Raw genomic sequence first — 57,671 nt, 5'->3', positions numbered from 1 at the left:
TATGCCGCCATCGCCGCCGATCTGGCCGGCGACCTGACCCGGCTGATGCGCCTGCGCATGGGCCTGCGCGAGCGGGTGCGGAGATCGGCGCTGTGCGACGAGACGCGCTTCATGCGCAATCTGGAGACCGCCTACCGGCTGATGTGGCGGCGCTGGTGCGACGATGCCGCAACCGGGCGGTCGGCTTGACAAGCCTGCCCCGCGGCTTCTACCGATAGCTCCCTCTTCCAATCCACCACACCGGACCGCCGCGATGAGCGAAGCGCCGCCCTCCACCCCCGCCCCCGACACCGCTTCCGCGGTGCACAGCGGGTCGGCCGACCGCTTCGGCTACGAATGGGGCCGCTATGCCGAGCTGAAAGGCATCTACGAGGAGCAGTTCCGCCGCTGGACGCCCTTCATGGCGCCGGAGGATTGGCGCGGCCTGACCTTCGTCGACGTCGGCTGCGGCATGGGGCGCAACAGCCACTGGCCGATGAGCTACGGTGCGGCCGGCGGGCTGGCGATCGACATCGACGAGCGCAGCCTGGCATCCGCCCGCACCACGCTGGCGCCGCATCCGGCCATGGAGGTGCGCCGCCAGAGCGCCTATGAGCTGGACGAGGTGGAGCGCTTCGACCTCGCCTTCTCCATCGGCGTCATCCATCATCTCGCATATCCGGAAACGGCGCTCGCCAACATGGTCCGCGCGGTGAAGCCCGGCGGACGGGTGATGATCTGGGTCTATGGCCGCGAGAACAACGGCTGGATCGTCCGCTTCGCCGACCCGCTTCGCAAGGCGCTGTTCAGCCGCCTGCCGATCGGTCTGGTCCATGCGCTGTCGCTGCCCCCGACCGCGCTCCTGTGGCTGGCCTTGCGGCTGGGGTTGGACCGGCTGGAATATTTCCGCCTGATCCGCCGCTTCGACTTCGCGCATCTGCGCTCCATCGTCTTCGACCAGATGCTGCCGAAGATCGCCAACTACTGGCGCCGCGACGAGGTGGAGGCGCTGATGACGGGCGCCGGGCTGGAGGACGTGCGGCTCGCCTGGGTCAACGAGATTTCCNCGGTCATCATCAATGACCGCTGGTATAAGACGGCGGGAGGGCGGCGGGAGAAGGAAGGCGGCAGCCCTTTATTGCCGCCATCCGGCCTCTTGGGGTAATGAAGCCGCGGGTCCAGCGGTCGGGACCGAAGCGTTGGGGGTTGTCATTTCCGAATTCTCACCGGCCTTCATCGAGGCCTTCAACGGCGGCGCCGTCCTGTTCCAGGCCGGCCGCTTCGGCGAGGCGGCCGAAACCTTCCGCCGGCTGGCCGGCGAGCATCCCGGTGTCGCCGCCCTGCACGGCAACCTCGGCCTGTCGCTGCGGGCCGCCGGGCGGCCGGAGGAGGCGCTGGAGCCGCTGCGTCAGGCGCTGCGCCTGCGCCCGGCCTATCCGGACGCGCTGAACGCGTTGGGCGGCATCCTGCTCGACCAGCGCAACCTCGACCATGCGCTGATCGCCTTCCAGGCGCTGGTGAAGCTGAAGCACGATTATCCGGGCGCGCTGCTGACGCTCGGCAACCTGTTCATGTTCACCGGCGACGGGGAAAGGGCGCGCGCCGCCTACCGGCTGGCGATCCTGGCCGAACCCGACATCGGCACCAACTACAACAATCTGGGCGCCGTCAGCCTCAGTCTCGGACATCCGCATGAGGCGGCGCGGCAGTACCGCCGCGCTCTCGCCATCGAGGTCGGCAAGCCGGAATACCGCAAGAATCTCGGCACCTGCCTGCTGATGGCCGGCGACTACCCCAACGGCACCGTCGCCTATGAGGGCCGGCTGGAGCAGCCGGTCTGGCGCAAGCGCAACATGCCGGGCGTGCTGTGGCAGGGCCAGCCTCTGGAAGGCCGGACGCTGCTGGTGCATTTCGAGCAGGGGCTGGGCGATTCCTTCCAGTACATCCGCTATGCCGGCGTGCTGAAGCGGATGGGCGCGCGGGTGCTCTACGAATGCCAGCCGGCGCTGAAGCGCGTGCTGTCCACCGCCCCCGACCTGGACGGGCTGTTCGCCTTCGGCGAGCCGCTGCCGGCCTACGACTACCACGTCTCGCTGATGAGCCTGATGCACCGGCTGGGCACCACGCCGGACACCGTTCCCGGCGGCGTGCCCTATCTGCGTGCCGAACCGGAGCTGGCGGCGCGCTGGGCCGAGCGGCTGGACCGGCTGGAGGATGGCCGGCGTCCGGGCTTGCGCGTCGGCATCAACTGGCACGGCAACGAGACCGGCAAGTCAATTCCGCTGGAATGCTTCGAGGCGATGGGCCGGCTGCCCGGCGTCCGGCTCTACAGCCTGCAGAAGGTGTCGGGCCTCGACCATCTGGAGCGGCTGCGCGACCGGGTCCGGGTGACGGAGCTGGGGTCGGATTTCGACGCCGGGCCGGATGCCTTCCTCGACACCGCCGCGGTGATGGCCAACCTGGATCTGGTCATCACCTGCGACACCTCGGTCTGCCATCTCGCCGGCGCCATGGGGCGGCCGACCTGGGTGGTGCTGAAATGGTTCGCGGACTGGCGCTGGATGCGCGACCGGCTCGACAGCCCCTGGTATCCGACCATGCGCCTGTTCCGTCAGGCGACGTCCAACGATTGGGCCGAGGTGATGGCCAGGGTGACGGCCGATGTGGCGGCGGAAGCCGCCGCACGGGCCGCCTCCCCGGCCGGCTGGGAGATGCCGCGATGACGCTGAACGAGGCGGTGCGGCTGGCGCTGGGGCATTTCCACGCCGGCCGGATGGCGGAGGCCGAAGGGCTGTGCCGGGCCATCCTGCAGGCCGCGCCCGGAACGGGCGAGGTCGCCCAGCTTCTGGGCGTGACGGTGATGATGCAGGGCCGCCCGCAGGAGGCCGAGGCGATCCTGCGCCAGTCGATCGCCATGCGGCCGGAACTGCCCGACAGCCATGGCAATCTCGGCACGGTGCTGCAGTCGCTGGGCCGCATGGCCGAGGCGTTGGCGGCGCACGACCGATGCGTCCAGCTGTCGCCCTCCGTCCCCGAGGCTTACGTCAACCGCGGCTCCGCCCGCCTGACCCTGGGCGACCGCAACGGGGCGGCGACCGACTTCGCCCGCGCGCTGCGGCTGCGGCCCGTCGATGCGCTCGCCGCGGCCAATCTCGGCGTCGCCCTGCGCGAGGCCCATCGCGTGGCCGAGGCGGAGCGCGCGCTGCGCCGGGCGCTGACCGTCGATCCCGGCCATGCCGAGGCGATGCTGGGCCATGCCCACAGCTTGCGCGAGCTGGGCCGGCTGGCCGAGGCGAAGACCGCCTACACCCGCGCGGTGGCGCTGTCCCCGGCCAAGACCGAGGCGCTGTGCTACCACCTCTACCTGATGCAGACGCTGTGCGACTGGGACGATTACGACCGGCTCTGCGCACGGGTGACGGACATCATCGACCGGGACGGCGGCGTCGTCATCCCGCTGGCCACCCTGTCGATCGACACCACCCCCGCCCAGCAGGACCGCTCCGCCCGCCTGTTCTTCGACCGGCTGATCAAGCGCGCGTCACCGCCGCAACTGCAGGCACGGCCCCCGTCCCCCGGCGGGCGGCTGCGCATCGCCTATGTCTCGGCCGACTTCCACGAACACGCCACCGCCTTCCTGGCGGCCGAGCTGTTCGAGCTGCACGACCGCGACCGCTTCGAGGTGCTGGCCTATTCCTACGGCCCCGACGACGGCAGCGCCATGCGCCAGCGGCTGGTGAAGGCCTTCGACCGCTTCCGCGACATCCGCAGCGTTCCGCTCGACGCCGTCGCCCGCTGCATGGCCGACGACGGCGTCGACATCATGATCGACCTGAAGGGCTACACGAAGCAGACCCGGCTCGACCTGCTGTCGCGCCGGCTGGCGCCGGTCGAGGTCAGTTACCTGGGCTATCCCGGCACAATCGGCTGCCCGCACATGGACTATGTGATCGGCGACCGCTTCGTCACCCCGCCGGAGCACCAGCCCTTCTATGCCGAGCGGCTGGCGATCCTGCCCGACGCCTACCAGATCAACGACCGCCGCCGTCCGCTGCCGGAACAGGTGCCGTCGCGGGCCGAGTGCGGGCTGCCGGAGGACGGCGTCGTCTTCGCCGCCTTCAACACCGCCTACAAGATCAGCCCGTCCATGTTCGCGCTGTGGATGCGCATCCTGAAGCGCGTGCCGGGGGCGGTGCTGTGGCTGTTCGAGGCCAACCCGCTGGCCGCCGGCAACCTGAAGGCCCAGGCGCAGGCCCAGGGCGTCGACCCGGCGCGGCTGGTCTTCGCCCCGCCCCGTCCGCTTGCCGACCACATCGCCCGCTACCGCGTCGCCGATCTGGCGCTCGACACCCTGCCCTACACCGGCCACACCACCACCAGCGACGCGCTGTGGGCGGGATGCCCGGTGGTGACCTGCCTGGGCGGGACCTTCGCGTCGCGGGTGGCGGCCAGCCTGCTGAGCGCGGCCGGGCTGCCCGACACCATCACCCGCTCGCTGGCCGAGTACGAGGATCTGGCGGTGGCGCTCGCCGGCGACCCCGCGCGCCGGGCCGGCTTCCGCAAGCGGCTGGAGGATGGCAGGATGACCGCGCCGCTGTTCGACAGCCACCGCTTCACCCGCAACCTGGAGCGCGCCTATCAGGTCATGTGGTCGCTGCACAGCACCGGCCGCCCGCCGCAGGGCTTCATGCTGCCGGCGGGCTGAAGGAGGCGCGCGGCGCTCAGCGTTCCCCCGCTTCCAGAATGCCGCGCACGCGCTCCAGCAGGTTGCCGCCGGTGAAGAGATGGCCCGGGATGCCGGCGGCCCGCGCCGCCGCCATGTCGCTGTCGCGGTCGCCGATGACGAAGCTGCCGGCGCTGTCCACCGGCCAATGGGCCATCAGGTCGCGCAGCATCCCCGCTTCCGGCTTGCGCCAGTCCGAGACGCGGCGGTAGCGCTCCACCACCCCCTCCGGATGGTAGGGGCAATAGCGGACGTCGTCGAGATGGGCGCCGTTGCGGCGCAACTCCTCCCGCATCCAGCCATGCAGGAGGTTGACCGCCGCCTCCTCGTAATAGCCGTGGGCGACGCCCGCCTGGTTGGTGATGAGGAAGACGTAATAGCCGCGGTCGTTCAGCAGCTTGATCGCCTCGACCGCCCCCTCGACCCAGTCGAAATGGTCCCGGCGGTGGACATAGCCGTGGTCGAGGTTCACCACCCCGTCGCGGTCGAGGAAGGCGGCGGGCCGGCGCTGCCACGCGCCCAGCAGCTCGTCGGCGCGGGCGAGATCCTCGGGGATTCCGATGTCGATGAAGGCGCCGCCGTAGCAGCGCCCCTCCAATTCCCCCCGTTCCGCCAGGCTTGGCAGCACGTCGCGCTCCAGCGAGCAGGGACCGGCCGGAATGCGGTCGAGGATGCGGCGGTCCATCCAATAGATGCCGCCGTTGATGAGCCCCGCCCCGGCATGCTCCGGCCGCTCGGCAAAGGCGCGGATGCGCTCCCCCTCCAGCCGCACGGTTCCGTAGCGCGCCGCGTCCTCCACCCGGCGCAGGGCCACCCGCGCCAGCATGCCGTCATCGAGCGGGGCCGTCAGATCGAGATAATTGACGTCGAAGAAGGAATCGCCGTTCAGCAGCAGGAAGCGCTCGTCCAGCGCGTCGGCCGCCTGGACCAGGGCGCCGCCGGTGCCGGCCGGGCTGCCCTCGATCAGGCAGGACAGGGCGATGCCGAATCGGCTGGAGAGTCCATCGGCCGTGGCCGCCTCCGCGCAATAGTCGCGCAGCACCTCGCCGCGATAGCCGCCCAGCAGCAGCACCCGCTCGAACCCGAATCGGGCGAGGTTGCCGATCAGATGGTCTAGGAAGGGCTTGCCCGCCACCTCCAGCAGCGGCTTCGGCGTGAGGCGCGTGCGCTCCCCCAGCCGGGTGCCGAGACCGCCGACCAGGATGACGCATTGGCGGGGGAGCTGGGCCGGTGAGGGCGCCGGAAGCGGCTCGGGCACGGGCATGGTCATGGGAACGATCACGGAAAGCAGGGGCGGGACGCGCTCTCCGGCGGAAGATGCGCAAGGTCTGGAAAAGGACCTAGCATGGCCCCTCCCACCCGTCCAACCCTTCGATATCGTCACCGCGAACAGGGCGGAAACAGCGGCCTTGCCGCATCATCCTCCCCTTTGAGACCACGATGTTTCAGTTTTCACACGCATGAATGGAGACATACGGCAAAACTGATCCTTGCGCCGCCCGGTTGCTCCGGACTACCTATGCCGCGGTTCGCCCCCTGGCGCCTCCCGCCCCCGCGGGACCGCCCGCTTCGAAACCGCCCGCCTTCACGCGCTGCCGCTGGCGGCGCCCGTCCCGCCTGTTGGTAGAGGTCACCGCATGTCCCAGCCCCTGAACATTCTCGTCACCGGCGGTGCCGGCTATCTCGGATCGATCATGGTGCCGGCCCTGCTCGACGCCGGCCATTCGGTCACGGTACTCGACAACTTTCTGTTCCGTCAGGCTTCGCTGAACCATGTCTGCGCCAACCCGAAGTTCGACCTGGTGCGCGGCGACGCCCGCGACGAGGCGATCCTCCGGACCCTGACGAAGAACGCCGACCTCGTCATCCCGCTGGCGGCGCTGGTCGGCGCCCCCATGTGCGATGCCGACAAGATCGGGGCCGAGACCATCAACCGGGATGCGGTCGTCACCCTGACCAGGATCCTGTCCAAGGACCAGCGCATCGTCATGCCGGTGACCAACTCCGGCTACGGCATCGGCGAGCAGGGGAAATTCTGCACCGAGGACAGCCCCCTCAACCCGATCTCGCTCTACGGCCGCACCAAGGTCGATGCCGAGAAGGCGGTGCTGGATCGCGGCAACTCCATCAGCTTCCGCCTGGCCACCGTGTTCGGCATGGCGCCCCGCATGCGCGTCGACCTGCTGGTGAACGACTTCGTCTATCGCGCCGTCAACGACCGGGCCGTGGTGCTGTTCGAGCCGCATTTCAAGCGCAACTACATCCATGTGCGCGACGTCACCCGCGCCTTCCTGCACGGACTGGCGAACTTCGACGAGATGCAGGGGCGCCCGTACAATGTGGGGCTGTCAGACGCCAACCTGTCGAAATGGGAACTGTGCGAGCGGATCCAGAAGCATCTGCCCAAGTTCGTCTTCCTGGAGGCGCCGATCGGCGAAGATCCGGACAAGCGCGACTACATCGTTTCCAACGAACGGATCGAGGCGACCGGGTTCAAGCCGGCCTTCTCGCTGGACGATGGCATCCGCGAACTGATCAAGGGCTATCGGATGGTCCGGAACGCCGTCTACGGCAACGTCCTGTAAGCGGACTCCGCGCCGTCGGAAGCAATCCCGGGGGCGCTTCCGGGGGACATCATTGAACGGAGGGGCGCTGTGCCCGGGCGACGCGGCGTCCCTCCTCGGTGACCAGGACGAAGACCTCCTCGGCGCAATAGGACAGCCTGACCCAATTGCGTTCCTGCAAAAGCTTCGCGCCGCTTTCCCCAACCTGATCGATGGTCGCCTCGCCATTCTTTTCGAACACCAGAATGCGCAGGATTTCAAGCGGCGAACGCCCCATCGACATATGGTCCACAGGCGACGGGACGGAACGAGGATCAGCACATCTCTGATTGAAGTTCATACCCCAAATCCTCCCGGACATTTTTGTCTAATCACTTACATATTGTGTCATGAGCCTATTTTTTACAGTCCGGGTTGGCACTAATACATTTGCCGTACATCCTACCCCGGAGGCAAAGCGGCTCCGGTTTCAGGGTTAGGCCTTTCGCTGAACCGCCTTTCCGTCAGCGGTTGGGAATTGCACAAGCGATAAGCCCGACATTGATAAGAACACAGAAAAAGCATATAGTCCGAAGATGGCATCGACCTGATTTAGAAAAAATAATGATTAAGGCAACATTTTCCGGCTTTCTTGAGTTCGTAACGACGGAAAAGATTTATGGTTGGCTCTATAATCAGAGCGAACCATCGGCATTGAATTTTGTCGATGTTTACATCGATGGACAGCTTATCGGCGTCCATCCGTGCAACAGCTATCACGAAGCATTGTCCCATCTACCGGGCCGCAACGGCCATGTGCTGTTCAGCCTGCCGACACCGGAGGCGGTCCTGTCGGAACGGGGGGCGGTGGTGGATGTCCGCATCCACGGCACCGGCACGTCCCTGTCCGGCTCGCCGATCCGGACGAATTGGCGCCGCGCCGTCATAGACACGGCCCTGTCGGCGGTGTCCGGACCCAAGGCGCGGCTCTGCCGCACCGCGATCGTCGAAACGCTGAACGGAACAAGGCGGCTGGCCGGGATGCCGGTTCCGGCCGCTGCGTTGCGGCCATCGCCCTGGCTGCATGGGGGCCGCAGCGATGTACCGGAATATTTCGCCCACCAGCTCCACCGGCTGAACGCCGCAAGCTCCTTCCACCTGGACGACGACGACGATCTCGCCGCCTTCCTTGCCGCGTACGGCGAGAGGTTCGGTATCGGCAGCCAGGCCCTGGTGCCGGTCGGGACGGAGCAGGCCCGCCGGCTGGCCGAAGGCTATCCGACTGCGGATGGCCTGTTCGCATCCCGCCTGTTCCGCGCCTATGCGGCGGCCCGGCAGGACGCGGAGGCGGAGGATGGAGAGGGAAAGGGCTGGGCGGCCCGGCCGGCGGCCTGGAGGATCTATGATTTCGCGCAATGGGCGCTCGGGGAGGTCCGGCTGCCGGCGTCCGTTCTGGCGCCGGAGCAGGTCGCCCTGCTGAACGCTCCCGGCCCGGCCGCCGCCACCGCCCTGCCTCTGACCAACTTCTATACGGAAGCCTATCGCCGGGACGAAGCCCTGGCGGCCGGTTGTTCGCTCTCCAATCCGCAGGATCTGTTCGTCATCCTGCTGGCGGTGACGCTGTGGCTGATCCGCTGGAACCAGGACGAGATCTTCGTAACGGAGGATGTGCGGCAACTGCTGCGCAGCCCGGTGGAGCATGACGGCCAACGTCTGGAAGGGCTCGGCTACTTCTGCCAGCGGCTGGGGATCCCGGACGGCGGCGCGATCACCCTCGACTCGCTGAAGGCGCTCCAGGCCGCCCGCCCGCCCGCCAGCCAGCCGATCCCGGCCGCCGACCGTCCGGCGGGCGTCAACATCTTCGGCTACCTGAACGGACTGACCGCCATCGGGCAGAACGCCTGGATCAGCCGTGCCGCCATCGCCGCCGCCGGCTACGAGGTGCGGATGCCGGCGCTCGCCCGCTCCTCCCTTTCCGATGCCCGGCAGCGGGACAGCCGTCCGCCCCTGCCGATCAACCTGATCCATTTCGGCCTGATCGGCGCGCCGACCGACATGCTCAACCACGGCTTCGACCGGTTCGACGGCGCCTACAACATCGGCCTCCTGGTCTGGGAAACCAGCGCCCTGCCTCCCTCCGCCCGGCTGACGCTCGATCTGCTCGACGAGATCTGGACACCCTCCTCCTATTGCGCTGCCGTGTTCCGGCAGCATTTCGCCGGACCGGTGGAGGTGGTTCCCCATGCGGTGGATGCGGCATTCGTCCCGTCGGGCATTCCGCGGCCCGGCCCGCCCGGCTCAGACGCCCCCTTCCGCTTCTATTTCTGTTTCGACGAGATGAGCTGGTGCACGCGCAAGAATCCGGCCGGTGTCGTCGACGCGTTCCTGCGCGCCTTTCCCGCCGGGGACGAACCGGTCGAACTGGTGGTCAAGCTCCGCCATTCCGGCGGCAGCGGGGTCGCGACCTCCCATGCCATCCCGTCGGCAAGCCATCGTCGCGAGATCGGCCGCTTCCGCCGGCTGGCGGCGCAGGATGCGCGCATCCGCCTGCTCGGCGGCGACTACCACACGGCCGACATGGCGGCGCTGATGCAGGGCTGCGACTGCTATGTCTCCCTGCATCGGGCCGAAGGCTTCGGCTACACCATGGCGGAGGCCATGATGTGCGGCAAGCCGGTGATCGCCTCGCGCTATTCGGGGAACCTCGACTATATGGACGAGGGCTGCGCCTTCCTGGTCAGCGGAACCGAGCGCTACATGGCCAATGACGAATATATCGACGTTCCGCCCGGCTCCCGCTGGTTCGAGCCGGACCTGGACGATGCCGCCGCCGCAATGTGCCGGGTCTTCCGGGACGGCAAGGAACGGACAAGGCGTGCCGCCGCCGCCGCGGGGCGCGCAGGACGCGACCTGTCGCCGGAGGCGGTCAGCCGCCTTTACGGCGAGCGGGTCAGGGTGGCGTTGCAGCGGCTTTCCAGCCGTTGAACCGACCCCGGATCGGGCCCGCCAGGTTCGTCAAGCCGCCCCCCCCCCGCGCGCCCTTTCCCCTCAGGCGGCGCCTCCTCAGGCGGGCTCCATGACCGGCAGCAGGTCGGTGAGGATCCGCAGGCCGCCGACGGCGACGCCACAGCGGCGTGAGCGGTCTTCGCCATGCAGGGCGGTGGCAGGGACGGTGATGGTCAGATCGGCCGATCCGAACCGCAGCGCCCGGCCGATGGGTTGCGCCTTGCCCTGGGCGTCGAAGGCATAGACCAACTCGCGCCCCGCCTTCTGATCCGCCCGATGAGGGAGTGCCGCCGCCGGACGCAGGGCATAGCCGTCGAGCTGCACTTCCGGCACGACCTCGCTGCCCACCGCGCTGTCCGTCACGGCGAGCACCATGCGCATCCGGGGATCGGTGAAGATCGGCAGACGCAGCCAGGAGCTTCGTTCCGGGCCGGTCCAGCGCCAGCTGCCGCGGCCGCGCTCCCGCTCCGGCCCATGCCAGTTCTCGCCGATGACGGCCGCCGCCCCCTCCTGCCCGGCCGCCAGAGAAATCTCCGTCACCAGCGCGATGCCGGTGACGACGAGGGTGCCATGAAAGGCCAGAGACAGGCTGGTGAGCCGGGCGCCGGGAAGGTTCGTCTCGACCGGCAGCGCCACCTGGATGGTGCCGGCCGTCTCGTCGATCCGGATGCAGGAGTCGGGAAGCTCCCGCCCGTCGACCCGGACGGACAGGATGCCCGCTACCGGACGGGGCAGGCGCGGCGTGGACAGACAGGTGACGACGATGCCGTGCGGAACCGTGCGCCATAGCCGCTGCCCGACCGTGAGGACCGTGCGGTCATAGAAGGCGTAATGGCGACGGCCGAGATCGTCGTGGACGATGTTCAGGGGAGGACCGGACAGTGCCGTCATCTCGCCGAGGGGGCGGCCGATGTCGATCAGGTCGGTGAAGAGCGTGGCCAGCGGGGCGCCGCTCCCGGCGAAGCGGCGCAAGGCCGGAATCCGGTCCGCGTCCTTCAGGGATGCCAGCAGGGTCCGGGCCCGCGACGGCCAGCCGCGCCCATAGGCGGCATCCAGGGCGCCGAACTGGTCGTAATCGAGCGGACGGTCCCCGGCCCAGTCGGACAGCAGGCGGCCGAGCGCCTGGATTCCCGGCCCCCATTCGACCGGAACGTCAGGCAGGCGGGCCGGCTGCCTTGGCGGCGGGACGGCCGGATCGCGCCCGAGCAGCCGTCCGACGATCGCCGACAGACGCTCGTCATAGCGGGTCAGGCTGTTGTCGCGCTCATAGATGTGGCGCCACAGGTCGCGGCAGCGCCGGCGCCGCTCGGGGCTTTCCAGCAGGGCCAGGATCGCCGACGCGAAATCCAGGGGGGTGTCGCAGACGAAATCGGCATCCATCCCATCCTGCAGGGCACCGCGCAGGGCGAAGGAGGTGGAGACGATCGGCTTTCCGGCGGCCACCGCCTCGATCATCTTGATGGCACCGCCGGCACCCTCGTGGATCGGCAGGATGACCAGCTTCGCCGCGGCGTAGAGCGGCGCCACGTCGTCGAGCATCCCGGTGAAGACGATGTTGGGATGATCCGGCCATCTGCGCGCCCAGGCGATGCTGCCGGCCACGAACAGCGTGACCCCGGCCCGGGCCAGATGGGGGGCGTAGACCGTCTCCAGGAACCAGATCAGTCCGCGGCAATTCGGCTCGTGCCCCGAGCTGACGAACAGAAGATCGATGCCCCGCAGGGATTTGGCCTTGTCCAGTACGGTCTTCGCCGCGGCATCGGCCGCCGCGTCCGCAGAGGAGGCGTCCGCAGAGGGGGCGGTGGCGGCCCTCTCCCGCTCCGGCGATGGGGTGACGATCCCGCAGGAGGCGACAAGGGCGCCCAGGTCGGGAGCGTCCAGAAGCCGTTCATACCCGGCGCTGTCGGTGAACAGGGGCATCGGGAGATGCGAGATGCGATCCCCCAGATCCTCCCTCAGACGGATCACCTCCAGTTCGCTGAGGCTGACCACATGGCCGCAGCGCCTGAGCATCGCCTTTTCCAGGTCGAATTCCCGCGGATCGAAGGCGCGGTTGCCGTAGAGCGCCTTCTGGAAGGACTGGATGTCGTGCATCTCGCACAGGAGCGGGACGCCGTCCCATCCCAGCGCCTCGACCACCGGCAGGAAACGGACATAGTTCAGGACGACCAGATCGAAGCGGATCTCGCGGGCGGTCTTCAGCAGATCCGGGGGGAAGGACAGGCCCTGCGCGAACAGCAGGTCGCGTTCCAGCGAATAGTGGCCGGTCGCGGCCATCCGGTCGAGCCGGCCGGCGGTGCGGGCATCGAGATTGGCCGGGAGATGGAACAGGCAGAAGATCTCCGACACCGGCAGGTCGGACAGGCATTCCTCCAGCGCGGCGCGCCATCGCGCCATCGCCTCGGTGCCCTCGAAGGTCCGGGTCGAGACGAACACCCCGGTGATGCGGTAGCCGGAGCGGGCGAGATGGTCGATCTGGTTCACGGCGACCCGGCTGGCGCCGTTGCGCAGCAGCATGGCGTCGCCGTCCATCACCAGGGCCACGCGCAAGGCGGGCTTGGCCGCGGGTGCCGGGGCCGGCCGGGCGGGGATGGTCGCCAGCAGGGCGCGGACATAGCCGCCCGGGTCGGTGCGCTCACGCCAGTGGGTGCGAAGCCGCCGGGCCGCCGCCGCGTAGTCCGGATGGCGGTCGATCATTCCCTGCACGGCATCGAACAGCCCGTCGGGATGGCGGTAGAGGGCGGCGTGATCCGTCGAAACCTGGCCGGCCATCCAGGAACTCTGCGGCACGATCACCGGTTTGCCGGCGACCAGCGCCTCGACCAGAATCCCCGAACTGCGCTCGGCATAGCTGTCAGGATCGTAGGGGATCAGGATGGCGTCGCAGCTCTGCAGCCGGCGGTAATAGTCGGCGGTGGCCAGCGGGGCGGTGGTCAGTTCCACCTGCGGGGCGGAGAATTGCAGAAGCTGGTTTCGGGCCTGCAGCATGCCGGGCTCGCCGCCCGGCACGTTGAAATGCGACTGGACGAGGAAGCGGACCCGGCCGGAGCGGATGGCGGTCCGCCAGAGCCGGAACAGCAGCGGCGGCAGCAGATGATAGCCCTTTTCCAGCCGGGCATCGCCGAAATAGCCGATGGTCAGCGCTGCAGCCTCCCTCTCCCGCGCCGCCGGCTCCCCGTCCAGCAGGTCGGTGCGGAACGGGATCGGCATCACCGTGACGTCATGGCAGAACAGGCCGGTGAAGGAACGCGCGAGCGGTTCGGTGTCGGTGAGAAAGCCGAGCTTGTGGCAGAGGCGCGGATCGTCCCGCAGCCTGGCGAACGCATCCACCAGCGAGGAGCGCCACGGTTCGAACAGCCAGGACAGGGGGAAGCGGAAGAGAAGCCGGATATGCGGCAGCCTGTCGACATCCTCCGCCGGAAGGCCGAGCAGCCAGTGCAGGATGCTGTCCGCCTCCTCCCATCCCAGGGTGTGCAGCAGGAGGATGTCTCCGGCGTCGGCCTCGCACTGCTCCAGCAGCGTGCGCAGCTCGTCCGCGATGCCGGTGACCGGGGCCCCTTGCCGGTGGGCCTGGGCAGCCTCCCCCCAGCTCATGGCGAACCAGGGCAGCACCTCCAGCCGGCCGGTGTCGCCACCGAACAGGGTCGGGTCGACGGACCGGTTGGCGGCGATCAGGACGGAAAGGCCGAGCCCCTGCGCCGCCCGCGCGATCGACGTGCCGTACTCGTAATAGTGGCCGCCGACACGGGCGAGGGACTGGTCGCAGAGAATGAGACGTTTCATGAAGCGGCAACCAAGGGGAGAAGCGGTCAGGAATAGAGAAGGATCGCTCCCTGGGTGTCCAGCCCGATGTCGATGATCTTGGCGGGAGAGACGGCCTCTGCGACCTGTGCCCGCCGGTCGGGCGGCACCACCATCAGCAGAAAGCCGCCGCCGCCGGCGCCGCAGAGCTTGCCGCCGAGCGCGCCGTTCGCCATGGCGCGGTCATACAGTTCGTCGATGTGGGGAAGGGTGATCTTGCTCGACAGCGAGCGTTTGATCCGCCAGCCCTCGTCCATCATCCGGCCGAATTCGGCGACCATGGCGTGGGGATCCTCCATCTCCATGACGGCGACGGACTGGTCGACGAGGTCGAGCAGCGCATCCATCTGCCGATCCACCTTGCCGGCCCGGGTGTTGCCGATCTGCTCGTCGAGCGTCGCCGAGGCATGGCGGGTGACGCCCGAATAGATCAGCATCAGGGAATCGACGAAATGCTGCTGTACCGCGCCGGTCATCGACACCGGGGTGATGCGGATGTTCTTGCGGTCGAAGTCGAAACGGTTGATCCCGCCGAAGGCGGCGTGGAGCTGGTCCTGAACGCCGACGCGCTCGTTCAGCAGGTCGCGCTCCACGAAGATGGCCCGCTTTGCCAGTTCCATCTTGGTAACCCGCTCGCTGCGCAGCCGGGCCAGCAGGTTGAGCAGGGCCACCGTGAAGGCGGAGGAGCTTCCGAGCCCGGTGCTGGCCGGGATGTCCGACATGATGTTGATGTCGAGCGGCTCGTCGATCCGGTAATGGCGCAGGCACTCGCGCACCACATTGTGCTCGATCTCCGACGGATCGGAGACCTTCTCCAGGCGCGAATAGCTGACGCGGTACCGGTAGCTCTGGATCTCGGTCAGGCGCAGGGCGCTGATGTAGAGATACTTGTCGATCGCCATGCCGACCACCGCGCCCCGCTGCCCCTCCCGGCGGAAATGCTCCGGATAATCGGTTCCGCCGCCGAAGAAGCTGATCCGGAACGGGGTCCGCGACATGATCATCATGACTGCACTACCTCAGGGTGGAAAGCGACGGATGCGCCCGATCGGGCGGGGCTTGCGCTGCGGGTGTTCATCGCCGGCCGGCCGGCCGGCGGCGGAAAGAAGCGGCTCCGGAGGATCGGTGCCCTTCGCAGGAAAGGCAGCCGGGTTCGGCAGAGGGCAGACAGAAGGACAATAATCTTTGGAGACAACAACGTTGTGTTTCCTCCACACCGGATGGCCTTGGGGAATTACCCCGCAATCGCCCTTCAACCTGCCAAAACTTACCCCCTTCCGCATACCCATCTTTTTGGGTCCGAGGAAAGAAGGTCTCCGCCCATCCCGGCGAATCCCAAATGTAATCCTCTCATTTTGGATGTATAGATTTAAGGGGGCGTCATCTCAAGACGTTTCCTTGGTTCGGCAATGCCCTTGATGCCATGGACAATCTTTGAATGCTGCGCCATCCAACAAAGATGTGTCCTGCAGAAGATGGCCGGAGGCCTGTTCCCCGCCGCAGGGCGCGGAACAGGCCAGTGCGACAAGACGACGCGCAGAGTTCCGGCAGGGACCGGCAGACGGGGGGCCCGGAAATCAGGACGCGGCTTTTCGCCGGACCACTTGACAAGGAGACTATTTTCCTAGAATGATGCGCCGACCAACACCCGCAAAAGGCCCGTGCCCGGCATCCTCCGGACACGGGCCTTTTGTTTGGCAGACGGAGTCCCGCCTATGACGCCCTTCATCACCCTGGAAGATGCCATGGGACGCACAACCGACGCGCTGAGCACGCCGGATTGCTGCCTGGTCGTGATGCTGTCCGCCGGCATGCCCAAGCAGGTGGCCGTGCCGCAAGGCGCGACCGTGATGCTCGCATCCTGCACCGGCCCTTTCTGGGTCCGGTACGGCGGTCCCGCCACCCTGCCGTCCACCGATATCCTGGACGGAACGGCGCCGGAACTGAATCCCGCCGCCCGCAGCGTCGCCGGCCTGTCAAGCCTGGGGCTGGTCGCCCCGGCCGACTGCGTCCTGAATCTCAGCTTCTACCGGTAGGCCGCCCATGCCCAGCGCTTATCACACGCCGGTCCAGACCACGCTCGTCGCACCGCAGGTCCAGGGCGCGCTGACGATTTCGCCGGGAACCGCCGGCACCCCGGCCGTCGCATTCGCCGGCGATGCCGACAGCGGCCTCTTCCATCCGGCGCCCGACAGCGTCGGCATCGCCACCGGCGGGGCCGAGCGGATACGGGTCACCCCCGTCGGCCAGCTCGTCCTGCAGCACACGGCCAGCCTGCCAAACGCCTGGGGAGCCCATTGCGGGCTGCAGGCCAACAATTCCGAGGGTGCCGCCGTCTCCCGCTGGGAAGACAATCCATATGGTTCCAACATCTATTTCCAGAAATCCCGCGGCGCGCCGGGAGACCTGCAGGCGGTCAGGGCGGGCGACGGCCTGGCCAACATCGTCGTGGCCGGGGCCAACGGCACCGCCTTCCGGGAGTCCTTTTCGCTGCGCGTCACCGCCGCCGGCAATCCGGGTACCGTCTCCGTGCCGGGAAACGTCGCGCTCTGCCTGGCGGAAACCGGTACGATCCCCGCCTTCGCACGCCTGCAGATCCACAATGACGGCATCAGCCGCTTCGGCCTCGCAGCCTCGGGCGCCGAGATGCTTCGGCTGACGCCGGCTCCGGATCAGGTCAACCGGCTCGGCATGGCCGGGGCGGGAACGGGCGGCATGCCGGTCGTCGCCGCGGAAGGCGCCGATGCGACCATCCATCTCGGTCTCCGCCCGAAAGGGGGCGGCAGCATCGTGATCCAGAGCCTGCCGACCAGCCCGGACGGTCTGCCGCCCGGCGCCCTCTGGAACAGTTCCGGCACCGTCCGGATCGTCTAACGCCCGCGGGCGTCCCCCCTGTTCTGCTCGAAAAAGCCCCTGCTCAAGAACCGAGGAAACCCGATCATGGCCCTCATCAAATCCGTCCCCACCTCCTTCGGGGTCGACGCGGCCTACTGGAACATCCTGTCGATCGAGAACAACCGCCCGCAACGGTCGGCCCAGGTGCTGCTGGCCGGCTATCTCGACGACGGCGCCCGCCGGGCTGACCGTCGGCCGCTGGCCGTGCTGGCGGTGACGCTTGCCGGCCCCGACTATCCCGGAACCGCCGGCGGCATCGCCTATGCCGACGTCTATGAGCGCATCAAGCAGCAGGCCGGCAGCGGCGGCGAACCGGCCGTGACGCTTGCCGGGGCCGTGGACGGCTGAGGGCCCGGATGCGGGCGGCACCATAAGGTGAACGGGAGCGACGCAAGGCCGGATCAGCTTTGCGGTTGACCGCGGGTCGCCGGATGGCCGTCTAATACCGGCGGCTGTCGATGGCAACTGCCGGTATCCGCGCCGACGGGTGCGGCGGCAGGGAAGCCGTCTTCGCACGGCCGCAGGCAGGTCGGCGGCCGGAATATCCACCAGGGAGCAGCGCATATGCATTTGAAAGACACCGTGTCCGGACGGTTGTTGCCGGTCTTCGCCGGCCCGGACGGGCAGATTCTCTTCAAGCAGGAGAGCATCGCGGGCCTGCGGCCATCCGTCGTCGTGTCGATCCCGAAATCGGGAACATACCAGATCGCTGCCCTTCTCCGGCTTGGCGGCCTCATTGACTGCGAAGTCCATCTCGGGGATGGGGGATTCAGCGATTACCGCGACGGCTCGCTCGACCAGAAGCGACGCGAATATCTCCAGTTCGGCTTCGCCATGCCGCTGTCCGTTTCCTGCGGCATGGTCGGTCCGGGCCAGTTCGCCGTAGGACACCTGCCGTGCAGCGGCGCGTTCATACCGCCGATCGAGGGCTTCAACCGCCTCTTCGCGCTTCGTGACCTTCGCGATGCCCTGGTTTCCCTGATGCGCTTCATAGCGGCATACGACCGCGGGGGGCCCACCACGCGGGAGTGGCAAGGCCTTCCCGATGGTCCGGAGAAGATGCTCAGCTTCCTGTCCTACCAGGGCGAATGGATGATGAATGCCGCCCGCGCCATGAGACCGTGGCTCGACGATCCGGCCGTCCTGCCCGTAAGGTTCGAAGTGCTGAACGGCGATCACGGCACGCAGGCGCAGACCGCTCTCGCGACGGCGATCCTGGAGCGAACCGGAGCACCGCTGCGGGACGATCCGTCGGAATTGCTGCAGCGGGTGATGCAGACGGAGACCCTCACCCGATCCGGCAAGCGTTCCGAACGCAGCGCATTCTGGGACCAGCGGGTCGAGGATTGGTTCGCCGCCCAGGATGGTCCGGGCCTGAACGCAGCCCTTGGCTATGGAGAGCCGTGAGCCGGCTCAGGACATGAATGTTGTGCTCCAAGATATTATCCTGGATCGCATTTCATGGAGTTTCCGCACCGGCCCGGCACAATGCTTCGAGAAAAATCCCGCCCGCCGCGTCTCACGGAAGCCGCTTGCACCAAAGCCGCCCATTATGCTTATGTCGGCGCGACTTAAGGGATATCCAGGATGTCTTGCAGCATCCTGACTGCTGGGAGGCGGATGCGGTGAACTGCCGGTGTTGCGGAAGCGATCGTCTTGAACTGGTCCTCGACCTCCACCGGCAGCCTTGGGGAAACGACTTCGTTCCCCAGAGCGAGGAGGGCCGCTCGGCCCTCTATCCTCTGGAGCTGTTCTTCTGCCATGACTGCACGATGGTTCAGATCGGCTATACGGTTCCGAAGGAGACGATGTTCGTCGACCATCGTTACGTCTCCGGCACCACCAAGTCGCTGACCCGCCATTTCGAGGAGGTGCGCGACCGCATCCTCGACCGCGTGGCATTCCGTGCGGGCGACTATGTGCTGGACGTCGGCGGCAACGACGGCACCTTCCTGTCCACCTTCCTGCCGAAAAACGTGCCGGTCCTGAACGTCGATTCGGGGCGGCTGCAGGCCCAGCTTTCGGAGAAGGCGGGCGTTCCCTGCCTGAACGACTTCTTCAACGAGACCACCGCCCTGCGGGTGCGGGAGGAGCGCGGCCCGGCCCGGGTGATCCACGGCTCCGGCGTCTTCTTCCATCTGGAGGAACTGCATTCCGCCTTCGCCGGCATCAAGAAACTGCTGGCCGACGACGGCATGGTGGTGGCCGAGTTCATCTATCTGCCGGGCATGGTGCGGTCCTGCGCCTTCGACCAGATCTATCACGAACATCTGGTCTACTACACGGTCCAGTCCTTCGACGCCCTGCTGCGCCGCCATGGGCTGGAGATCACCGATGCGGAACTGGTGCCGATCCATGGCGGCAGCTGCATCGCCTACATCAGCCATGCCGGCTCCCGGCCGAAGACCGAGGCCCTGCAACGCATCGTCGCCGACGAGGTGGAGGGCGGCTTCGACACGGTCGAGGTCTACCGCGATTTCGCCCGCCGCACCGAGGCGCTGCGCGACACCGTGCGCCGTCTGATCGGCGAGGCGCATGCCCAGGGGCAGCGCATCCAGGCGCTGGGCGCCCCGGTCAAGGGCTCCACCATCATGAACTACTGCGGCTTCGACGAGACGCAGTTCGAATGCGCGGTGGAGATCAACGAGCTGAAATGCGGCACCTGGTTTCCCGGCACCCGCATTCCGGTGCGGCACCAGAACGCCGTCGAACCGCCGGACCTCTATTTCATGCTGTCCTGGAACTTCAAGGACGAGATCCTGGCCAAGCTGACGGATTTCCGCGCCAAGGGCGGCAAGGTGCTGATCCCGGTCCCCGAACCGCACATCGTCTGACCTCACTGGGGCTGACCTCACTGGGCCTGATCGCCCGCAGGCGACCCATTCGAAAGACCGCCCGGTCAGGGACCGCGGAAGGAACGGCCTCATGAGCAGAACCGTCATCGTTACCGGCGCCAGCGGCTTCATCGGCCGCCATCTGGTGGATGCGCTGGTGGCGCGTGGCCACCGCGCCATCGGCGTCAACCGCTCGGGCGCGCCGGTCCCCGGCTGCGACATCACCGTGGCGCTCGACCGGATGGGCGAATTGCCGGCTCTGCCGGCAGATGCCGCGCTCTTCCACGTCGCCGCCTACCGTTACGACGCCGCCGCCTTCCAGACGGCCCAGTCGGAGATCCTGGCGGTCAACAGCGAGCTGGCCAACCGCGTCTACCGCTTCTGCGTGGAGCGCGGCATCCGCGAGGTGCGGATGGCCAGCAGCAGCGCCGTCTATCCCGCCGGACTGCCGGTGATGGACGACGCGCAGCCGGTGGACCTGAACGCCCCGCCCTACCCCGGCGAAGCCTTCTACGCCTGGTCGAAGCGCTGGGGGGAGACGGTGGCCCGCCTGCATGCCGAACGCTACGGCATCAGCACCGTCGCCTTCCGCCTGTCCAACCCCTACGGCCCCTATGACGCGACCGAGCTGTCAGCCGCCCATGTCGCGCCCGCCTTCGTCATCAAGGCGCTGTCCGACGCCCCCGCCTTCGAGGTGATGGGCGACCCGGCGGCGGTGGAGCGCGACTTCGTCTATGCCGGCGACGTGGCCGAGGTGTTCGTCCGCTCGCTCGACTGGTCGGGTCGCAGCGACGCCTTCAACCTGTGCACCGGTGCCACCGTCAGCCTGAAGACCCTGGCCGAGACCGTGTTGGCGGTCGCCGGCATCGACAAGCCGATCGTCGCCGGCGGTGGCAGCGCCGGGGCCGGCGTGTCGGTCCGCCGCCTGGCCGGCGAGCGGGTGCGCGAGGCCTTCGGCGTCATCCCCACCCCGCTGGCCGACGGCCTGAAACCCACCATCGACTGGTACCGCCATGCCCTCGCCCACCGCCGCTGAGCCCGCCAAGTCCGCCGCCAATCCCGACCTCGCCGGAACGACCAGCCTGATCGTCGGCTCAGACGGGTTCCTTGGCCGCAATCTGGCGCTCTACATGGACGCTCGGGGCTGGAGCCATGCCGACATCGGGCGCGCCGCCGGCGACCTGACCGACTGGCCGACGGTGGCCCGCCTGTTCGAGGCGGCGCCCAAGGTGGACCGCATCTTCCACCTCGTCACCCGGCAGCGCACCGGCCAGGTGCAGTTCGGCATCCAGGGGGAGATGCTGGCGATCAACGCCCGCATCCACCTGAACGTGCTGGAGGCATGGCGCCTGTACCAGCCGCAGGCCAAGCTGATCTCCACCGGCAGTTCCTGCGCCTATCCCGAGCTGGACGAGCCGATCCGCGAGAGCCATTACCAGACCGGCCGGCTGCACCCGTCGGTGCGCGGCTATGGGCTGGCCAAGCAGGTTCTGGCAGAGGGGGCGCAGACCTATGCCGAGCAGTACGGCCTGTCCCACCTGCACTGCATCCTGGCCACCATGTACGGGCCGCACGACCATCTGGCCCCCGACCGCAGCCATTTCATGGGCGGGATGATCGAGCGGGCGGCGCGCGAGAAGGCCGGCGGCGCCACCAGCTTCACCGTCTGGGGGGCGCCCGACACGGTGCGCGAGCTTCTGTATGTCGAGGACCAGATCGAGGCGATCCTGGCCGCCGACGCCGCCTTCGCCAACGAGTTGCTGAACTGCGCCGCCGGGATGCCGATCACCATCGACGAGGCGGCCCGTGCCATCCTGGAGGCGCTCGACTGGCCGGCGGAGATCGTCTATCCGCCCGACAGCTTCCGCGGCGCCTCGCGCAAGGTGATGGACTCCTCCCGCTTCCTGGAGCGCACCGGCTGGACGCCGCGGGTCGGACTGGTCGAGGGAGTCCGGGCGACGCTGGCTGCTCCTTGCCGAACGTGAAGACGGGACTCGCCGCTTGAGCGGCGTTCCATTTCGGAAACATGCACTATGGGCGACTGTCGCTGGCTCTGTGCACGATTTTCTCACGGATATTTATGATCCGCCTTGATTGATCAGCAATACCGGCGAGCGTAGATTCTGAATTACGCTCGCCGGCAGAGGATCAGACAAAAGCTACATGTCCGGGAAACTGGGAATTCCTATCTCCAGGATTACTGTATACAAGTGAAAACTCCGGTCTTTGAATGAAACACTTCAACAGAATTTACATTCCAGACCGGATTTTTCTAGACGCGCTCAGATAAGCGGATGCGATCATGAACGGTTGGGAAATGCGTCAGCCCATAACGATCATGTCTCCCCATCAAATCTTATATCTTTCCCCGTAAGCGCTTTTACGACCATTCTGAAAAGGTTCTTTGCATCCGTACCGTTTATTCCAGATATACGCTGGAATACAGCCTGCTGGGTCTTCAGAAGATTGGCGCTTCGGGAAATCAACAAAGCATCCAACCACTCGATAAGACTCTGTGGGTCCGCATTGAGGGGGAGGCGATCAGCCATTCCCTGCATCTTGGCATAAACCGATACCCCATCCTCTTCCTCGATCACGCGATGAATCAGTCGCCCAAGCGCCATCCAACGCTGATCCAGAATCACAGGGCGCGTCGGAACCGTTATCTTCAATCCCTTGAGAAGATGGCTCCGAAGATGCTTCATTTTCTCGACTTGGCTGTCATAGAGGGCCTTATCCTGGCGCAGGGCCTGAACCAGAGCGATCGCCTCCGCCGGATTTCCATATGTCAGCTCCATATCCCCAACGAGATTTGGGAAATGCCGGCCAAAAAGACCTCGAGATTCTCTGGATAGAACCAGAGGGCGCAGATTTACGATAGCCGCAAGCGCAGCTTCCAGAGTGTAGCGGGCCGCTCCACCAACTCGCACAGGCGGAATGACAGCCACCGAGGCGATCGCGTAGGCGCTACGCGGATCTGCGACAGGTCCGGTAACGAAAATCGAGGAGTCGGGAATAGGCGTAAAATCACGTCCGCCGACCACCAGAGCAGCCAAACCTGACGAACGCAGTGCCGCAATCCAGTCCTGCTTTATCGAATCGAAACCATGCAGCGCAGCCTGCCTGCGATGGTTCCCAGCATCGATAACCATGTCAAAGCAGGAAACGGTCAGCAGCCGCTGCAGCTGCTCCAGCTGGCCGGTGCGCCAAGAACTCTCGAAGTCCGCCCATGGACGCTCGCAAAGACAGGCGCTGACAGCCTCCCCGCAGTCCTGGGCACCCGCAACAGCGTCCCAAGTCAGTGGCCGCGCGAGCTCTACCGAAAGGCCCAGGACTGTATGAAGGATGGCGAAGGGCTTGCGGACTTCCGATGCCCCTCCGGCAGCCTGCTGTACGGCCTTCAGGAACCGGTCGACCATCTCGTCTGGGAAACGGTCGCGGACAGATCGACGAAGAGTCAGGATGTGCCCCGGATCGAACAAGGCATCCAGCAGTTCTCCCGCTTCACGACTGTCCACCTGCGCACCGTGAACGAAACCGATGAAATTGCGGAAGATGGAAGCCAGCTTGGGCTGCCAACTGGTATATTCATTTGCCGCAATGGCTGTCTCTGGGGACGCCCAGTCAATTCCAATGTTCTTCGACACGTCTTCCAGACGCTCGATCGCAGCCGAATAGGCCTCCCAGCTCGCCGCCGCCGCACGCTCACTTTCTTCTCTCGAAGCGAGCAGATCCAAAATCCTTGTAGCCACGTCGGCCGGCTCGGCCATGGCGGCGATCCACGGCACTTCGCCTTTGTCGACCTCATTGGGCATGGCAAACATCACCACCGGCCGGCCAGCGGAAACCGCACGCCACGCATCGCGCCGAACGCGCGGATCCCCCGAAGACGACGACACAACAACTCTACTGGCCGCCAACAGCAGGTCCAGGCTTGCAGGCTCATTGATGTGAATGAAGGGGACACCGGCAGGCGGCGCAATGTCGGGCCGTTGAAAGGCAACCACAAGCACCTTGATGTCGTGCGGAGCCAAATGGGGGCCGTAGAGTTCGTCGACGAAGCGCCTGATCGAACGGTCGGCTTTATGATCCGCACTGACGATGCAAAGGACATCGATGCCATCGTCTATCTGAGGAGCTTGGGACGCGAGATAGGACCTGAAGCCCTGAACCGTGTAGATTCCGAGCGGAAGTGAAGGACATTCACGCTCGGCCAGATAGGACGCCAATTCCCTTGCCTCAAAGAGATTGGGAACGGTCACCGCTGGAACGGGAGGCAAGGGCGGCAGTTGAATATAGCCATCCCTGCTCGACATCGAGCCGCCACAATCCGGATACAGCGTAACGAAGCGGGCGCCAGGGCCAAGCGGCAGCAGGTGGTCCAATTGGCTCGCTGCCTTGAACTTATCTCCTTCAAGCATCACTGCGGTCGAAGCGATCCGCCCTTTCAGCAGCGGTCCCACCACTTTTGCCGCCTGCTCCGTAAAGAGAGCCGACGTCAAATCGCTGCCAAATACCAGTCGCTCACACTCGCGATACAAGCTGAAAGTCAGACGGCCAGACGGAAGGCGTCCGCTCATCCAGGGCAGGATCAGATTGGAAATCCAATCGAACCCCATCGCATCGAGCGCATCCGCCGGCATCCGGAGGAAAGCCATCACCTCGATCGCCGCAGCGTTCGGGAACAACCGGCTCAGCGAACGATGAACGCTTTTGACAGGCATCCGCAGCGGAACGTCGGCGTCAACGCTGACGATCAGACGTATGGTCGTGCCCTTCGCATCGGACAGCAACGCCGCATATCTCAGCAACTCTTCCACGGCAAGTGAGGGACGGATGTTGCCGATCTCCTCACAATCGACGAAGACATGGACGATGTCGCTGAGCGTGGAAGGGACATATGGCGCCGGCGGCTTGGAGCGAAGTTCTCCGATCTGTAGTGTGAACGGCGAAAGAGGCTGTATCGGCTGCTTCGCGACGATTTGAAGAATAGCAGCCTCGTAATCTTCCGCTGTCCGTTCCCAGCGAAACTCTTCAGCCCAGGATTTTGCATTGATGATTGAATTGATCTTGGCGTTTCTCTGCGTATTCAGAACAGAGGCGACTGCATTTGCAATGGTATCTATATCGTATGGGTCACAGTAGGTCGCATGAGAGCCGGCAACCTCGAAGTGGGAAGCGACATCGCTAACAACAACCGGCAACCCAAAGCTCATTGCCTCCAAGATGGGGATCCCAAAACCCTCCCAGAGAGATGGGAATATAAGAACATCGCTTTTGGCGTAAAATTTGCTTAGCTCCATATCATCAACGAAGCCAGTAAATTCTATGGTCGCATGCTCCTGAGCTCTTCTCAAAATATAGTTGAATGTGTTGCCAAATAGATTGCCGCCGCCATCGCTATCGCCGATGACTAGGACGCGCAGTTTCCTTGGGGCAATCAAATTTGCAATAAGAGGGATAGAACGGAAAACAGCTTGATGGTTTTTTCTTATCTCCACAGTCCCAACAAGGGAGATTGTACATTCATCGCCTTTCGATTGATCAAAATAAATAGAATCTGCATTTCGAGCAATACGCTCAAGAAGCGTATTGCCATGGGCAATAAGAACAACGGTCGATTTCTGCTCTGCATTAGGAAAAGAAAGAATAAGGTCGCGCGCAGTTGACTCGGATATCGAGATAAGAAGGGAGGCCTTTTCGACAACACTGCCAAATGTTTTGAAAAAACGCGACCGGTCCACTCCAGGATACTCTTCTATTCTGAGCGGAATCAGATCATACGCGACACAAACGAGATGGCATCCCAAAGCCTCTTTAGGCCATGACCAAACCTCTTCAAAGCACTCGAAGCTCAATATTGCGTCGAGCTTCCATGATGCCAAGTAAATTGGCTCGATCCCAGCTTCCCTCAGATGCGCATCACGATCATGGGTAACCCCAGGCACCGTGGAGAGATATGTCTCAAGAGGATAGCACATCGCAACGATGGTGCCATAATTGTACGAAAGCTGAACAACAGCATAGTATAAAACATCATCAGAGCTTCTGAAGCGAGATGAAATTTCACGAGCAACTCTCTGAACCCCACGAGGACGGGGAGATTGAAGATTCTGAGCCCAAACCCCTATCGAAACACTCATCTTGTTCTTCCTAGATACGAAAAATAGATCAGGAATTTCTCTAAAATACTTTATAGCATTATCATAATGCCATCCCTCATATCTCTGCCTCTCTATCTCTGTGCCGACATCTAAAAACCTCGTCGGCACAGAGAATTTCATAAAATGCTATATATCACACCAAGGTGCTGCGTGATTTAAAGTTGAGCGGAGCATCGATAGAAATGATATCCACAGAATTTATCTTCATATATCCATTTTCACTCGACTTCTGGACCTGCAAAACCTTATAAACAACTTCGCAATCTTTATGAACAAGAGCCATCATATCCCGACAATCCTGGGAGAACAATTTGGCTGTTTCATAAAATTTCGTCTGTATTGTTCCATTGACCCATATCTCGGAAGCAACGACACAGTCTTTTGCGTCCAGGGAAAGGACGAAAAGATAACGGCCTCTGGATAGTTTCATTCGGAATGTAGAGTAAACAACTCCCTGGGAATCGACTTCAACCTCAGCTTTTAGTGGATCAAGACTGCAGATCTTTCTTTTCTGAACGGGATTGTGAAGATTATATCTTCCAAGCGCAGAAGCATGAATGGCAATTACATTTCGAATCGTGGTCCCTTCAAGATAGTCATTCGATGAACGAACGGCATGAAGACCTGCAGAATCGAATATCTTATAATCCATGTCTGACAACAGCTCTAGGCACCTGTCGTCCCCAACATTCTGCTCAAGAATAAGCACGGGCTTCTTTTCAGAAATTGTCTTCTTAAATCCACGAAGAGCATAATATTCACTCCCCTCGATATCCATCTTTACAACATCAGGGAGCATTGAATGCTCTGCAACGAAATCGTCCAGCGCAAGAGACCGACCAACCCTGATGGCATGCGGGTCACTAGCTTCATCAGAGCAAACACGGGAAGCTGCCGGCGCGATGCTGTTATGACTCAAATACATGTTAAGATCACTTTCTTCCCAAATGATCTTATTAACGATAAACGTATTTGTTAGATGACTGCGAATCATGTTCCAAGTGAGTTGCGAAAGGATATGCTGATTTCCTTCAAACAACACCACTTTTCCCCGAGGACCAGTCAATCGGGCCATGATGATGGCGAGTCCACCGATAAAGGACCCTACATCGAAGCATGTATCCCCAGGCTGAACCAGTTCCTGCAGTGCAATATTAACGTTCGGCTCAGAACAATGAGATTCCCACCAGCGGGCGATGGACGGGCGCTCAAAGGCATATCGCGTCATGGCTCCATCGAAGAGCGCCTCGAAATCTCCTGCAAACTCGGTCATTCCTGCCTCTCTTTTCATCAACATGCTGGGCGTTATTAAGATAGAACTCTTAAAAGCGATACCTATACGCTCATTTCATGAAATTTTCTATTCTCTACCTTGATCGCAGCGTGATCGATCATTGACAGGAGCACCCCAGGTTGATGGAATTTTAGCCAACTTTTCTGGATCTCCAACGCTTCGGCGCGAAGTGCATCATAGTTTTCAACAACATCTCTTACTGCCAGAAGCAGGCTCATATGATCGTCCGCGATACATTCCCGCCCCCCTCCGTGCCGCTTGAGCTGAGAAGCCATCCATGTGCCACGGGACACGACAGCAGGCTTACCAAGTGCAATTGCCTCTGTGTAGATTCCTGAAGTTTGGCGATAATAGTTCGAAAGAGCATATGGAATAAGAAAAACATCAATTGTCCCTATGAAATTTCGATAGCTCTCCGGACCCATTATCTCTTTGTAAAGTACCACGTTCCTGCATTGCTCGAGTTGAGCCATCGCGGTCTGAAAAAATTCAGCTCGCGGATTCAAGCAGTAGGCATGAAGATGGAATTCGACCGGGCGGGATGGTGGGCGTTTTTCCATAAAACGCGCAACAAAAGGCAGTAGATGGAAGCCTTTATGTATCCGGGCTTCGCCAGAGTATCCGATGCGCAATGGAGCGCCTGCAATAGGATTGGAACTAGCAACATGCGAGATTGTATGTGGAATTGGCGCCAAATCTATATTTAAAGATGTCAATTCTTCATATTCAGCAACGAGTTGCTCTGAATCAGCCAGAAGGTAAAAATTCTTAGAAGTCACACTTCCTTCAATACGGGCAAAAGCATCCCTATAGTGATCAATTGCATGGTCATACAAGTTTGGCTCAGGAAGACCTGTGAAGTGGAATATCATTGTCACAAAAGGCCTCTTCTCACTAGGCAAACTTTCTACCCAATCCACAACCCCTCTAATACCCCAGTGCTTAATGGTATTTATAATAATCATATCATTGCTGGAGATATCGAACATCTGATTGAGCTTGCTCAAATCTCTAGCCAATGCATATTCGTGCGATGCACGGATAGCATCATAGTTTTCCTTTGTCGACAAACCGAGAGGTTGGCCTACATTACGCTCATCGCACCAATAAGTAAGAAGCGGAATTGTGCCAGTTTCCTCAATCAGCTGCTTTTCTGCAGCCAAGTTCCCGATAAGTATTGCTTTTTCCCCTCGAGCCTCCACAATATCTTTCAATGGTTTAAAATATTCATAACAATGACCGGAATACATTATGAGAGACTGATCAACAAAAAAGTACCTTTTCTTGCGATTTTCTGCCATTTTTTACTCTCCTCAAAATAAATTTCCCGTTTATCTTGGGAACGATTCGTTAAATTTCATTGAAGTTTTATATATTTTTGCAATCTCAACCTATAATTAAATCCCCCGAAGCTTGGAAGTAAATTTTACCGGCATTTAACCGTACATTCAATCCCTAATTCTTTTGCGCCCTTAAGCTACTTAGCAATCGCGAAATACATAAAATATCAATATAGATTAATTGATATTCGTCGTCTATATAAAAAACAGAGAATATAGATATTCTCATATATTATATAAATAAAACATTACAGAAACAATCTCATTGATATAGTCTGGATACATGCTTTAGCAGGATGCGGAACAAGGGCTATTTGCGGCAGTTTGGTCNTGCCTTGGGCGAAACCTCCAGCACGATGGCGTCGAGGGGGGAGTCGAGCTGGACCAGCGACTGGCGCTTGCGCGCCTTGGTCAGCTGCTCGCGCACCGCCTCGCGCTCGTTGCGCTGGGTGGTCAACTCTTCGATGATCTTGCCGTTCCACTGCTGGATGAAGACGTCGCGCTCGGCCAGCAGGGCCTGCAGGTCGTGGCGGTTGCCCTGCAGCTCGTTCTGGTTCAGGACCAGGTTGCGTTCGATGTCGATGCGGTCGCTGGTGGCCTGCAGCAGGTTCAGCTTGCTGCCGACCTGGGTGGCCAGCAGCGTGGACCGCATGGTCTCGATCTCGCGCAAAAAGCCGGAATATGTTCGTTTTTCCGCGTCCTGCTAGACGGTTCGGCCGCCGTTCTACGTCTTGCGGACTGGCAACCGAACCATAAGCCCTGCTGTCATTTCCCTACCGTCAACCCATATCCGAAACGACGGGTTTCGGGTTGTTTGCCTTTGCCACCATCGGCTCCAAAGCCGGCAGGTGCAGGATCTGCCTCAGGGTCATCGCTCCCGCCACGTCCTTGTGCACCGCCAGCACCAGCTTCTCGGTGCCGCCGTCCGATGGAGCCAGCGGCGGGCGGCGGTTCACGATCACGATGTCGCCGTCATTCATCATCCGGGCGGTGGGGCCGAAATAGCCGGGCGCCAGCACCGTCGCAATATCGTCCCGGGTTCCGACGCCCCAGACCGTGAACCCCAGCGAACCGGGAAGCTCGGCGATCGGTTGGACATGGGTATAGGGGGTCATCATCGCTGCAACTCCATGCGGATTGATGCGCAAGGAATAAATACATGCGATAGGATGATGATCAACAAAACACAGAAAAATCCCGTCTCATCAGACGGATAGCCTCCCCGGCGCCGGACAGGACGCCGGCAGGACCGGGGAGGGAGCAGGGAAGGAACCGGGGATCGTATCCCCGGTTCCTTCCCGGCCGGACTATGCTGTCGCCACCAGCTTGGGGTTCTTCTTCCACTCCTCCATGATCACCTGGGCCTTGTGGCGGTCCTCGCTGGTCAACTCCACCCCCAGCGCATGCGCCTTGGCCTCCAGACCGTCGCGCTCCGGACCGGGTTGGGTGGCGGCGGCGGCCATGATGGTCCAGACATAGGCCTGGATGGGATTGTAGGCCTTGCCCTCGCGGCTGGCGTAGAGCGCGCCCAGGTTGGTCATCGCGCCAACGTGGCCCTGCGCCGCGGCCTTGCGCAGCCAATCCACCCCTTCCACCAGCTCCGGCCGGCCGCCCCAGCCATGGGCCAGCATCAGGCCCAGATTGACCTGGGCACCGACATTGCCCTGCATCGCCGCCTTGCGGTACCAGACCGCGGCCTCGGCATGGTCGGGGGCGCCGGCCAGCCCGTTGGAATGGATCAGGCCAAGGTTGAACTGGGCGTTGACGTTGCCCTGCTCGGCCGACAGGCGGCACCATTTCAGGGTTTCGCGGTAATCCTTGGGAACGCCGTGCCCGCGGGCATGAAGCAGGCCGAGATTGACCTGCGCCACCGGATGGCCCTGCTCCGCCGCCTGCCGGTAGAATTCCGCCGCACGGGCCGGTTCTGCCTCCACCCCGGTGCCATGTTCGTAGATGATGGCAAGCGCGAGCTGGGAATTGACGAAGCCCTGGGCAGCGGCCCGTTCGTACCAGACGAGCGCCTGCCCGATGTCGCGCTCCACCCCCTGGCCGTTGGCGTAGAGGGAGGCGAGAGCGTGCTGGGCCACGGCATAGCCCTGTTCGGCCGATCTCCTGTACCAGTCGGCGGCAGCGGCATGGTCCTGCGGCACCCCCTGCCCGAAGGCATGGAGCAGGCCCATATGGTGCTGCGCCTCGGCATGGCCGGCTTCCGCCGACAGCCGGTACCAGTGCAGGGCCTGGGCGATGTCAGGCGTGATGCCGAGACCATTGGGATAAAGCAGGGCCAGATTGGCCTCGGCCGCCGCCGGATTGGCCTTGGCGACGGTCTTGTACCAGCGCACCGGCAGGGCGCTATCCTGAGGCGCGCCTTCGCCGTTGGCGTAACACAGGGCGAGCGAGAACTGCGCCTCCCTGTGCCCCTGGTCGGCCGCCTTGCGGAACCAGTGGGCGGCGTCGCCGAAATCGCGCACCACCCCATGGCCGCGGGCATAGAGCTGGCCCATGCGGTATTGCGCCTCGGCATCGCCCCGGTCGGCCAACGGCATCCAGTTGGCCACGGCGCCGGCATAATCCTCCGCCTCGAAGGCGGCGAGACCCTGCTGGAAATCCGGCTTGCGGGAACCGGTGGATTTGCTTCGCTTCAACAGCTTGCCGAACAAGATCAGGGCTCCCGCAGGCTTTCGTCGACTCCGCGCAGGATCGGGCGGAGGAAATAGGTGATGATGCGGCGCTCGCCGACCTTGATGTCGGCCGTCAGCGGCATGCCGGGGATCAGGCGGAAATTGGAAGGCACATTGTCCAGCGTGGTGGTCAGCAGCTTGATCCGCGCCCGGTAGAAAAGCGCACCGGTCGCATTGTTGTTGCTGTCCTTGTTGGAGAAGGAGTCCTCGCTGATCGTCGTCACCTCGCCGTCGAGCGCCCCGTGCTGCATGTACGGGTAGGCATCGAGCTTGACGCGCACCTTGTCGCCGACCTGGACGAAGGCGAGGTCGCGGGCATCGATGTTGGCCTCGACCTCCAGCGGAGAGCCGACCGGCACCAGGGTGAAGAGCGCCTCGGCCTCCTTGGCGATGGAGCCGGGGGCTGCCTTGGGCGAAACCTCCAGCACGATGGCGTCGAGGGGGGAGTCGAGCTGGACCAGCGACTGGCGCTTGCGCGCCTTGGTCAGCTGCTCGCGCACCGCCTCGCGCTCGTTGCGCTGGGTGGTCAACTCTTCGATGATCTTGCCGTTCCACTGCTGGATGAAGACGTCGCGCTCGGCCAGCAGGGCCTGCAGGTCGTGGCGGTTGCCCTGCAGCTCGTTCTGGTTCAGGACCAGGTTGCGTTCGATGTCGATGCGGTCGCTGGTGGCCTGCAGCAGGTTCAGCTTGCTGCCGACCTGGGTGGCCAGCAGCGTGGACCGCATGGTCTCGATCTCGCGCACCACCTTCAGCCGCTCGTTCAGATGGACGCGGTCCATCTCGTACTTGGCGACGTTGGACTGCAGGCGTGCGAGCTTCTCCTCGTAATTCTCCATCTGCGACTGGTACTGGGCCTGCCGCTCCCGCCACAGCGACTGCTGCAGCGTGCCGTAGCCGTAGCGGTCGATGCCGCCGACGAAGGGCTTGCCGTCATGCTCGGCCTCCAGCCGGGCGATCATCGCGTCGGCGTTGGCTAGGCGGGATTCCAGCTGCTGGACGTCGGCCTGGGTGAAGGTCGGGTCGAGCGTGGCAAGCACCTGGCCCTGGCGCACGACGTCGCCGGGACGGACCAGGACCTGCTTGATCGCCGCCATCTCCAGCGGCTGGACCATGACGTTGGGCTCGGTCGAGATGATCTTGCCCTGCGAGGCGACGATCTTGTCCAGAAAGGACAGCGACGCCCAGGCGATCAGGCCGATGACGAACAGCGCCAGCAGATGCAGGGTGATGCGCGCCAGAAACGGATCGGGGGCGTTCTGGATCGCCTCTGTGTCCTTTTGGAAGGCGCCGATGGCCGCCTTTCCCCGCGCCTTCGACCGCTTGTCCAGTGACTGGGCCGGCCCCCGCGGCGCCGCGTCGTTGGCGGGAACGCGCGTCGTCTCAATTTTCGCAAGCTTCTGTGCGGTCAAGGGACGCGCTCCTAGATGTGCCGGTTCTGCTGGTGCCAGAGATGCTGGTAGATGTCGCAGCGTTCCAGCAGCTCGTCATGCTTGCCGCTGTCCACCACCTTGCCGCGGTCCATCACCAGGATGGTGTCCGACGGAACCAGCGACGACAGCCGGTGCGAGATGATGATGACGGTGCGGCCGCGGGCGATGTTCATCAGATTGGCCTGGACGATGGCCTCGCTTTCGGCATCGAGCGCCGAGGTCGCCTCGTCCATGATCAGGATCTTCGGGTTGGTCAGCAGGGCGCGGGCGATGGCGAGACGCTGGCGCTGACCGCCGGAGAGGTTGGACGAGCCTTCCTCCAGCATGGTGTCGAGGCCCTTGGGCAGCCGCTCGACGAATTCGTCGGCGCCGGCCAGATGGATGACCTTCAGGATCTCCTCGGTCGTCGCCCCTGGCTTCGCGGCGGAGACGTTCTCGCGGATGGTGCCGGTGAACAGGAAATTGTCCTGCAGAACGACGCCGATCGAGGCGCGCAGATGGTCGAGGTCGTATTCGCGCAGGTCCCGTCCGTCGATGCGGATCAGGCCTTCCTGCGCCCGGTGCAGGCCCTGCAGCAGCCGGGTCACGGTCGTCTTGCCCGAGCCCGAGCGGCCCATCACGCCGAGGATGGTGCCTTCGGAGGCGGTGAAGGAGACGCCGTCGAGCGCCGGCGGAGACGAGGGGGCATAGCGGAAGCGCACCTCCTGGAACTCCACCATGCCGCGCAGCGGCGTGCGCAGGCCGCGGCCGGTGCGTCCCTCCTCCGGAGGATGGTTCATGATCGAGCCCAGCATCTGGACCGAGATCGACACCTCCTGGAACTGCTGGACCAGCTGGGCCATCTGCAGCAGCGGCTGGGTGACGCGGCCGGCCAGGATGTAGAAGGCGATGAGCGCGCCCATCATCAGCTCGCCGTTCAGCGCCAGATAGGTGCCGAGGCCCAGCAGGCAGGCCATCATCAGCTGGTTCAGCGGCTGGGCCACCGTCTGGCCGATGATCATGATGCGGCCGACGTCGAAGCGCTGTTCGGCGGCGCGGGCGACGCGGTGGTCCCACTCCTGCTTCTGGCGGGAATCGAGCGCCAGCGACTTCACCGTGCGCATGCCGTGGATGTTCTCGATCAGGAAGGATTGCTGGCGGATTTCCGCCTGGTACAGCTCCTTCAGCCGGCCTTTGATCAGCGGGATCATGATGCCGATGTTGATCGCCATCAACACGGAGAAGGCCAGGACCAGCACCGTCAGCGGCACGCTGTACATGAACATGATCGGCAGGAAGATGACCAGCGAGACCGTGTCCAGCAGCGTCATGAAGAGCTGACCGGTCAGGAAGTTGCGGATCCGCTCGGCCTGCTGGACGTTCTTGACGATCTCGCCCGACGACACCCGCTCGAAATAATGCATCGGCAGGCCGACGAGCTTGTTGAAGACCTGGACGTTCATCTTCGCGTCGATCTTCTTCGTCGCGTAGAGCATCAGGTACTGGCGCAGGTAGGAGAAGGCGGTCTCGAACAGGATGACGCCGACCATGCCGACCATCAGGACGCTGAGCGTGCCCAGACTGCGGTGGACCAGCACGCGGTCGATCACCAGCTGGAAGAAGATCGGCACGGCTAGCGCGAACAGGCTCATCAGGATCGCCGCGATGCCGATGTCGCGGAAGATGCGCTTGTGCCGCAGGATCTCCACCAGGAACCACTTCAGGCCGAAGGGCTGCTCGGTGTCGGTCAGGCCGTAGTCGCGCTTCAGCAGCACCACCTCGCCGGCCCAGGCCTGGCTCAGGCGGATACGGTCGACCGGCAGGATCAGCTCCTGGCCGGCCAGGGGATCCTGCAGGATGGCGACGTCGGTGTCGCCCTGCTTGCCGAAGCCGACCACCACCATGGAATTGCCGTTGCGCAGGCGCAGGATGGCGGGAAAGGCGTCCTGGAGCTTGCCCAGATCCTCCCACTCCAACGTCGTCGCCTCGGCCTTCAGGCCGATGGACTTGGCCACCCGCAGGAGACGGGCGGTGTCCAGCTCCTCGTTCCCGATGACGTTGCTGTGCTGAAGCCGCTCGGCCGAGACGTCGAGGCCACGCTGGCGCGCGACGGCAGCCAGGGAATGCAGCCCGGTATGGGCGCAGGGGACTTCCGCAGCAAGGGTCATGGGAACCGCCGTGAGAAATGTGGAATGCGTCGCAAAAGCAAGGTCTTCATACCGTTCGGTCACCCGGTTTTACCGACCATCCGCTCCTGGGTCCGGGGCGCGACGAAGCATGGTGCCTCCGCCACTTGCGGATGATGCACGACCACGCGATTCCGCTGGAATAGCAGAAGAGGCACGACAGCGGCAAGCCATCTGTCCCGGGGGGCATCCGCCATCCATCATATGTCCCCGCCCCCCTGTGTCCGTTGTGGCACATTCGCTGGAGGCGAGATGCCGCTTGCGGACCTTGCGCCGTCATTGCTATCGACCGGCGGACGGCCCTCGTGCCGACGAAGACCGAAAAAGCCAAGCGGGCAGTCCGATGAAAAAGCCTTCACGCAAGCAGGCCAAGGCCAAACGCCCGGCCGGTCTGCCCCCCTCCCCACGGAACGTGGGGCCGGCTGCCCCCCCCCCGGCGTCGGACGCCGGTTTCGGCCGGGCACTGACGCTGCACCAGGCAGGCCGGACGGCCGAGGCCGAGGCCGGATACCGCACGGTTCTGGCCGCCGATCCGGGCCACGCCAACGCCAACAACAACCTCGCCATCATCCTGCGCGCCCGCGGCGACTGGGAGGAGGCGCTGGGCTGCTACCGCCGGGCGCTCACCCGCAACGCCGGCGATCCCTTCGTCCACAGCAACCACGGCTGCCTGCTGCTGGACATGGGCCGGATCGCGGAGGCGGAGGAGGCGCTGCGCACCGCCATCCGGCTGAAGCCCGACTATGCCGAGGCCCATTTCAACCTGGCGAACATCCTGCGCAAGCGCGGCGAGCGCGAGGCGGCCAAGGCGGCCTATGGCGAGGCGCTGCGCCTGAAGCCGGACATGGCGCCGGCCCTGTGCAACCTGGGCGACCTGCACAAGGGAGCGGTCGAGCTGGCCCGCGCCGTGGACTGCTTCGTCGCCGCGCTGAAGGCCGACCCGAAGTCGGCCGAGGCCTGGAACAATCTGGGCGAGACGCTGAAGGAGATGGGCCGGATCGATGAGGCGATCGGCGTCTTCCAGAAGGGTCTGGAGGCCCACCCCAACCACGCCCTGATGCATTCCAACCTGCTGCTGGCCCTGCACTACACCCCGGCCGTCCCGCCCGAGACCATCTTCAAGGCCCATGCGGTGTGGGCGCAACGCCATGCCGATCCGCTGCTGCCCGCCGGCAAGCGCCACGCCAACCCGCGCGATCCCGAACGCCGCCTGCGCGTCGGCTATGTCTCGCCGGACTTCTGCGCCCATTCCGTCGCCTTCTTCGCCGAACCGCTGATCCGCGAGCATGACCGCGACCGGTTCGAGGTGTTCTGCTACCATGCCGCCACACGCTCGGACGTGGTCACCGAACGGCTGAAGGGACTGGTGGAGGGCTGGCGGTCCGTGGCCGGAATGGACGACGCGCGCGCCGCGGCGCTGATCGAGCAGGACGGCATCGACATCCTGGTCGACCTGACCGGCCACACCGCCAACAACCGCCTGACCCTGTTCGCCCGCAAGCCGGCGCCGGTCCAGGTCAGCTGGCTGGGATATCCCGACACCACGGGCATGCGCGCCATCGACTGGCGCTTCAGCGACGCCATCGCCGAGCCGCCGGGCGAGGCCGACCGGCTGAGCGCCGAGCGCATCGTCCGCCTGCCGCACGGCTTCCACAGCTACCGCCCGCCGGTGGACGTCGCCCCGCCGGCCGAGCCGCCGTCGCGCGCCAACGGCCATGTCACCTTCGGCTCCTTCAACAACACCTCGAAGGTGACGGGGGAGGTGGTGCGCGTCTGGTCGGAGATCCTGAAGCGGGTTCCGAACTCCCGCCTGATCGTCAAGAGCGCCCAGATGGGCGACGAGGAGACGCGCCGGCGCTACCTGAACACCTTCGTCCAGTGCGGGATCGATGCCGGCCGCATCGAGCTGCTGGCCCGGATCGACGCCGCCGACGGGCATCTGCGCGCCTACGACCGCATCGACATCGCCCTCGATCCCTTCCCCTACAACGGCACCACCACCACCTGCGAAGCCTTGTGGATGGGTGTGCCGGTGGTGACGGTGACGGGCGCCAGCCATGTCTCCCGCGTTGGCGCCAGCCTGCTGACCCATTGCGGCCTGACCGACCTGGTGGCATCCGACGAGGCTGGCTACATCGCCACCGCGGTGGCGCTCGCAACCGATGCGGGCCGGTTGACGGAGCTGCGCCGGACCATGCGCGACCGGCTGAACGCCGCTCCGCTGACCGACTACAAGGGCTTCGCCCAAGGGGTCGAGGCGGCCTACCGCGCCATGTGGCGCGACTGGGCGGCCAAAGGGTGATGAGCGGAAAGGCAGTGGACGGGACGGCGGCGGCCCATGCCGATACCGCCGCCACCGGCTTGGCTCTGCCGGATGACGATGGCCGGCTGATCCTGGTGAAGGAACTGCACGGTCATTCCGGCTGCCGGCTGTTGCTGCTGCGGGAGCGCGATTGCGATGCCTACCGTGTGCGCAAGATCTCCGGCTCGGCCGGTTACGACTCACGGCTTCGCGACCAGCGGCACAAGCAGTGCGAGATGGCGGCGTTGGGCCTGCCCTGCCCGGCGGTGCTGAAGGAGGGGCTGCTGGACGGTGGCGACCTGGCCGGACGCTACTGCTTCGACATGGAATATGTGCAGGGTCAGAACCTGGGGGATGTGCTCGAACATGGCGACAGCGCCCTGTTCGATACGGTCGCCGGTTCGCTTGCCGCCACGCTGCGCGGACTGGCGGCAACCACGTCCGGTTGCCTGCCCCCAGGCCTGTTCCTGGACAAGATCGCCGCCATCGCCGCCACCATCCCGCCCTGCCTGGAAAGCGGCAGGGATCCGGGTCGGATGCGGGAGGCGATCAGCGAGACCGCCACCCATCTCGCCGCCCAGGACTGGAGCGGCATCCCCGCCTCCCAGGGGCATGGCGACATGACGGTGGAAAACGTGCTGCGGCGTCCGGACGGCACGCTCTGCTTCATCGATTTTCTCGACGGGCCGCTGAACTCCTGCTGGCTCGACGTCGCCAAGCTGCACCAGGATCTGCAGGGCCACTGGTTCCTGCGCAACCTGCCGGACGAGCAGCGATCCGGTCCGCGCGGCCGTGGTCTGCGCATTGCCGCCGCGAAACTGGCCGCATTGCTGCACAGTCGGCTCCACCCTCTGTGGCCCGACCTGCACGGGCGGTTGCGGGTGCTGACCCAATTCCAGCTTTTCCGTATCGTGCCCTACTGCCGGTCGGACGAGATCCTTTCCTTCGTCCTCCAGCGCATCCGAGACATCGACAAGGACGCGACCTTCCCATGAGCGGATACACCATCCTCCTCCCGGCCGCCGGACGGTCGAGCCGTTATCCCAACATGCGGCCGAAATGGATGCTGTCGACACCCGACGGCGCCTTGATGCTGCGCCAGGCGCTGGAGTCGCTGGCGGGCGTCGCCCGCAGCCGTGTGGTCGTCGGCATCCTGCGCGAGCATGAGGAACGCTATGCCGCCACCGCCGGGATCCGCCGCGCCCTGGGCGAGCAGGTGGAGATCGTCGTCTTCGACGAGGTGACGCGCGGTCCGGCCGAAACCGCATATGAGATGATTCGCCGCGCCGGGGTCGATGGGCCGGTCATCATCAAGGATTCCGACAGCTGGTTCTCGCTGCCGGCCGCGCCGGAAGGCAGCAACTTCGTCTGCATCGCCGACCTGCGGCGCAATCCCGGGATCACCAACGTCGCCGGCAAAAGCTTCGTCTCGCTCAACGAGCAGAGCATCGTCGTCAACATCTGGGAAAAATCGGTCGAGTCCAACTTCATCAGCGTCGGCGGCTATGTCTGGAACTCGGCCAAGCAATATTGCGACATCTTCGATGCGTTGATGCGCAACGACCGCAACAGCGAGATCTTCATCTCGCATTTGATCTCCCAGGCGGTTCTGGACGGCTCGGTGTTCCTGGGCGTGGAGGTGGACGGGCTGGTCGATGCCGGCACCCTGCGTGAATGGACCGATCTGCAACGGCGGATGCGCACCTTCTTCCTCGATTTCGACGGGGTCATCGTCAAGAACAAGGGGCAGTATTTCCCGCCCTACTGGACCGATCCCGACGAACCGATCGCCGAAAACGTGGAATCCCTGCGCCGCCTGCAAGCCGAAGGCGCCCAGTTCGTCTTCGTCACCGCCCGCCCGGAAGAGCTGCGCGCCAAGGTCGAGGCGGTGCTGCGCGAGGCCGGACTGTCCTGGCACGCGCTGGTGATGGGGTGCCACCATGGTCCGCGGGTGCTGGTCAACGACTTCGCCCCGTCCAATCCCTACCCGTCCGCCGAAGCGGTGAACATCCCCCGCAATGTCGGTCGCCTGTCGGATTTTATCGCCGGAGCCTGATACCCGGTCATCGATGATGACCGCCGGTCCCCGCCCCGACTGGCGCGGCGGCGGCCCATGCCGCCGAAGCTTCCGATCCTGGCAAGTCAAGGATCGGAAGCCGCTGGCATGAGGCCTCGGGCCTGAGCTGGAGGAACAGGATGAGCACGCTTCAGATCGTCTTTTGCGGACAGATACGCACGCCGAAACTGTTCGAACTGTCGCTTCGCCAAGTGGCCGGAATGATCGAGCGCGGCCAGGTCGCCGGCGCGGTGATCGCCACCTGGCCAAGTGAGATCGACGCCCATGCATCGCTGTTCGAGAGGTTGCGGCACCCGGCCATCCGGCTGGTCAAGGTGAACCCGCCGTCGGGCGTGACCGTGCCGCACAGCTATTTTCACCAGATGACCCTGCTGCATGGAGCCTTGCGGGTTTTGCCGGCCGACGCGCTGGTGCTGAAGACCCGGCCGGACATCCTGTTCGATCTGCAAGACCTGCCAGCCCTGGTGCAGCGCCTGCTGGATGCGCCGCCGCCGCCCCGCGCGCCCTTCGTCTTCGAGCGCCGGGTCTGGGTGCCCCAGTTCGAAGCGACAGCGCCTTTCTGCATGAACGACCTGGTGTTCCTGGCCACCCGCCACGACGCCATGCAGCTTTGCAACTTCGACATGTCTTTCGAGCTGAACAATTTCTTCCTGGATCAGCCGGAGCAGCGCCTTCCCGAAGTTCCATCCTCCGCGGAAATCCGACGGTATCTATATCCGTTCCGCCAGAAATTTCCTCTTCTTGAGGAGTATTCCGAGGTGATTCACTTCACATATGGAGGACAGCCAAGAAGAAATGATGTCATGAATTACAATATTTCCAGCCAAATATACTGGGATTACATTGCTATTTATCTATGGATAATAAATAATTATTTCTTGATAGGAAGACCGAATTACAATGGAAGAGTTTCATTGGTAAGAAGAGAGAAGGAAACCGAAAATGGAGTTGGATTGGAAGGGGTGGATTATTGCTTTAACGCCATAAACCCAACGGACTTTATCGACAACTACCGCTTCCGGTGCGATGTCTTGGGGATGTTGTACTGTAGTACCCAGGAATGGACCGACGCCATCTTCTCCGGAAGGATGAGCGATCCGTCAGCCCGCACATTGATCCTGGATCGGGTTGAGGCGGCGCGAACATTCAGCCCCTCTCCCGAACGGCGAGAGTTGTTCCGCCGTTACCGTACAGGCTTGCTCGCTGCGGCCGGACTGGAGAAGACCCTAGGCTTTTGATTTTTCGTGCGGTCGGCCGGTCAGGATCAGGCACGAAGTCCCCCGATCCTGGCCGGTGAACCGGTCACAGACCCCGCAGGCCTCCGCGGTCGGCGGTCTCCAGGAACCAGCGGTAGGTGGCGGCGAAGCCGTCGCGCAAGGCCGTGGGGGCGGTCCAGCCCATCTCCGTCATCCGGCTGACGTCCATCAGCTTGCGCGGGCTGCCGTCCGGCTTGGAGGTGTCGTAGCGGAACTCGCCCTCATAGCCGACGACGTCGCGGATCAGTTCCGCCAGTTCGCGGATCGACACTTCGGTGCCGGTGCCGACATTGACGTGCGGTTCGTCCGAATAATGCCGGGCCAGGAAGAGCAGGCCGTCGGCCAGATCGTCGGCGAACAGGAACTCACGCTTGGGCGAGCCGGTGCCCCACAGCTCGACGAAAGGAAGTCCCTCCGTCTTGGCGCGGTGGATCTTGGCCAGCAGGGCGGCCGCGACATGGCCCCCTTGCAGGTCGAAATTGTCGTTCAGGCCGTAGAGGTTGGTCGGCATCGCCGAGATGAAGTCGCAGCCATACTGGCGCCGGTAGGCCTGGCACATCTTGATGCCGGCGATCTTGGCGATGGCATACCACTCGTTGGTCGGCTCCAGCGGGCCGGTCAGCAGGGAATCCTCGCGCATCGGCTGCTCGGCCAGCCGGGGATAGATGCAGGACGAACCCAGGAAGACCAGCTTCTTCACGGCCGTCCGGTAGGCACCGTGGATGATGTTGGTCTCGATCGCCAGATTGTCGTAGAGGAACTCCGCCGGCCGGGTGGAGTTGGCGAGGATGCCGCCGACGGTGGCGGCGGCGACGAAGACCAGGTCCGGCTTCGCTTCGGCCATCCAGTCCTCGACCTCCGACTGGCGGCGCAGATCGACGCGGTCGCGGCCGACGGTGATCAGGTCGCACGGCTCGCGCTCCAGCCGGCGGACGATGGCCGCCCCCGCCATGCCGCGATGGCCGGCCACCCAGACCCGTTTGCCCTCCAGGGAGAAATGCGTTTCCGTCCGCAACGTAAGCACCATGCCGCTATGAAAAGCCGCTGCTGTCGTAGCATCGGGCAGGCGGGGAATCCAGCCTGCTCCGCTCGACTTGACAAGCGCCGGCCCGGCGCGGGATCGTCCGGCCGCCTGCCGGGCGACCGCCCGGCAGCAGCCGACAGAGGACGCCGGAGCGGGCGGCCCAGCATTAAGGTTCCCATCATGATCCCGAACTTGGCTTTCACCTGGCAGCTCACGGAGGTCCACGGCTGGGGACTGGTGGGTGTCCACACAGCCCTCTACCTCGCCGACATGGGCCGGCCGCCCCTGCTGCTGGAAAAGCCGCTGATGGGCACACTGCGTCCGGAGAACCGGGCGAAGCTGCAGTCGCTGGAAGGCCCCTGCCAGCAGGTCGCCGCCATGGCCGACAATGCCAAGGGCCACATGCTGCTGCTGAAGGAGTTCGACGTCCTGCACGCGCTGGGCAACGGCTTCACCGCCGGCGGCCCGTCGGCGCGGTTCCGCGGCCGGCGCAACATCGGCGTCATCGCCTATGAGGACACCCGCTTCACGCCCGAGGTGATGGCCCGCGCCCGCCAGTACGACCGCATCGTCGTGCATTCCACCTACAACAAACAGCTTCTGGAGATCTGGGGCTTCGACAATGTCGGCCTCGCCTTCCAGGGCATCGACCCGACCGAGATGGTCGAGGCGGAACCGAGCGGCCGGTTCGGCGACCGCTTCGTGATCTTCTCCGGCGGCAAGCTGGAATTCCGCAAGGGGCAGGACATCGTCCTGGCCGCCTTCCTGCGCTTCCGTCAACGCCACCCGGATGCGCTTCTGGTCACCGCCTGGCAGAACGCCTGGCCGGAAGTCGGAATGACCATGGCGGAATCGCCGCTGGCGCCGAAGCCCCCCCGCGTCCTTCCCAACAACATGGTCGACGTGAAGAGCTGGGCGATGGAGAACGGCGCCGACGAGGCGGGTTTCCTCGATCTGGGCTTCCTCGGCCGCAACCAGATCGCCGGCGTGCTGGCCGACTGCCATGCCGCCGTCTTCCCCAACCGCTGCGAGGGGGCGACCAACCTCGTCGCCATGGAAGCGATGGCCTGCGGCGTGCCGGTGGTGCTGTCCAACAACACCGGCCACCGCGACCTGCTGAAGAGCGCGGCCCAGGGCGACGACCTGTGCCTGACGCTGGACCGGCAGGTTCCGGTCGCCGACCGCGACGGCAGCCGCTTCGGCTGGGGCGAATCCTCGGTCGACGAACTGGTGGAGGCGCTGGAGCGGCTCTATGCCGACCGCAGCGCCGCCAAGGCGCGCGCCGCCCGCGCCAAGGCCTTCATCCGCACCGAGCGCAGCTGGCGCGCCTTCGCCGAAGCCTTCGTCGAAGCGACGCGGTAAAAAACCGCCGGGCGCCCCGGATGGGAAGTCAGCGTCCCACCCCATCCAGCGCGTCGAGCAGGCGGCGCGCCGCGGCGTCCCAGGTGAAGTTGTCCCTCAGATGGCGGGAGGCATCGCGCCGTTCGCCCTCGGGATCGCGGACCACGCGGGACAGGATCTCGGCCGCCGCGTCCTCGTCCGGGTGCCACCAGTCCAGCCCATGGAAGGCCGGATAATAGTCGCTGCTGTAGGGCATCAGCGCCGGGCCGATGCCGCAGGGGATCAGGTGGGCGACCTCGTCGTTCAGATAGGCGGTGTAGGCGCTGTGCCGGGGTGCGATCAACCCGGCACCCAGGCATCCGGCCCGGGTGATCGGCAGATCCCACCCCTCGCCGTGCGACAGGCTGAAATAATGGGTCGCCATGGCATACAGCCCGGCGATGCCCTGCTCGTCGTAGCGGTCGGTCAGCAGGGCGATGGGGGCGGCCTCCTCCAGCCGGCGGCCAGTGGCATGCATGCCCTGCTCGACCAGCCGGCGCACCTCGCCTGCCAGGAACGCCCCGCCCTTGCCCACCTTCAGGATCAGGATCGCGTCGTCATCGGCGCGGGTGGCGCGCAGCCAGACCCGCAGAAGCCCGTCCAGGTTCTTGCGCGCGACGAAATCGGAGATGTTGAGCACGCGCACCCGGTAATCCATCACCGACCGGCCGCGCGGCCCCATGACGGTCGGCGGTGACGCTCCCGCGTCTGCCGGGTTGAGGGCGATGCCGGGCGGGCAGACGCGGATGCGGTCCTCCGGATGGCCGGCGGCGATCCAGGCCAGCCGTGAGGAGTCGGTCGGCACGATCACCAGATCATGCGCGCGGTTGCAGGCGGCGAAGGCCTCCGGGATCCGGGGACCTTCGAACATGGTGTAGTTGACGGTCGGCACGCCGGGGATCGGCTCGACCAGCGGCGGCGTCAGCACGCTGAGCGCCAGCCGTGGCCGCAACGGCCCGCCCAGCCGCCGCGCCGCCGCCTGCAGGATCGGGTCGGCGAAGGCAGGCCGCCAGCTCTCCTCGCCCGTCAGCCCGGCCAGTTGCAGGGGCTGGCCGCACTCCATCAGGCTGCGCACGAAATGCTGGGCGAAGTCGCCGTAGCCCGACAGCACGGAGAAGGGCGCACGCACCAGCAGCCCGTCCGGACATTGCGGCCGCCGGGCATTCTCGGCGATCCGGCGGTAGAGACGGGCGCGGGCCAGGAGGTCGGCGGCCTCCCCGGTCAGGCCGGCGCCATCCGGCGGCGCGGCCTCCACCAGCATCTCCTCGGCCAGATCGGGCCGGCCGAGCGACAGGCTGACTTTGGCCAGATTGCTGCGGGCATCGGCATGGTCGGGCCGGCCGGCCAGCACGCCGGCCAGGATTTCGGCCGCCTCGGCATGGGCACCGTTCGATATCAGCGACACCGCCAGCATCACCCGGCGGTCGGAATCATCGGGCACCAGCCGGACGGTGCGGCGCAGATGACGCGCGGCGCCGGCATAGTCGCCCAGCCCGTGCAGCAGGCTGCCCAAGCGGTCGTACGCCTCCGGACGCTCGGGCATCAGCACCGTCACCATGCGGAACTGGGCGGCAGCCTGCGTCCGGGCGCCCTTCGCCTGCTGAACCACGGCCAGATTTATGCGGCCCTGCAGGAAGGCGGGATCGAGGCCGACCAGCCGCACCAGCCGTTCCTCCGCCTCGTCCAGACGGCCAAGCTCGAACAGGATCGCACCGGCGAGATTGAGCGCGCTGCAGTCGCCGGGACTTTCACGCAAGACCTGTTCGACCAGGACCAGGGCTTCGTCGCGGCGGCCGGACCGGTACTGCTCGATGGCGCGCACGGTGTCTTGTCGCATGAAGCGGATATCCACTGGCTTGGCGGAAGGGAGCGAACGAGGGCGGACGGCGCGATTCTTGGGAAATGCGCTCTTCCGGGTTGCGGCCATAGCACGGTGTGTTTTTGCGGGTCAACCGGGGGGCGCCGGCTTCCGGAATTGCAATCGGCCCCGTCCGCCAGCCATAAAGGCGCCCGACCAAGGCCGAAGGCCCCATGCCCGTCGCGAGCCGCTCCATGATCCAGCCGCAGCCCTTCCTTATCCGTGCCGTTCACGCCCACCAGACCGACAGGCTGGACGAGGCCCGCCGGCTCTACCGCATGACGCTCGCCATCGAGCCCGCGCAGTGCGACGGGCTGCAGCTGCTGGGGCTGGTGGAGAAGCGGTTCGACCGGAACACCGACGGGGTGGCGCTGATGCGCCGCGCGCTGCGGCTGCTCCCGGATTTCACCACGGTGCGGCAGAACCTGTGCCGCACCCTGCAGGGAATCGGCGACCACAACGGCGCCCTGGCCCTGCTTCGGCAACTGACTGCGGAACTTCCCGACGATGCCGAGACCCTGTACCAGCTGGGCGGCACGCTCCTGCGGCAGGAGCGGCGGCAGGAGGCCGCCGGGCCGTTGCGCCGGGCCGCCATGCTGCGCCCGGACCATCTGGATACCCGCATCGCGCTCAGCGACGCGCTGCTGCTCCACCCCGCCTCGCAGCGGGCGGAGTTCGAGGAGTCGCTGCTCAACGCCCGGGCCGCGGCCATGCTGGACCCCGGCAACCCGGTGACCCATCTGCAGGTCGCCCTGGTGCTGGAGGAGATGGCCTGCGCGGCGGAGTCGCTGGCGGCCTGCCGCCGGGCCCTGCGCCTGCGGCCGACGATGACCGACGCCCGCCACATCGCCGGCATCAACCGGCTGCGGCTCGGCGACTTCGTCGGCGGCATGGCCGATTTCGAAGCGCGCAAGAACAATGTCTGGTTCCAGGCCGACGGCATCCCGGTCCCGATCTGGGACGGCCGGCCGCTGCCCGACGACACGGTGGCCCTGGCCGCCGAAGGCGGCTGGGGCGACATGATCCATTTCGTCCGCTACGTCACGCAGGTCGCCCGCATCTGCGGCGAGGTGGTCGTGGTCTGCCCACCGCGGCTGCAACGGCTGCTGTCGACCGTGCCCAATCCCGGCAACATCCGCTTCAACCCGGAACACATGCCTCCGATCAGGGCGCGGGCGATGTTCCTCAGCCTGCCCCATCTTCTGGGATCGACCGCCGACAGCGTGCCCAACCGCCCCTACCTGTCGGCGGACCCCGAGCGGGTGCGGCTGTGGACGGACCGGCTGTCCGGGCTGGGCGGCCTGCGCGTCGGGCTGTGCTGGAGCAACGGCGACGCCACCCGCGACGCCGATCCCAAGCGCTCCGTCCCCTTCGAGTTCGTCCGCCCGCTGGCCGCCATCCCCGGCGTCAGCCTGGTGGACCTGCACAAGCAGGACAACGACGCCAAGCGCCTGGGGGACGCCGACGAGGCGCTGCTCCACCGGCTGGGGCCAGATTTCGACGCCGGACCGGACGCCTTCCTCGACACCGCGGCGGTGATGAAGACGCTGGATCTGGTGATCGCCATCGACAGCTCCGTCCTGCATGTCGCCGGCGCGCTGGGTGTCCCGACCTGGCTGCCGGCGCCCTACCGGATGGACTGGCGCTGGATGAACGATGCGGAGCGGAGCATCTGGTACCCGTCCTTGCGGATCTACCGCCAGGACCGCCAATGGGACTGGTCCGGTTCGATGGCCCGCATCGCCCGCGACCTCGCCCGCGCCGCCGGGGCGAAGGCCGCCGGGCTGCCGCCGGACCTGCTGCCGGCCATGTGAGGGCACGGAGGGCGCCCGCCCCCGTTCAGCGCTTGCGAGCCGCGAAGATGATGGGGGTTTCCCAATGCAGGCGCCGGGCGAGCCAGATCGCCGGCTCCAGCAGGCCGGAGCGGTGGACGAAGGTGACGATGCGCTTGGCGACCGACAGCGCCGCCCAGTCGCCGAAGCCCAGCGTGCGCAGGCGCTGCTCGAACACGCCCCAGCCCCAGTCCAGCACCTCCAGCCGGCCGGGATGACGGCCGAGCCAGCGGTCGAACCAGGGGCGGTCGATCAGGTTGAGGGTATCGACATAGGACGGATCGCGCCCGAACAGCCGGACATAGAGCTTGGCCAGTCCGGCCGGCATCCGCGGCAGCCACAGGATGCCGTAATGCCCCTCCCACCAGGAGCCGTAGTTGGGCACGACGATCAGCAGCAGCCCGCCCGGCTTCAGCACGCGCAGCGCCTCGTCCAGCACCGCCGCCGGGTCGCCGACATGCTCCAGCACGTTGGAGGAATAGACGATGTCGAAACTGGCGTCGGCGAAGGGGATCGCCTCGCCGGTGGCGTCCCGCACCGCGTCGGCCGGCAGGCCGTAATGGCCGATCAGCCGGCGGCAGACGTCCAGCGTCGAGCTGTATTCGCCCATGCTGGGCTCGATACCGTGGATGTCGAGCCCATGCGCCGTGCGCCCGCGCACCACGGTCATGCCGCAGCCGGACCCGACCTCCAGGATGCGGGCCTTGTCGGCATCGACGCCGGCGGCTGCGGCGGTTCGCCGCAGCTCCGCCACCTGCTCGTCGGCGCGCGCCTCCGACAGCATGTCGCGCACGACGTCCTCCACCGGCACGCGGGTGACGCCGCCGATGAAGCCGCTGTCGATGTAGCCGCGGGACAGCAGCCGGCCCAGCTCCGCCCAGTCGGGGGGAGCGATGCTGCTCTCCTGTCCCGCCGCCGCCTCAGCCATTCTTCGTCGCCCGGATCACGAAGATCGTGGCGCTCTTCATCCGGCCCAGCCGGTCCTGGATGCACTCCGCCTTGAAGCCGTTGCGCTCGAACAGAGCGACGATCTCCTCGATCGAATAGAAGGTCTTGTAGGGCGGGTAATACCAGTCCTCGACCTGGGCCTGGATCGACACGTTGTCGGCCCGGCGGTTGATCTCCTGCCCCTTCAGGGCGCAGGCGACCTTGGTCAGGCCGGTGAAGAAGCCGCCGACGAGCTTGCGCCGGGCCGGCGTGTCCATGTAGGCGCGGCAGAAATGGCGCACGCCCTCATGCACCGGCGACAGCCAGGTCTTCAGATAGAGGCCAAGATAGACGGTGCCGCCCGGCTTGGTGACGGCCATCAGGTTGTGCATCACCTTCATCGGATCGGGCGCCATCATCGCCACACCCCAGCACCAGACCAGATCGAACGGGCCGAGGTTGGTGTCCAGTTCCTGCAGATCCTGGTGGTGGAACTCGATGTTGTCGCGGCCGAAGCGCTGGGCCTGCTGGCGCGCGGTGGCGAGGCTGTCCGACGACACGTCGACCGACACCACCTGTTCGGCCATTTCCGACAGGATGACGGAGCAGATGCCGTGGCCGCAGCCGGCATCGAGCGCCCGGCCGATCTGCCGCTCGGTCAGCGTCTCCAGCATGTACTTCTTGGTCTCGTCGTAGATCGGCACGAAACGGGGCCAGAAGTCGTCGTAGAATTCCTTGGTCGCGAGATCCATGGGGCTGCCCTCCCGCCCTGCTGAGGGCGTCGCTCTGGTCGTGATGGGGGTGGTCTTAAGGGGTGCCGGACACGCTCGTCCAGGGGGAATAGGGCCTGATCCGCTGCGCCGCCGCATCCGGCTCGACGAACAGGCGGGCGTTGCGGTTCAGGAGGGCCGCCAGCTGGCTGTAGCCGCTGTGGGCGCTGACACCCAGCACGTCGGCGTTCATCAGCGCGTGGAAATCCTGCAGGAACTCCAGCCCCGTCCAGGGCTGGACCGATCCATCCTTCGCCAGATCGTCGAGCGAGACCGGCGCGAACTCCGCAAAGTCGGCGATGGTCGCCGGATCGTCGGTGGCGATGTAGAGCACCGGCCGGTCCAGCGTCGGCCACAGCGCCTTCAGCCAGTCGACGTACCAGGAGGTCTCGGTGATGGTGTAGCGGAACCAGACGAAGTCGCCGCGGCGGATGTGCAGCGCCACCACCGTGTTGCCGCGGGCCTTCAGGGCCTGCATCACCGGATCGACATGGGGCAGCCATTCGGGGCGCGGCCGCAGCCAGGACTGCACCCGCTCCCGCCATTCCTCGCGATGCTCGAACAGGAACAGCGGCGAGAGGATGTCGACGTCCGGACGCGGATCGTCGCGGCGGCCGGTCACCAGATCGTTCAGGATGCGCCGGGCGAAATGCATCGGCTTCAGCCCGCCCGAGGGCCGGGGGTCGTCAAGGTCGAAATAATAGCCGCCGACCCAGTCCGGCGTCTCCAGGCGGTAGCCGAATTTCTCGGCGTAGATCCGCAGCAGCACATATTCCAGCACATTGTGGGCGAAGCGCCCGTGGGTCGCCAGCGTGGAGGAGCAGATGCGCGGCGCGGCGGGATCGGGGTTGGCCGGCCGTTCCAGCCGCCGGCCCTGCCGGGCCAGGACCTGTTGCAGACCGGCGATCGACTTCACGGTGAAGAAGCGGCTGCCATGGCCGTGGACGCGGGCCAGAACCTCCACCGCCCGGTCGACCTCGCCGGCCGCCAGCCAGCTTTCGGCGATGGCGGTCAGGCATTCGATGCGGAAGGCGTTGGGATCGGCGGCATGGGGATAGCGGTAGTCGGCGAAGAAGCGCCGCGCCTCCTCGTACCGCCCCTGGCGCGCCAGCATGGCCGACAGCATGTCGATGGCGCCCGCCACGTCGCTGCCCGGACTGGTCAGGGCCAGCCGCAGCACCTGCTCCGCCTCGCCCTCGCGCCCCAGCCCGGTCAGCACGTCGGCCAGCCGGGTCAGCGACAAAGTGACGCCGGCGCGCGCCGCGTGGACATAGCTGTTTACCGCCGCCTCGGCCAGGCCTGCGGCATGCTGGGCGTTGCCCTGGTTGTAGAGGGCGCCGCCCTGCTCCGGCTCGATGGCGAGCGAGCGGCGGAAACAGACAAGCGCCTCGTCCAGCCGGCCGAGCTCGACCAGCAGGTTGCCGAGGTTCATGTGGGCGGCGGCGAAGTCCGGCCGGAGTGTGAGCGCCGCCCGCTGGCTGTCCATGGCGAGGACCAGGGCGCCGGCGTCGACCGCCCCGCCCTGGCGCAGGGCGATGCCCAGGTCATGGTGGACGTCGGCGCGCTGGGGGCTGAGACGCAGCACGCGGCGGAAGGAGGCTGCCGAAACCGACCAGTCGCGCGGGCCGCCGCGACTGCACAGCAGGGAGGCCAATCCGTGATGCGCCGCCTCCAGCGCCGGGTCGATCGCCAGGGCGCGCCGTTGTGCCGCGGCCGCCTCGTCAACCCGGCCCAGATCGGACAGGATGCCGGCTAGGTTGCAGCAGGCGTCGGCCATGTCCGGCGCGATGTCGAGTGCCGCACGGATCAGCTCCAGCGCCTTGTCGCGGTGTCCCTGCCGGCGTTCGGCCAGCCCCAGCAGATGCAGGGCGGCGGCGTTGCGCGGATCGGCCTCCAGGATGCGCAGATACAGCGCGCGCGCCTCGTCCAGGCGGCCGGCGCGGTAGAGGCCGACGGCGATCTGCAATGCTTCGGCGACGGTGGTCATGACGGTCCGTGCTGTGCGGCTTCCGCGCAAGATCGCGGCAGGCCAGTTCGGCGCGCACCCTATCGTCACCGGATAGGCGCATCAACCGAGTTGATGGCCGCCGCCGCGGCGGGGCCGGCGATCCTGCCGGACCGCATCACCGGGAGGCCGCCGGGCACATCGGGCGTGAGGCGTGACAGCGCCTGCAGAACGCTCGGCAAACGTGCGTTTGGGGCATCGCTTGCCGGCAATGGAACCGCCGGACCAGCAAGGCAACACGGAGCTCATGCCCAAAGGCCGGGAGGTCGGCAGGAGATCGTCGGTACCGGCTGTGAACCACGCGGCTGACAGCGCCACAGTGCGGGCAATGGGCGCTGCCTCGGCGGTTATCTGCGAGAATGACCTTTCCCCGGCAGAAAGGACGCCGGTTTAGAACGGCTCGAAGCTCCGCCTGGTCCGGGGTGATGCCGCCGAGAGCCGGGGACATTCCGCGATCGTGTCCGCCGCACGATCGCCGGCGTCTTCCATCACGTCAGTCCCGGCCTCTGTCCGCGTTGTGCGATCGGAGACCGCAACCCGCCGGCATCGGCTTTTGCTACCTTCATGCGGTATCACCAAACAAATTTCAATTGCCATCAGGCATATTGCTTAAGTACAGGTCCTTATCATTGAATAGGCTGGGGGAGTGGGGAAGATGGGGGGTCTTTCGTCGACGTGTGTCAAGGTTGCGGTCAGTTCGGGAATTGTGATTGCCGCAGGAATGCTCGGCAACAGCGTGCCGGCGGGGGCGGCGGAGCTGTTCCAGTTGAGCGGCACGGTCACCAGCGCCAACGGCGTCTCACAGAGCGGCTCGGCGTCGTTCAACGCCATCGAGGATCTGGCAAACAGGCTCGACAATTCCGGATTGCGCTCGGTGTTCAGCAACTACACCAGCGTATCGGCCGCCAACGTGACGTTGAACGTCCGCGGTCTTCCGGCGACGGCGTCCTACGCGCTCAACTCCACCGCGCTGCGCTTCCAGGTGCCGTCGGCGGGCATCGACCTCACCTTCCAGGGGGCGACCCGCGACCAGAGCCAGGACCAGCTGCTGGACTTCCTCAAGGGTAAGGGATCCAGCCTCCTGACCGAGATGCTGAAGTCGCTGGTCGCCAACTCGCCGGTCGATCCGGTGGCCGGCAACCCGGCCAGCCTTCAGAGCCGCATGAGCGAACAGACCTTCGGCAACGCCACCGGCTTCGGCACGCTGGGCGATCCCACGGGCACGCAGGACGGCAAGGGCGGCTTCGTGGCCGTGCCCAACCTCGCCACGGTGGGCGGGGACGTCGGCATCGCGCGGTCCGGCGGCTACACCAGCCAGATCGCCACGATCCCGATCAAGTACTCGTACTATTTCAGCGATCCGCGCTACGCCATCACCCTCGACCTGCCGATCACCTATGTCCGCACCGAAGGTGCCAATTCCGGCCAGGCTTCGCTCGGTCTCGGCTTCCGCTTCCCGGTTGCGGAGAACTGGTACCTGGTCCCCTCCGCCCGCGTCGGTGCGACCGGTTCGCTGGACCTCGGCGCCGGGGCGCTTCTGTATTCGGGCGACCTGACCAGCGTCTACAACATCTACACCGGCGACCTGAAGGTCACGATCGGCAACGGCGTCGGCTATTACCGGTCGCAGAAGCTCCATATCGGCGACGTCAGCATCGACTACGATCTGCAGAACACCGCGCTGAAGAACGGCGTCAGCGTCGAAGGGCCGCTGGGCTTCACGATGTTCGACCGGCCGACCTCCTGGCAGGCCTATGTCACCGACACCCACATGTTCGGTGACAAGCTGTATGTGCAGCATTACGACGAGGTCGGCCTGCTGTTCGGAACCCGCCCGACCATGGACGGCCAGTCCTGGGACTCCTTCCGCCTGGGCATCAGCTACACCCACGGCAAGGACTACAACGCCCTGAAGGCCAATTTCGGCTACCGCTTCTGACGCGGAGCCGGCATCCCCGCGGGCCGCCGCAGCACCGGCCCGCGGGGGCTTTCCGACCTGGTCCCATCCGGAACGGCCGCAGGAGCGCAGCCATGACGCCCGTCACCCTTTTCGCCTCCAGGCCCGCCGGGCGGGGGACGCCGCTCTTTCGCCGGCTCACGCTGCTGGGCTCTCTGCTCGGCCTTCTGGGAGCGACGCTGTCGGGCTGCGGCGGCGGCGTCATGGCGGTGAACTACGTCGCCAGCCAGTCCGAGCTTAAGGCCTCCGCCAACCTGTCGGACGGCGACCTGGCGGATCTGCGCGACGGCCGCCTGACGGCGCTGCGCGAGCGCTATGACCAGGTGCCGGCCGACCGGCTCAGCGACGGGCAGTTGTCGCTGCTCTGCGACGTACGGCTGAAGCTGCAGGATTTCGGCAGGGCGCAGCTCTGCAACGAGACGCTGGCCGTGCGCGCGGCGCGGAACGGCGACGCCGCCCTGATCGGCAAGGTGCGCGGCAGGCGCGCCCTGTTCGCCCTGGCCCAGCAGCGCTATGGCGACGCCGTCGCCGAACTGGAGGGCAACCAGAGCGAGGGCGCCCGTTACGTGCGCGCGCTCGCCCAGGCCCGGCTCGGCAAGACCGCGGAGGCCCGCGACGCCGCGGCGCTGCTGGGCAAACAGTTCAAGCCACGCCCCGTCTTCTACGCGGCCTCGCTCTACGCCGCGGCCGGCGACTGCGGGCAGTCCCTGCGGCTGCTGGAGGATCCGGAACGGCGGCTGCTCGCCGACTACGGCCTGACCGCCCTGTCCGAACGCGCGGACGCCGGCCCATCCAAGAACAAGGCCCCGTTCCGCCTCGATGTCTTCGACGATTTCAGCTATGGCTGGTTCGGCGGCTTCTCCTTCGCGCCGGCCGCCAATGTCTATGTGGAGATGCTGGCGGCGCAATGCATGGCCGAAACCGGCCGGACCGCCATGGCGGTCGACCGGCTGAACCGGCTGCTGGCCTTCCCCGATCTGCCGGCCTACCGCGACGTCCATTGGGCGGCGATGTACCGGCTCGGCCGTCTGCGCCAGCAAGCCGGCGACCGGGACGGCGCCCTGTCGCTGCTCCACTCCGCCGCCGAGGTGGTGGAACAGTCGCGCGCGACCATTCTCAGCGAAAACGGCCGCATCGCCTTCGCCCTCGACAAGCAGCAGCTCTACGGCGACCTTGTCGACGGACTGCTCCGCCAGGGGCGGCAGGAACAGGCGCTGGAGGTTGTGGAGCGCGCCAAGAGCCGTGTCCTGGTCGACATGCTGTCCAGCCGGCGCGACTTCGCGCCGGACGATCTGCCGGTCGGCGAGGCACGCCAGCTGCTCGCCCAGCTCGACGAAGCGCAGGCCTCCTTCTCGACGGTCGCCCTGCGCGGTGACGGCGGTGGTGCGGACAGCGGCGGCGCGGATGCTGCCCTGTCGGCGATCCGCGCCGCCAACGGCCGCATCCGCAGCCGGTCGCCCAGCTTGGCCCCCCTGGTGAGTGCCGTTCCCTTCCGCTTCGCAGAGCTGACGGCGGTCCTGCAGCCGGGTGAGGCCGGCGTCGTCTATTACAATGTCGGCGATCACTGGTACGCTTTCGTCCTGTCCGCCGGAACGGCGCGCACGGTCGATCTGGGGACGCCGCCGGTCCGCAAGCTGGTGCTGCAGTTCCTCAAGCAGCTGTCGGATCCGGCAAGTACCGGCTATTCAGCCGCCGCGCGCGCCCTGGGCGACGCAGTGCTGGCGCCGGTGCTGACGGCCGCGTCAGGGCAGAAGCTGCTGATCATCCCGCACGGTCCGCTCCATTACATCCCGTTCGCCGCCATCGACGGTGCAGGCGGTCCGCTGGTCACCCAACGCGCGATCCGGATGGCGCCCAGCCTCAGCGCGCTGATCGCAACGCGGTCCCGGCCTGCCATGATGGTAGGCACCGCCGACCGCCGCGGTGCGATATTCGGCAATCCCGCCCGGCGCGAGGCAGGCCTCGACCTGCCAGGGGCCGAGGCGGAGGCGCAGGCGATCGCGCACATCTATCCAAAATCGGACCTGTTCCTGCGCAGCCAGGCCACGCTTGGCCAATTCCGCAGCGCAGCACAGGGCAAGGCCTTCATCCACATCGCCGCACACGGCCTGTTCCAGCCGGCCGATCCGCTGTCCTCGCGCCTGCTGTTCAGCCCGTCCGGCGACAACTCTGGCGACCTGACGGTCGGGGACCTCTACAGCATGCGGCTGGACTCGGCACTGGCGGTGCTCAGCGCCTGCCAGACCGGTCTCAGCGACGTGTCGCCGGGCGACGACCTGATCGGGCTGGTGCGGGGCTTCATGTTCTCCGGGGTAGGGGGGGTCGTCGCCACCTATTGGAACGTTGCCGACGAATCGACCGCACTTCTGATGCAGACCTTCTACAGCCGCCTGAAATCCGGCGCCTCGGCACAGGAGGCCTTGCAAGCCGGCCAGACAGCGGTCCGGCAGCGTTTCCCCCATCCCTTCTACTGGGCCCCTTTCGCCCTGATGGGCGCCGATGCGCGCCTCTGATGAGCGATGGCGGGAACCGAGTAGCAGTGGAACAGAAAGGTTGATTTGGGGCATTCACCGGATTTGAGGCGGATTTAAATTTTTCTGCTTCTCTAAGGAAGATAACCGATGTGAGAGACGTGAAGTTTTGAGCTCAAAATCTTGCCGGTTCGCCGGCTTTAAGCTGGCGAGCGGATAAGGGATCCGGAGTGTAATACTGGTGTGTTCCCTGCGCAGATTTACAGATGGCGCGATGTATTCGGGCGTGAGGGGAGGCTGCCTTGGGGCGTCGTCCTGGTCGCCGGCACGGTTATCGGCGGTCCCGATCTGCAGAGGGAGGCGCGTCAACGGGTCTGAACCGCTCCGGGAGCCCCGGGGCGGTTCAGTTCGCCGCTGTCCGCCAGTGGGAACACGACCTCGCTTCCATCGAAGAGGCGAATGCCGAGCGGATCATGGAAATCAGACGCGACCTGGACAATACCCGCCATGCCTTGCAGAAGGCCGCAGCGGGAGCCGTCGATTACATTCGGCACTCGATGGGGAAGAACAGGACATCCCTCCCGCGATTGCGGAACTCCGAAACCGCTGGAAAGGCCCCTGATCAAGAGCCGAAGGGAATGCAGCGGCCAACGGCTGACCCGATCAACGCCCCTTGCCTTGCCAAGCTGCTTTGAGGATAGTGCCCGATCATCAACGCCGTACAGATTAAGGGTCGGTCCTTTGCGCAAAGTTGCTCTCATCACCGGCGCCACCGGCCAGGATGGCGCGTATCTTGCCGAGCTTCTGCTGGGGAAGGGGTATGTCGTCCACGGCATCAAGCGCCGCTCCTCGTCCTTCAACACGGGGCGCGTGGAACATCTCTACCGCGACCCGCATGAGGAGGATGTGCGCTTCTTCATGCATTACGGCGACCTGACCGACAGCACCAACCTGATCCGCCTGGTCCAGCAGGTCCAGCCGACCGAGATCTACAACCTGGCGGCCCAGAGCCATGTCCATGTGAGCTTCGAGACGCCGGAATACACCGCCAACGCCGACGGCATCGGCACGCTGCGCCTGCTGGAGGCGATCCGCATCCTGGGCATGGAGAAGACCGCGCGCTTCTATCAGGCCTCCACCTCGGAACTGTACGGCAAGGTGCAGGAGACGCCGCAGCGGGAGACCACGCCCTTCTATCCGCGCAGCCCCTATGCCGCCGCCAAGCTGTACGCCTACTGGATCACGGTGAACTACCGCGAGGCCTACGGGATGCACGCCAGCAACGGCATCCTGTTCAACCATGAGGGCCCGACCCGCGGCGAGACCTTCGTCACCCGCAAGATCACCCGCGCGGTCGCCGCCATCGAGCATGGCCGCCAGGATTGCCTGTATCTCGGCAACCTGGACGCCAAGCGCGACTGGGGCCATGCCCGCGACTATGTCGAGGGCATGTGGCGCATCCTGCAGCAGGACGAGGCCGACGACTACGTGCTGGCCACCGGCGAGACCCACAGCGTGCGCGAGTTCGTCGAGCTGGCCTTCGGCCATGTCGGCCGCAGCATCGAATGGCGCGGCGAGGGCGTGGACGAGGAAGGCCTCTGCCAGAAGACCGGCAAGGTGGTGGTCCGCATCGACCCCCGTTATTTCCGCCCGACCGAGGTCGACCTGCTGCTGGGCGATCCCAGCAAGGCGCGGGCAAAGCTGGGCTGGACCCATACCACGGCTTTCCGCGACCTGGTCCGGGAAATGGTCGAGTCCGATATGCGCGGGGCGGCCAACGGCGACGATCACCACTGATCCGCCGCGTTTGATCCGCCACTGCGACCGACAAGGCGCTGCCCATGACCATCGGAGCAACGGCCCGGAGTGAGCCGAAGACTGCCCTGATCTTCGGCGTTTCGGGCCAGGACGGCGCCTATCTCGCCCAGCTCCTGCTGGGCAAGGGCTATGCGGTCCACGGCACCTCGCGCGACCGGGAGATGTCGAGCTTCGCCAACCTGCGGCGGCTCGGCATCTTCGGCAAGGTCCTCGTGCATTCGGCCGTGCTGACCGACTTCCGCAGCGTGGTCGAGGTGATTGCCCGGATCCGCCCGGCCGAGATCTACAACCTCGCCAGCCAGGCCTCGGTCGGGCTGTCCTTCGACCAGCCGGTCGAAACGCTGAACAGCACCATCACCAGCACCATCAACATCCTGGAGGCGATCCGCTTTCTGGGGCTGGACGCGCGTTTCTACAACGCCTCCTCCAGCGAGTGTTTCGGCAACACCGGCGCCCCGGCCGACGAATCGACCCCCTTCCACCCGCGCAGCCCCTATGGCGTGGGCAAGGCCGCAGCCTATTGGGCGGTCGCCAACTACCGGGAGGCCTACGGGCTGTTCGCCTGCTCCGGCATCCTGTTCAACCACGAATCGCCGCTGCGCCCGGTGCGCTACGTCACCCAGAAGATCGTCCGCGGCGCCGCCGACATCGCCGAAGGCAAGACCGACAGCCTGGAGTTGGGGACGCTGTCGATCGCCCGCGACTGGGGCTGGGCGCCGGAATATGTCGATGCCATGGCCCGCATGCTGGTGCATGACCAGCCCGAGGATTTCGTGATCGCCACCGGCGAGGCGCACCGGCTGGAAGACTTCGTCGAGCAGGCCTTCTCCTATTTCGGGCTGGACTGGCGCCGGCATGTCCACAGCAATGCGGCGCTGCTGCGCCCGTCCGACATCGCCTTCAGCGTCGGCAACCCCGCCAAGGCCGAACGGCTGCTGGGCTGGCGCGCCGAACGCCGGATGGCCGAGGTGGTCGCCGGGCTGGCCGACGCCGAGATGGCACGGCGCGCCGCCGACTGATCCCCAGAGCCCAATCCCGCCTTCCCGGAGAGCGCAGCCCATGTCGGCCAAAAGCAGGCTGGTCATCAATGTCGAGGTCGACGACCGCACCGTCCTGTTTCCCGACGGCAAGTTCCTGTC

General features: G+C 65.3%; 40 protein-coding genes and 2 pseudogenes (2 of these 42 cut by a window edge). 24 read left to right on the top strand and 18 right to left on the bottom strand.

The genetic code is table 11. From position 1 onward, the window contains the following. The 4 genes and pseudogenes from A6A40_RS23615 to A6A40_RS23600 form a co-directional block, all read left to right on the top strand. A protein-coding gene (locus A6A40_RS23615) for an O-linked N-acetylglucosamine transferase, SPINDLY family protein (protein ID WP_108548332.1) crosses the window boundary here: on the top strand, positions 1–189 show its 3' portion. 1,533 nt of this gene lie to the left of the window's left edge; the window shows 189 of its 1,722 coding nt (coding positions 1,534–1,722); its start codon lies off the left edge, out of view; the stop codon is at positions 187–189. Beyond that, positions 164–1,045, top strand: a pseudogene (locus A6A40_RS23610) (class I SAM-dependent methyltransferase); the annotation flags it as partial. The gene A6A40_RS23615 and the pseudogene A6A40_RS23610, both read left to right, overlap by 26 nt. A gap of 133 nt (positions 1,046–1,178) precedes the next feature. Then, a complete protein-coding gene (locus A6A40_RS23605; RefSeq protein WP_108548331.1) occupies positions 1,179–2,702 on the top strand; it encodes a tetratricopeptide repeat protein in 1,524 nt (507 codons plus the stop codon). After that, the gene (locus tag A6A40_RS23600) at positions 2,699–4,684 is read left to right on the top strand and encodes an O-linked N-acetylglucosamine transferase, SPINDLY family protein (RefSeq protein WP_108548330.1); all 1,986 of its coding nucleotides are present in this window, start codon (positions 2,699–2,701) and stop codon (positions 4,682–4,684) included. The genes A6A40_RS23605 and A6A40_RS23600 overlap by 4 nt, the downstream gene beginning before the upstream one ends. A gap of 16 nt (positions 4,685–4,700) precedes the next feature. Here the strand turns inward: A6A40_RS23600 and A6A40_RS23595 are convergent, their stop codons facing one another. Further along, a complete protein-coding gene (locus A6A40_RS23595; protein WP_108548329.1) occupies positions 4,701–5,972 on the bottom strand; it encodes an HAD-IIIA family hydrolase in 1,272 nt (423 codons plus the stop codon). A 367-nt stretch (positions 5,973–6,339) separates the two neighbouring features. Here A6A40_RS23595 and A6A40_RS23590 point away from each other — a divergent pair, with 367 nt between their 5' ends. Next, positions 6,340–7,287 (top strand): NAD-dependent epimerase/dehydratase family protein, encoded by a 948-nt coding sequence (locus tag A6A40_RS23590; protein ID WP_236783994.1) that lies wholly within the window; start codon positions 6,340–6,342, stop codon positions 7,285–7,287. Positions 7,288–7,336: 49 nt separating this feature from the next. Here A6A40_RS23590 and A6A40_RS23585 read toward each other — a convergent pair whose 3' ends face one another. Then, on the bottom strand, positions 7,337–7,606 hold the full coding sequence (locus A6A40_RS23585) for a hypothetical protein (RefSeq protein ID WP_146191627.1): 270 nt from the start codon (positions 7,604–7,606) through the stop codon (positions 7,337–7,339). 425 nt (positions 7,607–8,031) lie between these two features. On the opposite strand from A6A40_RS23585, the gene A6A40_RS23580 reads away from it, so the two are divergent. Further along, positions 8,032–10,230 carry a glycosyltransferase family 4 protein gene (locus tag A6A40_RS23580; protein ID WP_146191626.1) on the top strand — a complete coding sequence of 733 codons (2,199 nt, stop codon included), beginning with the start codon at positions 8,032–8,034 and terminating at the stop codon, positions 10,228–10,230. Positions 10,231–10,308: 78 nt separating this feature from the next. Here A6A40_RS23580 and A6A40_RS23575 read toward each other — a convergent pair whose 3' ends face one another. Both A6A40_RS23575 and A6A40_RS23570 read right to left on the bottom strand, forming a co-directional pair. Beyond that, positions 10,309–14,034: a glycosyltransferase gene (locus tag A6A40_RS23575; protein WP_108548326.1), complete on the bottom strand. Its 3,726-nt coding sequence runs from the start codon at positions 14,032–14,034 to the stop codon at positions 10,309–10,311. Positions 14,035–14,060: 26 nt separating this feature from the next. After that, positions 14,061–15,059: a GHMP family kinase ATP-binding protein gene (locus A6A40_RS23570; protein ID WP_108548325.1), complete on the bottom strand. Its 999-nt coding sequence runs from the start codon at positions 15,057–15,059 to the stop codon at positions 14,061–14,063. A 708-nt stretch (positions 15,060–15,767) separates the two neighbouring features. On the opposite strand from A6A40_RS23570, the gene A6A40_RS23565 reads away from it, so the two are divergent. From A6A40_RS23565 to A6A40_RS23535, 7 genes are all read left to right on the top strand, one after another. Then, positions 15,768–16,088: an NAD/NADP transhydrogenase alpha subunit-like protein gene (locus A6A40_RS23565; RefSeq protein WP_236783993.1), complete on the top strand. Its 321-nt coding sequence runs from the start codon at positions 15,768–15,770 to the stop codon at positions 16,086–16,088. Positions 16,089–16,095: 7 nt separating this feature from the next. Beyond that, entirely contained in the window at positions 16,096–16,926 is an 831-nt protein-coding gene (locus tag A6A40_RS23560) for a hypothetical protein (protein ID WP_108548324.1), read from the top strand. A 66-nt stretch (positions 16,927–16,992) separates the two neighbouring features. Further along, positions 16,993–17,295: a hypothetical protein gene (locus A6A40_RS23555; protein ID WP_108548323.1), complete on the top strand. Its 303-nt coding sequence runs from the start codon at positions 16,993–16,995 to the stop codon at positions 17,293–17,295. Positions 17,296–17,511: 216 nt separating this feature from the next. Further along, positions 17,512–18,354, top strand: coding sequence for a hypothetical protein (locus A6A40_RS23550; protein ID WP_108548322.1), 843 nt, complete (start codon positions 17,512–17,514; stop codon positions 18,352–18,354). Positions 18,355–18,539: 185 nt separating this feature from the next. Further along, positions 18,540–19,781, top strand: a complete 1,242-nt coding sequence (locus tag A6A40_RS23545) for a class I SAM-dependent methyltransferase (protein WP_158279359.1) — start codon at positions 18,540–18,542, stop codon at positions 19,779–19,781. A gap of 91 nt (positions 19,782–19,872) precedes the next feature. Continuing rightward, a complete protein-coding gene (locus A6A40_RS23540) occupies positions 19,873–20,817 on the top strand; it encodes an NAD-dependent epimerase/dehydratase family protein (RefSeq protein WP_108548320.1) in 945 nt (314 codons plus the stop codon). After that, positions 20,795–21,766, top strand: a complete 972-nt coding sequence (locus A6A40_RS23535) for an NAD-dependent epimerase/dehydratase family protein (protein WP_108548319.1) — start codon at positions 20,795–20,797, stop codon at positions 21,764–21,766. Before A6A40_RS23540 ends, A6A40_RS23535 begins: the two co-directional genes overlap by 23 nt. Positions 21,767–22,117: 351 nt before the next feature. On the opposite strand, the gene A6A40_RS23530 is transcribed toward A6A40_RS23535, so the two are convergent. From A6A40_RS23530 to A6A40_RS23500, 8 genes and pseudogenes are all read right to left on the bottom strand, one after another. Then, positions 22,118–26,065 carry a glycosyltransferase family 4 protein gene (locus A6A40_RS23530; RefSeq protein WP_108548318.1) on the bottom strand — a complete coding sequence of 1,316 codons (3,948 nt, stop codon included), beginning with the start codon at positions 26,063–26,065 and terminating at the stop codon, positions 22,118–22,120. A gap of 13 nt (positions 26,066–26,078) precedes the next feature. Continuing rightward, entirely contained in the window at positions 26,079–27,218 is a 1,140-nt protein-coding gene (locus A6A40_RS23525; protein ID WP_158279358.1) for an FkbM family methyltransferase, read from the bottom strand. A 62-nt stretch (positions 27,219–27,280) separates the two neighbouring features. After that, entirely contained in the window at positions 27,281–28,540 is a 1,260-nt protein-coding gene (locus tag A6A40_RS30540) for a glycosyltransferase family protein (RefSeq protein WP_146191625.1), read from the bottom strand. A 370-nt stretch (positions 28,541–28,910) separates the two neighbouring features. After that, positions 28,911–29,231: pseudogene (locus A6A40_RS23520) on the bottom strand (HlyD family type I secretion periplasmic adaptor subunit); the annotation flags it as partial. A 127-nt stretch (positions 29,232–29,358) separates the two neighbouring features. Further along, positions 29,359–29,727 (bottom strand): hypothetical protein, encoded by a 369-nt coding sequence (locus tag A6A40_RS23515; protein WP_146191624.1) that lies wholly within the window; start codon positions 29,725–29,727, stop codon positions 29,359–29,361. Positions 29,728–29,886: 159 nt separating this feature from the next. Next, positions 29,887–31,239, bottom strand: coding sequence for an SEL1-like repeat protein (locus tag A6A40_RS23510; RefSeq protein ID WP_108548315.1), 1,353 nt, complete (start codon positions 31,237–31,239; stop codon positions 29,887–29,889). Between the two features lie 2 nt (positions 31,240–31,241). Next, positions 31,242–32,669: an HlyD family type I secretion periplasmic adaptor subunit gene (locus A6A40_RS23505; protein WP_236783992.1), complete on the bottom strand. Its 1,428-nt coding sequence runs from the start codon at positions 32,667–32,669 to the stop codon at positions 31,242–31,244. 11 nt (positions 32,670–32,680) lie between these two features. After that, positions 32,681–34,837, bottom strand: coding sequence for a peptidase domain-containing ABC transporter (locus tag A6A40_RS23500; RefSeq protein WP_108548313.1), 2,157 nt, complete (start codon positions 34,835–34,837; stop codon positions 32,681–32,683). A 361-nt stretch (positions 34,838–35,198) separates the two neighbouring features. Here A6A40_RS23500 and A6A40_RS23495 point away from each other — a divergent pair, with 361 nt between their 5' ends. From A6A40_RS23495 to A6A40_RS23480, 4 genes are all read left to right on the top strand, one after another. Then, positions 35,199–37,157: an O-linked N-acetylglucosamine transferase, SPINDLY family protein gene (locus A6A40_RS23495; RefSeq protein WP_108548312.1), complete on the top strand. Its 1,959-nt coding sequence runs from the start codon at positions 35,199–35,201 to the stop codon at positions 37,155–37,157. Continuing rightward, a complete protein-coding gene (locus tag A6A40_RS23490; protein WP_108548311.1) occupies positions 37,157–38,152 on the top strand; it encodes a phosphotransferase family protein in 996 nt (331 codons plus the stop codon). The genes A6A40_RS23495 and A6A40_RS23490 overlap by 1 nt, the downstream gene beginning before the upstream one ends. Further along, positions 38,149–39,213, top strand: coding sequence for an NTP transferase domain-containing protein (locus A6A40_RS23485; protein ID WP_108548310.1), 1,065 nt, complete (start codon positions 38,149–38,151; stop codon positions 39,211–39,213). Before A6A40_RS23490 ends, A6A40_RS23485 begins: the two co-directional genes overlap by 4 nt. Before the next feature lie 140 nt (positions 39,214–39,353). Next, the gene (locus A6A40_RS23480; RefSeq protein WP_108548309.1) at positions 39,354–40,472 is read left to right on the top strand and encodes a hypothetical protein; all 1,119 of its coding nucleotides are present in this window, start codon (positions 39,354–39,356) and stop codon (positions 40,470–40,472) included. A 64-nt stretch (positions 40,473–40,536) separates the two neighbouring features. Here the strand turns inward: A6A40_RS23480 and fcl are convergent, their stop codons facing one another. Further along, on the bottom strand, positions 40,537–41,517 hold the full coding sequence (fcl, locus tag A6A40_RS23475; RefSeq protein ID WP_108548308.1) for a GDP-L-fucose synthase: 981 nt from the start codon (positions 41,515–41,517) through the stop codon (positions 40,537–40,539). 177 nt (positions 41,518–41,694) lie between these two features. Here fcl and A6A40_RS23470 point away from each other — a divergent pair, with 177 nt between their 5' ends. Beyond that, positions 41,695–42,876, top strand: a complete 1,182-nt coding sequence (locus tag A6A40_RS23470) for a glycosyltransferase family 4 protein (protein ID WP_108548307.1) — start codon at positions 41,695–41,697, stop codon at positions 42,874–42,876. A gap of 28 nt (positions 42,877–42,904) precedes the next feature. Here the strand turns inward: A6A40_RS23470 and A6A40_RS23465 are convergent, their stop codons facing one another. Beyond that, positions 42,905–44,731: a tetratricopeptide repeat protein gene (locus A6A40_RS23465; RefSeq protein ID WP_236783991.1), complete on the bottom strand. Its 1,827-nt coding sequence runs from the start codon at positions 44,729–44,731 to the stop codon at positions 42,905–42,907. Positions 44,732–44,925: 194 nt separating this feature from the next. Between A6A40_RS23465 and A6A40_RS23460 the strand changes: the two genes are divergently transcribed. Next, positions 44,926–46,566, top strand: coding sequence for a tetratricopeptide repeat protein (locus A6A40_RS23460; RefSeq protein WP_108548305.1), 1,641 nt, complete (start codon positions 44,926–44,928; stop codon positions 46,564–46,566). A 25-nt stretch (positions 46,567–46,591) separates the two neighbouring features. Here the strand turns inward: A6A40_RS23460 and A6A40_RS23455 are convergent, their stop codons facing one another. From A6A40_RS23455 to A6A40_RS23440, 4 genes are all read right to left on the bottom strand, one after another. Continuing rightward, on the bottom strand, positions 46,592–47,512 hold the full coding sequence (locus A6A40_RS23455) for a class I SAM-dependent methyltransferase (protein ID WP_108548304.1): 921 nt from the start codon (positions 47,510–47,512) through the stop codon (positions 46,592–46,594). Then, positions 47,505–48,263: a class I SAM-dependent methyltransferase gene (locus tag A6A40_RS23450; RefSeq protein ID WP_108548303.1), complete on the bottom strand. Its 759-nt coding sequence runs from the start codon at positions 48,261–48,263 to the stop codon at positions 47,505–47,507. Before A6A40_RS23450 ends, A6A40_RS23455 begins: the two co-directional genes overlap by 8 nt. A 55-nt stretch (positions 48,264–48,318) precedes the next feature. Continuing rightward, on the bottom strand, positions 48,319–50,268 hold the full coding sequence (locus tag A6A40_RS23445) for a tetratricopeptide repeat protein (protein WP_108548302.1): 1,950 nt from the start codon (positions 50,266–50,268) through the stop codon (positions 48,319–48,321). A gap of 136 nt (positions 50,269–50,404) precedes the next feature. After that, positions 50,405–50,734 carry a transposase family protein gene (locus A6A40_RS23440; protein ID WP_108548301.1) on the bottom strand — a complete coding sequence of 110 codons (330 nt, stop codon included), beginning with the start codon at positions 50,732–50,734 and terminating at the stop codon, positions 50,405–50,407. 273 nt (positions 50,735–51,007) lie between these two features. On the opposite strand from A6A40_RS23440, the gene A6A40_RS23435 reads away from it, so the two are divergent. From A6A40_RS23435 to A6A40_RS23415, 5 genes are all read left to right on the top strand, one after another. Further along, the gene (locus A6A40_RS23435; protein ID WP_108548300.1) at positions 51,008–52,225 is read left to right on the top strand and encodes a hypothetical protein; all 1,218 of its coding nucleotides are present in this window, start codon (positions 51,008–51,010) and stop codon (positions 52,223–52,225) included. Between the two features lie 92 nt (positions 52,226–52,317). Beyond that, entirely contained in the window at positions 52,318–54,756 is a 2,439-nt protein-coding gene (locus A6A40_RS23430) for a CHAT domain-containing protein (RefSeq protein ID WP_108548299.1), read from the top strand. Between the two features lie 699 nt (positions 54,757–55,455). Further along, on the top strand, positions 55,456–56,511 hold the full coding sequence (gene gmd / locus A6A40_RS23425; protein ID WP_108548298.1) for a GDP-mannose 4,6-dehydratase: 1,056 nt from the start codon (positions 55,456–55,458) through the stop codon (positions 56,509–56,511). Positions 56,512–56,555: 44 nt separating this feature from the next. Then, complete coding sequence (locus A6A40_RS23420; RefSeq protein ID WP_108548297.1) at positions 56,556–57,551, top strand: GDP-mannose 4,6-dehydratase; 996 nt, start codon at positions 56,556–56,558, stop codon at positions 57,549–57,551. Between the two features lie 40 nt (positions 57,552–57,591). Beyond that, positions 57,592–57,671, top strand: the beginning of a protein-coding gene (locus tag A6A40_RS23415) for a hypothetical protein (protein ID WP_108548296.1). Its footprint extends 349 nt past the window's final position; only the first 80 of its 429 coding nucleotides appear in the window; its start codon is at positions 57,592–57,594; the stop codon falls past the right edge of the window.

Source organism: Azospirillum humicireducens (genome assembly GCF_001639105.2).
Taxonomy (GTDB): Bacteria; Pseudomonadota; Alphaproteobacteria; order Azospirillales; family Azospirillaceae; genus Azospirillum; species Azospirillum humicireducens.
This window is presented reverse-complemented; position numbering and strand designations above follow the sequence as displayed.

Coding starts and splice junctions, on each gene's coding strand:
- A6A40_RS23480 (WP_108548309.1), top strand. CDS start 39,354: ATGAGCACGCTTCAGATCGTCTTTTGCGGACAGATACGCACGCCGAAA.
- A6A40_RS23440 (WP_108548301.1), bottom strand. CDS start 50,734: ATGTCCCCGGCTCTCGGCGGCATCACCCCGGACCAGGCGGAGCTTCGA.
- fcl (WP_108548308.1), bottom strand. CDS start 41,517: ATGGTGCTTACGTTGCGGACGGAAACGCATTTCTCCCTGGAGGGCAAA.
- A6A40_RS23525 (WP_158279358.1), bottom strand. CDS start 27,218: ATGACCGAGTTTGCAGGAGATTTCGAGGCGCTCTTCGATGGAGCCATG.
- A6A40_RS23550 (WP_108548322.1), top strand. CDS start 17,512: ATGCATTTGAAAGACACCGTGTCCGGACGGTTGTTGCCGGTCTTCGCC.
- A6A40_RS23555 (WP_108548323.1), top strand. CDS start 16,993: ATGGCCCTCATCAAATCCGTCCCCACCTCCTTCGGGGTCGACGCGGCC.
- A6A40_RS23455 (WP_108548304.1), bottom strand. CDS start 47,512: ATGGCTGAGGCGGCGGCGGGACAGGAGAGCAGCATCGCTCCCCCCGAC.
- A6A40_RS23490 (WP_108548311.1), top strand. CDS start 37,157: ATGAGCGGAAAGGCAGTGGACGGGACGGCGGCGGCCCATGCCGATACC.
- A6A40_RS23600 (WP_108548330.1), top strand. CDS start 2,699: ATGACGCTGAACGAGGCGGTGCGGCTGGCGCTGGGGCATTTCCACGCC.
- A6A40_RS23465 (WP_236783991.1), bottom strand. CDS start 44,731: ATGCGACAAGACACCGTGCGCGCCATCGAGCAGTACCGGTCCGGCCGC.
- A6A40_RS23585 (WP_146191627.1), bottom strand. CDS start 7,606: ATGAACTTCAATCAGAGATGTGCTGATCCTCGTTCCGTCCCGTCGCCT.
- A6A40_RS23560 (WP_108548324.1), top strand. CDS start 16,096: ATGCCCAGCGCTTATCACACGCCGGTCCAGACCACGCTCGTCGCACCG.
- A6A40_RS23535 (WP_108548319.1), top strand. CDS start 20,795: ATGCCCTCGCCCACCGCCGCTGAGCCCGCCAAGTCCGCCGCCAATCCC.
- A6A40_RS23570 (WP_108548325.1), bottom strand. CDS start 15,059: ATGATGATCATGTCGCGGACCCCGTTCCGGATCAGCTTCTTCGGCGGC.
- A6A40_RS23445 (WP_108548302.1), bottom strand. CDS start 50,268: ATGACCACCGTCGCCGAAGCATTGCAGATCGCCGTCGGCCTCTACCGC.
- A6A40_RS23495 (WP_108548312.1), top strand. CDS start 35,199: ATGAAAAAGCCTTCACGCAAGCAGGCCAAGGCCAAACGCCCGGCCGGT.
- A6A40_RS23530 (WP_108548318.1), bottom strand. CDS start 26,065: ATGAAATTCTCTGTGCCGACGAGGTTTTTAGATGTCGGCACAGAGATA.
- A6A40_RS30540 (WP_146191625.1), bottom strand. CDS start 28,540: ATGGCAGAAAATCGCAAGAAAAGGTACTTTTTTGTTGATCAGTCTCTC.
- A6A40_RS23420 (WP_108548297.1), top strand. CDS start 56,556: ATGACCATCGGAGCAACGGCCCGGAGTGAGCCGAAGACTGCCCTGATC.
- A6A40_RS23450 (WP_108548303.1), bottom strand. CDS start 48,263: ATGGATCTCGCGACCAAGGAATTCTACGACGACTTCTGGCCCCGTTTC.
- A6A40_RS23540 (WP_108548320.1), top strand. CDS start 19,873: ATGAGCAGAACCGTCATCGTTACCGGCGCCAGCGGCTTCATCGGCCGC.
- A6A40_RS23595 (WP_108548329.1), bottom strand. CDS start 5,972: ATGACCATGCCCGTGCCCGAGCCGCTTCCGGCGCCCTCACCGGCCCAG.
- A6A40_RS23565 (WP_236783993.1), top strand. CDS start 15,768: ATGACGCCCTTCATCACCCTGGAAGATGCCATGGGACGCACAACCGAC.
- A6A40_RS23430 (WP_108548299.1), top strand. CDS start 52,318: ATGACGCCCGTCACCCTTTTCGCCTCCAGGCCCGCCGGGCGGGGGACG.
- A6A40_RS23470 (WP_108548307.1), top strand. CDS start 41,695: ATGATCCCGAACTTGGCTTTCACCTGGCAGCTCACGGAGGTCCACGGC.
- A6A40_RS23435 (WP_108548300.1), top strand. CDS start 51,008: ATGCTCGGCAACAGCGTGCCGGCGGGGGCGGCGGAGCTGTTCCAGTTG.
- A6A40_RS23485 (WP_108548310.1), top strand. CDS start 38,149: ATGAGCGGATACACCATCCTCCTCCCGGCCGCCGGACGGTCGAGCCGT.
- A6A40_RS23500 (WP_108548313.1), bottom strand. CDS start 34,837: ATGACCCTTGCTGCGGAAGTCCCCTGCGCCCATACCGGGCTGCATTCC.
- A6A40_RS23590 (WP_236783994.1), top strand. CDS start 6,340: ATGTCCCAGCCCCTGAACATTCTCGTCACCGGCGGTGCCGGCTATCTC.
- A6A40_RS23460 (WP_108548305.1), top strand. CDS start 44,926: ATGCCCGTCGCGAGCCGCTCCATGATCCAGCCGCAGCCCTTCCTTATC.
- A6A40_RS23575 (WP_108548326.1), bottom strand. CDS start 14,034: ATGAAACGTCTCATTCTCTGCGACCAGTCCCTCGCCCGTGTCGGCGGC.